This is a genomic window from Bradyrhizobium sp. 159 (assembly GCF_023073795.1).
Classification (GTDB): Bacteria; Pseudomonadota; Alphaproteobacteria; order Rhizobiales; family Xanthobacteraceae; genus Bradyrhizobium.
Window position 1 is genome coordinate 1 of the sequence record NZ_JADPKE010000058.1, and the last position, 53,467, is coordinate 53,467.

At 63.2% G+C, this 53,467-nt stretch carries 67 protein-coding genes (1 of these 67 cut by a window edge); 29 read left to right on the forward strand and 38 right to left on the reverse strand.

Annotated elements, in window-relative coordinates; translation table 11 throughout:
* On the reverse strand, window positions 1-326 hold a 326-nt coding region (locus IVA96_RS15575), incomplete at its 3' end, for a transposase (RefSeq protein WP_247418115.1).
* Window positions 327-967: 641 nt separating this feature from the next.
* On the opposite strand from IVA96_RS15575, the gene IVA96_RS15580 reads away from it, so the two are divergent.
* The gene (locus IVA96_RS15580; RefSeq protein ID WP_247280870.1) at window positions 968-3,430 is read left to right on the forward strand and encodes an EAL domain-containing protein; all 2,463 of its coding nucleotides are present in this window, start codon (window positions 968-970) and stop codon (window positions 3,428-3,430) included.
* Here the strand turns inward: IVA96_RS15580 and IVA96_RS15585 are convergent.
* The 3 genes from IVA96_RS15585 to thrS form a co-directional block, all read right to left on the reverse strand.
* A complete protein-coding gene (locus tag IVA96_RS15585; RefSeq protein WP_247418117.1) occupies window positions 3,416-4,684 on the reverse strand; it encodes a serine hydrolase domain-containing protein in 1,269 nt (422 codons plus the stop codon). The genes IVA96_RS15580 and IVA96_RS15585 overlap by 15 nt on opposite strands.
* A 63-nt stretch (window positions 4,685-4,747) precedes the next feature.
* Window positions 4,748-5,311 carry a nitroreductase gene (locus IVA96_RS15590; RefSeq protein WP_247280872.1) on the reverse strand — a complete coding sequence of 188 codons (564 nt, stop codon included), beginning with the start codon at window positions 5,309-5,311 and terminating at the stop codon, window positions 4,748-4,750.
* Window positions 5,312-5,405: 94 nt separating this feature from the next.
* Window positions 5,406-7,448, reverse strand: a complete 2,043-nt coding sequence (gene thrS, locus IVA96_RS15595) for a threonine--tRNA ligase (protein ID WP_247280873.1) — start codon at window positions 7,446-7,448, stop codon at window positions 5,406-5,408.
* Between the two features lie 186 nt (window positions 7,449-7,634).
* Here thrS and IVA96_RS15600 point away from each other — a divergent pair, with 186 nt between their 5' ends.
* Both IVA96_RS15600 and IVA96_RS15605 read left to right on the forward strand, forming a co-directional pair.
* Window positions 7,635-8,810, forward strand: a complete 1,176-nt coding sequence (locus IVA96_RS15600) for an MFS transporter (protein WP_247418120.1) — start codon at window positions 7,635-7,637, stop codon at window positions 8,808-8,810.
* A gap of 91 nt (window positions 8,811-8,901) precedes the next feature.
* A complete protein-coding gene (locus tag IVA96_RS15605; RefSeq protein ID WP_091889385.1) occupies window positions 8,902-9,279 on the forward strand; it encodes a hypothetical protein in 378 nt (125 codons plus the stop codon).
* A 41-nt stretch (window positions 9,280-9,320) separates the two neighbouring features.
* Here the strand turns inward: IVA96_RS15605 and IVA96_RS15610 are convergent, their stop codons facing one another.
* Window positions 9,321-10,646 (reverse strand): alpha/beta hydrolase, encoded by a 1,326-nt coding sequence (locus IVA96_RS15610; protein ID WP_247418197.1) that lies wholly within the window; start codon window positions 10,644-10,646, stop codon window positions 9,321-9,323.
* Between the two features lie 321 nt (window positions 10,647-10,967).
* Here IVA96_RS15610 and IVA96_RS15615 point away from each other — a divergent pair, with 321 nt between their 5' ends.
* Together IVA96_RS15615 and IVA96_RS15620 are read left to right on the forward strand one after the other, a co-directional pair.
* A complete protein-coding gene (locus tag IVA96_RS15615; RefSeq protein WP_247280876.1) occupies window positions 10,968-12,341 on the forward strand; it encodes an amino acid permease in 1,374 nt (457 codons plus the stop codon).
* Entirely contained in the window at window positions 12,338-13,549 is a 1,212-nt protein-coding gene (locus tag IVA96_RS15620) for a hypothetical protein (RefSeq protein WP_247418122.1), read from the forward strand. The genes IVA96_RS15615 and IVA96_RS15620 overlap by 4 nt, the downstream gene beginning before the upstream one ends.
* On the opposite strand, the gene IVA96_RS15625 is transcribed toward IVA96_RS15620, so the two are convergent.
* Together IVA96_RS15625 and yidD are read right to left on the reverse strand one after the other, a co-directional pair.
* On the reverse strand, window positions 13,550-13,759 hold the full coding sequence (locus IVA96_RS15625; protein ID WP_247280878.1) for a hypothetical protein: 210 nt from the start codon (window positions 13,757-13,759) through the stop codon (window positions 13,550-13,552). It lies immediately after the preceding gene.
* A gap of 83 nt (window positions 13,760-13,842) precedes the next feature.
* The gene (gene yidD / locus IVA96_RS15630) at window positions 13,843-14,181 is read right to left on the reverse strand and encodes a membrane protein insertion efficiency factor YidD (protein ID WP_247280879.1); all 339 of its coding nucleotides are present in this window, start codon (window positions 14,179-14,181) and stop codon (window positions 13,843-13,845) included.
* Window positions 14,182-14,430: 249 nt separating this feature from the next.
* On the opposite strand from yidD, the gene IVA96_RS15635 reads away from it, so the two are divergent.
* The gene (locus IVA96_RS15635; protein ID WP_247280956.1) at window positions 14,431-15,342 is read left to right on the forward strand and encodes a hypothetical protein; all 912 of its coding nucleotides are present in this window, start codon (window positions 14,431-14,433) and stop codon (window positions 15,340-15,342) included.
* Window positions 15,343-15,492: 150 nt separating this feature from the next.
* Here IVA96_RS15635 and IVA96_RS15640 read toward each other — a convergent pair whose 3' ends face one another.
* Window positions 15,493-15,948, reverse strand: coding sequence for an iron-sulfur cluster assembly scaffold protein (locus IVA96_RS15640; RefSeq protein ID WP_247280880.1), 456 nt, complete (start codon window positions 15,946-15,948; stop codon window positions 15,493-15,495).
* A 241-nt stretch (window positions 15,949-16,189) separates the two neighbouring features.
* On the opposite strand from IVA96_RS15640, the gene folE reads away from it, so the two are divergent.
* From folE to IVA96_RS15660, 4 genes are all read left to right on the forward strand, one after another.
* Window positions 16,190-16,882 (forward strand): GTP cyclohydrolase I FolE, encoded by a 693-nt coding sequence (gene folE, locus IVA96_RS15645; protein ID WP_247280881.1) that lies wholly within the window; start codon window positions 16,190-16,192, stop codon window positions 16,880-16,882.
* A gap of 29 nt (window positions 16,883-16,911) precedes the next feature.
* Window positions 16,912-17,334: a phosphoribosyl-AMP cyclohydrolase gene (gene hisI, locus IVA96_RS15650; protein WP_247280882.1), complete on the forward strand. Its 423-nt coding sequence runs from the start codon at window positions 16,912-16,914 to the stop codon at window positions 17,332-17,334.
* A gap of 187 nt (window positions 17,335-17,521) precedes the next feature.
* On the forward strand, window positions 17,522-18,583 hold the full coding sequence (locus IVA96_RS15655) for a lytic transglycosylase domain-containing protein (RefSeq protein WP_247280957.1): 1,062 nt from the start codon (window positions 17,522-17,524) through the stop codon (window positions 18,581-18,583).
* A gap of 288 nt (window positions 18,584-18,871) precedes the next feature.
* Window positions 18,872-20,047, forward strand: coding sequence for a DUF2336 domain-containing protein (locus IVA96_RS15660; protein WP_247280883.1), 1,176 nt, complete (start codon window positions 18,872-18,874; stop codon window positions 20,045-20,047).
* Window positions 20,048-20,162: 115 nt separating this feature from the next.
* On the opposite strand, the gene IVA96_RS15665 is transcribed toward IVA96_RS15660, so the two are convergent.
* From IVA96_RS15665 to IVA96_RS15675, 3 genes are all read right to left on the reverse strand, one after another.
* Window positions 20,163-20,741, reverse strand: a complete 579-nt coding sequence (locus IVA96_RS15665; RefSeq protein ID WP_247280884.1) for an Hpt domain-containing protein — start codon at window positions 20,739-20,741, stop codon at window positions 20,163-20,165.
* 27 nt (window positions 20,742-20,768) lie between these two features.
* The gene (locus tag IVA96_RS15670; RefSeq protein WP_008549760.1) at window positions 20,769-21,314 is read right to left on the reverse strand and encodes a response regulator; all 546 of its coding nucleotides are present in this window, start codon (window positions 21,312-21,314) and stop codon (window positions 20,769-20,771) included.
* 97 nt (window positions 21,315-21,411) lie between these two features.
* A complete protein-coding gene (locus IVA96_RS15675) occupies window positions 21,412-22,191 on the reverse strand; it encodes an NAD kinase (protein ID WP_247280885.1) in 780 nt (259 codons plus the stop codon).
* 257 nt (window positions 22,192-22,448) lie between these two features.
* Between IVA96_RS15675 and IVA96_RS15680 the strand changes: the two genes are divergently transcribed.
* Window positions 22,449-24,017 carry a peptidase S10 gene (locus tag IVA96_RS15680; protein WP_247280886.1) on the forward strand — a complete coding sequence of 523 codons (1,569 nt, stop codon included), beginning with the start codon at window positions 22,449-22,451 and terminating at the stop codon, window positions 24,015-24,017.
* On the opposite strand, the gene IVA96_RS15685 is transcribed toward IVA96_RS15680, so the two are convergent.
* Together IVA96_RS15685 and IVA96_RS15690 are read right to left on the reverse strand one after the other, a co-directional pair.
* The gene (locus tag IVA96_RS15685; RefSeq protein WP_247280887.1) at window positions 24,004-25,392 is read right to left on the reverse strand and encodes a serine hydrolase domain-containing protein; all 1,389 of its coding nucleotides are present in this window, start codon (window positions 25,390-25,392) and stop codon (window positions 24,004-24,006) included. The genes IVA96_RS15680 and IVA96_RS15685 overlap by 14 nt on opposite strands.
* 101 nt (window positions 25,393-25,493) lie before the next feature.
* A complete protein-coding gene (locus tag IVA96_RS15690) occupies window positions 25,494-26,036 on the reverse strand; it encodes a tetratricopeptide repeat protein (protein ID WP_247280888.1) in 543 nt (180 codons plus the stop codon).
* Between the two features lie 251 nt (window positions 26,037-26,287).
* Here IVA96_RS15690 and IVA96_RS15695 point away from each other — a divergent pair, with 251 nt between their 5' ends.
* The 4 genes from IVA96_RS15695 (at window position 26,288) to IVA96_RS35815 (ending at window position 28,802) form a co-directional block, all read left to right on the forward strand.
* On the forward strand, window positions 26,288-26,656 hold the full coding sequence (locus tag IVA96_RS15695; RefSeq protein ID WP_247280889.1) for a hypothetical protein: 369 nt from the start codon (window positions 26,288-26,290) through the stop codon (window positions 26,654-26,656).
* 263 nt (window positions 26,657-26,919) lie between these two features.
* Window positions 26,920-27,315 carry a hypothetical protein gene (locus tag IVA96_RS15700; protein WP_247280958.1) on the forward strand — a complete coding sequence of 132 codons (396 nt, stop codon included), beginning with the start codon at window positions 26,920-26,922 and terminating at the stop codon, window positions 27,313-27,315.
* Between the two features lie 285 nt (window positions 27,316-27,600).
* A complete protein-coding gene (locus IVA96_RS15705) occupies window positions 27,601-28,308 on the forward strand; it encodes an outer membrane protein (RefSeq protein ID WP_247280890.1) in 708 nt (235 codons plus the stop codon).
* Between the two features lie 251 nt (window positions 28,309-28,559).
* Window positions 28,560-28,802 (forward strand): hypothetical protein, encoded by a 243-nt coding sequence (locus tag IVA96_RS35815; protein WP_346015482.1) that lies wholly within the window; start codon window positions 28,560-28,562, stop codon window positions 28,800-28,802.
* A gap of 37 nt (window positions 28,803-28,839) precedes the next feature.
* Here the strand turns inward: IVA96_RS35815 and IVA96_RS15715 are convergent, their stop codons facing one another.
* Together IVA96_RS15715 and IVA96_RS15720 are read right to left on the reverse strand one after the other, a co-directional pair.
* Window positions 28,840-29,094 (reverse strand): hypothetical protein, encoded by a 255-nt coding sequence (locus IVA96_RS15715; protein WP_247280891.1) that lies wholly within the window; start codon window positions 29,092-29,094, stop codon window positions 28,840-28,842.
* Window positions 29,095-29,397: 303 nt separating this feature from the next.
* On the reverse strand, window positions 29,398-29,760 hold the full coding sequence (locus IVA96_RS15720; RefSeq protein ID WP_247280892.1) for a hypothetical protein: 363 nt from the start codon (window positions 29,758-29,760) through the stop codon (window positions 29,398-29,400).
* A gap of 101 nt (window positions 29,761-29,861) precedes the next feature.
* On the opposite strand from IVA96_RS15720, the gene IVA96_RS15725 reads away from it, so the two are divergent.
* A complete protein-coding gene (locus IVA96_RS15725) occupies window positions 29,862-30,026 on the forward strand; it encodes a hypothetical protein (RefSeq protein WP_247418127.1) in 165 nt (54 codons plus the stop codon).
* Window positions 30,027-30,029: 3 nt separating this feature from the next.
* Here IVA96_RS15725 and IVA96_RS15730 read toward each other — a convergent pair whose 3' ends face one another.
* Window positions 30,030-30,248, reverse strand: coding sequence for a hypothetical protein (locus tag IVA96_RS15730; protein ID WP_247280894.1), 219 nt, complete (start codon window positions 30,246-30,248; stop codon window positions 30,030-30,032).
* A gap of 160 nt (window positions 30,249-30,408) precedes the next feature.
* Between IVA96_RS15730 and IVA96_RS15735 the strand changes: the two genes are divergently transcribed.
* The 5 genes from IVA96_RS15735 (at window position 30,409) to IVA96_RS15755 (ending at window position 33,335) form a co-directional block, all read left to right on the forward strand.
* Entirely contained in the window at window positions 30,409-31,128 is a 720-nt protein-coding gene (locus tag IVA96_RS15735) for a class I SAM-dependent methyltransferase (protein WP_247280895.1), read from the forward strand.
* Window positions 31,125-31,538, forward strand: coding sequence for a GFA family protein (locus IVA96_RS15740; protein WP_247280896.1), 414 nt, complete (start codon window positions 31,125-31,127; stop codon window positions 31,536-31,538). The genes IVA96_RS15735 and IVA96_RS15740 overlap by 4 nt, the downstream gene beginning before the upstream one ends.
* Before the next feature lie 233 nt (window positions 31,539-31,771).
* Window positions 31,772-32,245 (forward strand): hypothetical protein, encoded by a 474-nt coding sequence (locus IVA96_RS15745; RefSeq protein ID WP_247418139.1) that lies wholly within the window; start codon window positions 31,772-31,774, stop codon window positions 32,243-32,245.
* Between the two features lie 41 nt (window positions 32,246-32,286).
* Window positions 32,287-33,126, forward strand: a complete 840-nt coding sequence (locus tag IVA96_RS15750) for a hypothetical protein (RefSeq protein ID WP_247418141.1) — start codon at window positions 32,287-32,289, stop codon at window positions 33,124-33,126.
* Between the two features lie 11 nt (window positions 33,127-33,137).
* Complete coding sequence (locus tag IVA96_RS15755; RefSeq protein WP_247418143.1) at window positions 33,138-33,335, forward strand: hypothetical protein; 198 nt, start codon at window positions 33,138-33,140, stop codon at window positions 33,333-33,335.
* Between the two features lie 306 nt (window positions 33,336-33,641).
* Here IVA96_RS15755 and IVA96_RS15760 read toward each other — a convergent pair whose 3' ends face one another.
* Window positions 33,642-34,259 (reverse strand): hypothetical protein, encoded by a 618-nt coding sequence (locus IVA96_RS15760; RefSeq protein WP_247418145.1) that lies wholly within the window; start codon window positions 34,257-34,259, stop codon window positions 33,642-33,644.
* A gap of 56 nt (window positions 34,260-34,315) precedes the next feature.
* Here IVA96_RS15760 and IVA96_RS15765 point away from each other — a divergent pair, with 56 nt between their 5' ends.
* From IVA96_RS15765 to IVA96_RS15800, 8 genes are all read left to right on the forward strand, one after another.
* Window positions 34,316-34,780 (forward strand): hypothetical protein, encoded by a 465-nt coding sequence (locus tag IVA96_RS15765; RefSeq protein ID WP_247280901.1) that lies wholly within the window; start codon window positions 34,316-34,318, stop codon window positions 34,778-34,780.
* A 49-nt stretch (window positions 34,781-34,829) separates the two neighbouring features.
* The gene (locus IVA96_RS15770) at window positions 34,830-35,189 is read left to right on the forward strand and encodes a hypothetical protein (protein ID WP_247418147.1); all 360 of its coding nucleotides are present in this window, start codon (window positions 34,830-34,832) and stop codon (window positions 35,187-35,189) included.
* Window positions 35,190-35,202: 13 nt separating this feature from the next.
* The gene (locus IVA96_RS15775; protein WP_247280903.1) at window positions 35,203-35,961 is read left to right on the forward strand and encodes a TIGR02391 family protein; all 759 of its coding nucleotides are present in this window, start codon (window positions 35,203-35,205) and stop codon (window positions 35,959-35,961) included.
* A gap of 286 nt (window positions 35,962-36,247) precedes the next feature.
* On the forward strand, window positions 36,248-36,631 hold the full coding sequence (locus IVA96_RS15780) for a hypothetical protein (RefSeq protein WP_247418149.1): 384 nt from the start codon (window positions 36,248-36,250) through the stop codon (window positions 36,629-36,631).
* A 21-nt stretch (window positions 36,632-36,652) separates the two neighbouring features.
* The gene (locus IVA96_RS15785) at window positions 36,653-37,156 is read left to right on the forward strand and encodes a hypothetical protein (RefSeq protein WP_247418151.1); all 504 of its coding nucleotides are present in this window, start codon (window positions 36,653-36,655) and stop codon (window positions 37,154-37,156) included.
* Window positions 37,157-37,158: 2 nt separating this feature from the next.
* Window positions 37,159-37,692, forward strand: coding sequence for a thermonuclease family protein (locus IVA96_RS15790; protein ID WP_247418153.1), 534 nt, complete (start codon window positions 37,159-37,161; stop codon window positions 37,690-37,692).
* A gap of 140 nt (window positions 37,693-37,832) precedes the next feature.
* Complete coding sequence (locus IVA96_RS15795) at window positions 37,833-38,051, forward strand: hypothetical protein (protein WP_247418155.1); 219 nt, start codon at window positions 37,833-37,835, stop codon at window positions 38,049-38,051.
* A gap of 593 nt (window positions 38,052-38,644) precedes the next feature.
* Window positions 38,645-39,004: a hypothetical protein gene (locus IVA96_RS15800; protein ID WP_346347900.1), complete on the forward strand. Its 360-nt coding sequence runs from the start codon at window positions 38,645-38,647 to the stop codon at window positions 39,002-39,004.
* Window positions 39,005-39,294: 290 nt separating this feature from the next.
* Here the strand turns inward: IVA96_RS15800 and IVA96_RS15805 are convergent, their stop codons facing one another.
* From IVA96_RS15805 to IVA96_RS15905, 21 genes are all read right to left on the reverse strand, one after another.
* Complete coding sequence (locus tag IVA96_RS15805) at window positions 39,295-39,480, reverse strand: hypothetical protein (RefSeq protein ID WP_247418157.1); 186 nt, start codon at window positions 39,478-39,480, stop codon at window positions 39,295-39,297.
* A 1,136-nt stretch (window positions 39,481-40,616) separates the two neighbouring features.
* Window positions 40,617-41,042, reverse strand: a complete 426-nt coding sequence (locus IVA96_RS15810) for a hypothetical protein (RefSeq protein WP_247418159.1) — start codon at window positions 41,040-41,042, stop codon at window positions 40,617-40,619.
* Window positions 41,043-41,061: 19 nt separating this feature from the next.
* Window positions 41,062-41,283 (reverse strand): hypothetical protein, encoded by a 222-nt coding sequence (locus tag IVA96_RS15815; RefSeq protein WP_247418161.1) that lies wholly within the window; start codon window positions 41,281-41,283, stop codon window positions 41,062-41,064.
* Between the two features lie 436 nt (window positions 41,284-41,719).
* Window positions 41,720-42,112: a hypothetical protein gene (locus IVA96_RS15820; protein WP_247418163.1), complete on the reverse strand. Its 393-nt coding sequence runs from the start codon at window positions 42,110-42,112 to the stop codon at window positions 41,720-41,722.
* Window positions 42,099-42,392, reverse strand: coding sequence for a hypothetical protein (locus tag IVA96_RS15825; RefSeq protein ID WP_247418165.1), 294 nt, complete (start codon window positions 42,390-42,392; stop codon window positions 42,099-42,101). The genes IVA96_RS15820 and IVA96_RS15825 overlap by 14 nt, the downstream gene beginning before the upstream one ends.
* Before the next feature lie 15 nt (window positions 42,393-42,407).
* Window positions 42,408-42,893 carry a hypothetical protein gene (locus tag IVA96_RS15830; protein WP_247418167.1) on the reverse strand — a complete coding sequence of 162 codons (486 nt, stop codon included), beginning with the start codon at window positions 42,891-42,893 and terminating at the stop codon, window positions 42,408-42,410.
* 102 nt (window positions 42,894-42,995) lie between these two features.
* Window positions 42,996-43,331, reverse strand: coding sequence for a hypothetical protein (locus IVA96_RS15835; protein ID WP_247418169.1), 336 nt, complete (start codon window positions 43,329-43,331; stop codon window positions 42,996-42,998).
* A 3-nt stretch (window positions 43,332-43,334) separates the two neighbouring features.
* Window positions 43,335-43,679: a hypothetical protein gene (locus IVA96_RS15840; protein ID WP_247418174.1), complete on the reverse strand. Its 345-nt coding sequence runs from the start codon at window positions 43,677-43,679 to the stop codon at window positions 43,335-43,337.
* A 129-nt stretch (window positions 43,680-43,808) separates the two neighbouring features.
* Window positions 43,809-44,072 (reverse strand): hypothetical protein, encoded by a 264-nt coding sequence (locus tag IVA96_RS15845; RefSeq protein WP_247418180.1) that lies wholly within the window; start codon window positions 44,070-44,072, stop codon window positions 43,809-43,811.
* A gap of 2 nt (window positions 44,073-44,074) precedes the next feature.
* Complete coding sequence (locus IVA96_RS15850; RefSeq protein WP_247418181.1) at window positions 44,075-46,591, reverse strand: phage tail tape measure protein; 2,517 nt, start codon at window positions 46,589-46,591, stop codon at window positions 44,075-44,077.
* Between the two features lie 108 nt (window positions 46,592-46,699).
* Window positions 46,700-47,587: a hypothetical protein gene (locus IVA96_RS15855; protein WP_247418182.1), complete on the reverse strand. Its 888-nt coding sequence runs from the start codon at window positions 47,585-47,587 to the stop codon at window positions 46,700-46,702.
* Window positions 47,587-47,928: a hypothetical protein gene (locus IVA96_RS15860; RefSeq protein ID WP_247418183.1), complete on the reverse strand. Its 342-nt coding sequence runs from the start codon at window positions 47,926-47,928 to the stop codon at window positions 47,587-47,589. The genes IVA96_RS15855 and IVA96_RS15860 overlap by 1 nt, the downstream gene beginning before the upstream one ends.
* 20 nt (window positions 47,929-47,948) lie before the next feature.
* Entirely contained in the window at window positions 47,949-48,140 is a 192-nt protein-coding gene (locus IVA96_RS15865) for a hypothetical protein (protein WP_247418184.1), read from the reverse strand.
* A gap of 67 nt (window positions 48,141-48,207) precedes the next feature.
* Window positions 48,208-48,651 (reverse strand): hypothetical protein, encoded by a 444-nt coding sequence (locus tag IVA96_RS15870; RefSeq protein ID WP_247280924.1) that lies wholly within the window; start codon window positions 48,649-48,651, stop codon window positions 48,208-48,210.
* A 39-nt stretch (window positions 48,652-48,690) separates the two neighbouring features.
* On the reverse strand, window positions 48,691-49,197 hold the full coding sequence (locus IVA96_RS15875; RefSeq protein ID WP_247280925.1) for a hypothetical protein: 507 nt from the start codon (window positions 49,195-49,197) through the stop codon (window positions 48,691-48,693).
* 231 nt (window positions 49,198-49,428) lie between these two features.
* Window positions 49,429-49,599 (reverse strand): hypothetical protein, encoded by a 171-nt coding sequence (locus IVA96_RS15880; protein WP_247280926.1) that lies wholly within the window; start codon window positions 49,597-49,599, stop codon window positions 49,429-49,431.
* 588 nt (window positions 49,600-50,187) lie between these two features.
* Window positions 50,188-50,940 (reverse strand): hypothetical protein, encoded by a 753-nt coding sequence (locus tag IVA96_RS15885; protein WP_247280927.1) that lies wholly within the window; start codon window positions 50,938-50,940, stop codon window positions 50,188-50,190.
* Window positions 50,937-51,296: a DUF6074 family protein gene (locus IVA96_RS15890; protein WP_247280928.1), complete on the reverse strand. Its 360-nt coding sequence runs from the start codon at window positions 51,294-51,296 to the stop codon at window positions 50,937-50,939. The genes IVA96_RS15885 and IVA96_RS15890 overlap by 4 nt, the downstream gene beginning before the upstream one ends.
* Window positions 51,293-51,613 carry a hypothetical protein gene (locus IVA96_RS15895; RefSeq protein ID WP_247280929.1) on the reverse strand — a complete coding sequence of 107 codons (321 nt, stop codon included), beginning with the start codon at window positions 51,611-51,613 and terminating at the stop codon, window positions 51,293-51,295. Before IVA96_RS15895 ends, IVA96_RS15890 begins: the two co-directional genes overlap by 4 nt.
* A gap of 124 nt (window positions 51,614-51,737) precedes the next feature.
* Window positions 51,738-52,016, reverse strand: a complete 279-nt coding sequence (locus IVA96_RS15900) for a hypothetical protein (protein ID WP_247280930.1) — start codon at window positions 52,014-52,016, stop codon at window positions 51,738-51,740.
* A 623-nt stretch (window positions 52,017-52,639) separates the two neighbouring features.
* Window positions 52,640-53,467: the 3' portion of an integrase arm-type DNA-binding domain-containing protein gene (locus IVA96_RS15905; protein ID WP_247280931.1), read on the reverse strand. 498 nt of this gene lie beyond the right edge of the window; the window shows 828 of its 1,326 coding nt (coding positions 499-1,326); its start codon lies beyond the right edge, outside the window; it ends in the stop codon at window positions 52,640-52,642.

Genomic DNA, 53,467 nt, shown 5'->3' on the forward strand with positions numbered 1-53,467 from the left:
AACCAGGCAATCATCTCCGCATCGATCGGATCGTTCTTGGCAAGTTGCCCGGCCGATCTTGCGAAGTTGCGCACCCGCTTCGGATCGACAATCAGGGTTTCGATATCGGCCTCGCGCAGCGCCTTGACCCACTCTCGCTCATAGCCGCCGGACGCTTCCATCGCTGCTTTAGTGATCTTGTACTTGCGAAGCCAACGGATCAGCATTCGCCGTCCCTCTGCCGTGCTCGCGAACGTCCGCCGTTGCGACAATGATCGAATACACACATCCACCTTGTCCTTGGCCACGTCGATACCGGCGACAACAAGATCGTTTTGTGCCATCATCCAATCCCTTCCTTGCTCGGTCCGGGCTCGAAGCCCATGCAACTGTTCGGGTTGAGGAAGACCACCGGATCTGTCCCTCGCTCCCCGACAGGCTCACGGCCTTTGAGCGCGACCGGGCTCAGATCCAGCAACGGGCGGTTTTGCGAGAACCGCCCGTTTGCACATTCTGGCAGATTTCCCAGACACAAGAGCGCGACATAAGCCGTTCCAACCATCCGCGCAGGGAAGGCCGGGATGTCTCCGGTTGCCCTGTTGTCCGCTATGCATGAAGCACACGCAATCTGCTCTTGGCATGGCGGTCCATCGGAGCCAACCGGCTCCCGGTCTTCCCTGCGCCTTCTTTCATGAGAGGGCAAGGCATCGAGACAAAGCTCGGGCGAACAAGCCGCGAGGATGCGAAGATGTGTCTGCGATTGAGCTGGGCGTTAGAGGTCGCAATGCCGACGTTGATGCAGTTGCGCGACGCCGCGTCCACTTCAGCATGCGTAGAAGCGCAACCGTCATAGTCTCTAACGCCCACTAACCAACACCTGACTTAAAACTGTCATAATCACCGAACGGAACCTGCGCCTGTGCGCTCTTTACACGCCGTTAAGCGCACCTGCATTGGGATGCGCCCGCATAGTGCGTTGGGGACTGCCATGAGTGCCGCAAAGAAAGTGCCGGGAAAACCGGCCGCCGAAATGTTCGATGACATCCCGGTGCTTCAACGCAAATGGCGTGCCGCGTTGAAGCCGGGCGAACGGCTGCCGCGTTACGAGGACGTGATGCTCGGCAGCCTCGGACGACTCGCCGACCATATTGCGCTGCTGAAAGGTGACGGCGCGCTCGAACTGTCGCGCAGCGGACGTTACGTGCAGAAATGGCTCTGCGAGGAGCGCTGGGACATTCCCGTCGCGGAGCTGTCGCCCGACTGCGCCACAGCGCTGACGGAAGCGGCCGCGATCGCGCTCGCAACGGGGCGGCCGCATCACGCGAGCGCGCATTGCGTGCGCGACGGCATGGTCAGGACCTACGATCTACTGGCGCTGCCGACCGCCTCGCGCTGGAGCGCGACGCTGGTCGGCACCTACATCAACGAGCGCGGGACGCAATATAATCTCCTCGACGCAATTTTTTCCGCGACCGATGACGCGGTCGTCTCGCTGACGACGCTGCGCGACGCAAGCGGCAAGCCGTTCGATCTCCAGATCGTGCACCACAACAAGAGTGCGAGCGCGCTGCTGAAGGCCGCGACCGGAAGCCTGCTATGGCGGCGGGTCAGTGAGGCAGGCACGCTGCTGGCCGCGCCCGAGATTATGGACTTCCTGCTCAAGGCCGTCTCGGGCGGCCGCTGCGAGCAGCTCGAGATCGAGAGCGACGGACGACACCTGCGCCTCGGCACCACCGCCTTCGCCGACGTGGTCTCGTTGACGATCTCCGACGTCACCGCATTGAAGCGGCGCGACGCCTCGTTCCGCCTGCTGTTCGACAACAACCCGATGCCGATGTGGGTGTTCGACGCACAGACTAAGCAATTCCTTGGCGTCAATGACGCCGCGGTCCAGCATTACGGTTACAGTCGCGCCACCTTCCTGCGCATGAAGCTGCACGAGATCTGGCCCGAGGACGAGTGGAAGAGCCACGCCGAGGCGCTCGAGCGCGTCGGCGATGCCTATCATTCCTCGCGCAACTGGCGGCACTTACGCGCCGACGGCAGCGAGATCGAGGTGCTCACCTTCGGCCGGCGCGTCGCCTTCGACGATCGCGACGGCTATCTGGTCGCGGTGGTCGACATCACCGAACGGCGCAAGGCCGAGGCGCGGATCGCCCACATGGCCCATCACGACGGGCTCACGGACCTGCCGAACCGCGAATATTTCCAGGAGCGGCTGAAGCAGGCGCTCGACCAGGCCGGCGGAAAGCGGGTCGGCGTGCTCTACATCGATCTCGACCTGTTCAAGAACATCAACGATTCCTTCGGGCATCCGGCGGGCGACCGCCTGCTCAAGCAAGTTGCCGAACGCCTGACCAATGCGGTTCGCGGTGCCAATCTCGCGGCGAGGCTCGGTGGTGACGAGTTCGCCGTCATCCTGGCGGCCGACGTCTCGCCGAACGAGGCCAGCGCCTGCGCGACCCTGCTGATCGACATGTTGAAGGCGCCCTATGAGATCGATGGCCAGGAGATGGTGATCGGCGCCAGCATCGGGATCGCGCTGTCACCGGGGGATGGCATGACGTCCGAGGAATTGATGCGCAACGCCGACATGGCCCTGTACCGGGCGAAGTCCGACGGCGGCTGCGTGCACCATTTCTTCGAGCGCGAGATGGACCTTCAGGCGCAGAAGCGCCGCGACATGGAGCTCGACCTGCGCCGCGCCTTTGCCAATGGCGAGTTCGAGCTGCACTACCAGCCGTTGGTGTCGATCGCATCCGACCGCATCTCCGGCTTCGAGTCGCTGTTGCGCTGGCGGCACCCGGACAAGGGCATGATCTCGCCCGCCGAGTTCATTCCGGTCGCCGAGGACATCGGCCTGATCACCCAGCTTGGCGAATGGGTGTTGCGCGAGGCCTGCGCCGAAGCCGTCAAATGGCCTGGCGACGTCAAAGTCGCGGTCAATCTGTCGCCGGCGCAATTCCGCAGCCGCAATCTGGTTCAGGTCGTGATCTCCGCTCTGGCGCAGTCCGGCCTGTCGTCGAGGCGGCTCGAGCTCGAGATCACCGAGTCGATCTTCCTGGCGGAGACCGAATCCAACCTCGCCACGCTGCATCAATTGCGCGAGCTCGGCGTCGGCATCTCCATGGACGATTTCGGCACCGGCTATTCCAGCCTCAGCTATCTCCGCAGCTTCCCCTTCGACAAGATCAAGATCGACCGTTCCTTCATCAAGGATCTGGCGCAGCGGCCCGATTGCGGCGCGATCGTGCGCGCGATCTCCGGTCTTGGCCGCAGCCTCAACATCACCACCACGGCGGAAGGCGTCGAGACCGAGGATCAGCTCGACTGGCTGCGCGCCGAGGGCTGCAACGAGGTGCAGGGCTTCCTGTTCAGCGCAGCGCGGCCCGCCGCCGAGATCGCAAAGCTGCTCGCCGATTTCGGCCAGCGCGCCTCACGGGCGGCGTAGATCCGGAGGATAGCAATCGTAGACCAGTGCCTTGAAGGCGGGTGTGATGCGGCTGCGCTCGTTCTGGGTCTGCTGCATCATGAGGTAGGCCATGTCGAGCTTGGGATCGACGCCGAAATAGGTGCCGCTGCCACTGTCCCATTTCAACTCGCCGATCGAGCCCGGCGGCGGCGGTTTCGCGTTGCCGGGATCGGTGCGCACCGCAAGACCGTAGCCATAGCCGAAGCCGTCGCCCGGGAAATAGAAATAGTCGCGTCCGACGCCGGACCCTGGTCCGATGTGGTCGGTCGTCATGGCCTTGAACGCAGCCGGGCTCAGATAACGCTTGCCCTCGAACTGGCCGCCGTTGAGCAGCATCTGCGCGAAGCGCTGATAATCGGTGATGGTCGAGAGCAGCCCACCGCCGCCGGACTGCCATTCGGGATGGTCGAGGCGCTCGCGCTCGGCGGCGAGCAGGATGAAATCGTTCGGCAGCGGCCGCGCCATCCGCGCCAGCTCGTCCTCCGTCGCCAGCGCAAATTTGGTGCTGCTCATGCCGAGCGGATCGAAGATGCGTGCTTTCAGGAATTCGTACAGCGTCTGGCCCGAGATGATCTCGATGACGGCGCCGAGCACGTCGGTGGAATGACCGTAGCGCCACAACGTTCCCGGCTGCCGCGCCAGCGGCAGCTTCGCGATCCGGTCGGCGAATTCCCTGTTGTTGAACTGACCTTCGAAGATATTGGCGGCCTTGTAGGCCTGCTCGACCCATTTGCCGCCAATATAATCGTAGCTGATGCCCGAGGTGTGCCGCAGCAGGTCCTCGATGTTGACGGGACGGACCGGCGGCACGAGATCGAGCTCCAGCTTGCCGTCGGGCTTGGTAATCTCGAGGCCCACCTTGGTATCGGCGAAGAGCGGGATGTATTTCGACACGGGGTCGGTGAGCGCGAGCTTGCCCTCATCGATCAGCATCATCGCGCCGAGGCATGTGATCGGCTTAGTCATCGAGTGGATGGCGAAGATCGTGTCCGGCGTCATGGCAAGGCCGGTCCGGACGTCGCGCACGCCGAACGTCTTGAAATAGACCGGCTTGCCGTGCTGCTGGACCAGGATGACGGCGCCCGGCAGCCGGCCGCTCGTTACCTCGTTGTTGAAATATGCGGTGATGCGATCGAGCCCGTCGGGCGACGGGGAAGGGATGTCGGCGGCGCGACCTCGCGCCATCGAGCCGGCGAGCACCGCGGCTCCGACCAGAAACTCACGCCGTCTCATCCGGGCTTCCTCCCTCGGCGGGATCAAAGCCGCAAGACGCCAAGGGCGTCAACAAGACATCGATTAAAAACGCGTCACGATCTCCGCAAGGAACGGTCGCGGACGGTCTTCGCTTGGCTTGGTCGGCGTGCCGATATGGACGAAGCCGGCGAGCTTTTCGTCCGGCTTGAGGCCGAGGCCGTCCAGCACGTCGCGATCGAAGGCGAACCAGCCGGTCAGCCAGCAGGCGCCGTAGCCGAGGGCGGTTGCGGCCGTGACGATGTTCATGGCGCTGGCACCCGCCGACAATTCCTGCTCGAAGGCCGGCACCTTCGGATGCGGCTTGGTGAAGCTGACGACGCCGATCACCAGCGGCGCGTCGGTGAGGCGCTTGCGCTCGATCTCGATGTCGGCGGTGGGCGCGCCTGGATTCTTCCGGGCAAAGACTTTTGCGATCACCTCGCCGGCGCGCTGGCGGGCATCGCCCTCGAAAATGATGAAGCGCCAGGGCGCCAGCTTGCCATGATCAGGCACGCGCGCGCCGATGGTGAGGATGGTCTCGAGCTCGGCTGCGGAGGGGCCGGGCTCGGTCATCTCGCGCGGCTTGACCGAGCGGCGTGTCTTCAGGAGTTCGATGGCATCGGGCACTGCGATATTCCTCTTCAACTGGTCGGCGGACGTTCAGACCCGAGATAGGCATGCACGCCCGCAACCGGAAGCGAATTTAGATCGATTTCAGGGATCAGAGGGCGCCACGCGCCCGCTGGACGTCCGGCGGCGTTGCCTCGTGGACCAGCGCGGCGATCGCCTCCTGCGTCGTCATCACCTTCTGGCCGTCGCTGCCGAGCCGGCGGACCGAGACCGAATGCGTCTCGGCTTCCTTCTTGCCGACCACGAGCAGCGCCGGGATCTTGGCCAGCGAGTGCTCGCGGACCTTGTAGTTGATCTTCTCGTTCCGCAGGTCGATCTCGACCCGAAGGCCTGCGCGCCGCGCCTGCTCAACGACCTGCTTGGCATATTCGTCGGCTTCCGAGGTGATGGTGGTGACCACCACTTGGACCGGCGAGAGCCAGAGCGGGAAGCTGCCGGCATAGTGCTCGATCAGGATGCCGATATAGCGTTCCATCGAGCCGCAAATCGCGCGGTGCACCATCACCGGCGGTTTCTTGCCGCCGTCATGGTCGATGTAGAACGCGCCGAACCGCTCGGGCAGGTTGAAGTCGACCTGGGTGGTGCCGCACTGCCAGTCGCGACCGATGGCGTCGCGCAGCACATATTCGAACTTCGGGCCGTAGAAGGCGCCTTCGCCCGGATTGATCTCGGTCTTGATGTGGTTGTTCTGCGACTGGATCTCGCGCAGCACCGTCGCCATCACACGCTCCGCGTGATCCCACATCGCGTCGGTGCCGACGCGTTTCTCCGGCCGGGTCGAGAGCTTCACGGTGAGATCGCCGGTGAAGCCGAAGTCGGCGTAGGTCGACAGGATCAGGTCGTTGATCTTCAGGCATTCCTCGGCGAGCTGATCCTCGGTGCAGAAGATGTGCGCATCGTCCTGGGTGAAGCCGCGCACGCGCATCAAGCCGTGCATGGCACCGGAGGGCTCATAGCGATGCACCACGCCGAACTCGGCAAGGCGCAAAGGCAGGTCGCGATAGCTTTTCAGGCCGTGCTTGAAGATCTGCACGTGACCGGGGCAGTTCATGGGCTTGAGCGCAAACCAGCGCTTATCCTCGGCCTCGTCGCCGGCCGACTGCGCCGCGAACATGTTCTCGCGATACCAGCCCCAATGGCCCGAGGTCTCCCACAGCACCTTGTCGAGGATCTGCGGCGCGTTGACCTCGCTGTAGTCGCCGGTCAGGCGTCGCCGCATATAGGCGATGAGCTGCTGGAAGATGGTCCAGCCCTTCGGGTGCCAGAACACGACGCCCGGACCTTCCTCCTGGAAATGGAAAAGGTCGAGCTCGCGTCCGAGCTTGCGATGGTCGCGCTTCTCGGCCTCCTCGATCTGCTTGAGGTAGGCGTCGAGGTCCTCCTGCTTGGCGAAAGCGGTGCCGTAGATGCGGGTCAGCATCGGGTTATTGCTGTCGCCGCGCCAATAGGCGCCGGCGACCTTCATCAGCTTGAAGGCATTGCCGACCTTGCCGGTCGAGGTCATGTGCGGGCCGCGGCAGAGATCGAACCAGTCGCCCTGGTAGTAGATCTTGATCGGCTCGTTGCCGGGAATGGCGTCGACCAGCTCGACCTTGAAGGCTTCGCCCTTGTCGCGGAACACCTGTTTGGTCTTTTCGCGATCCCACACCTCCTTGGTGAAAGGTTTGTCGCGCGCGATGATCTCGCGCATCTTCTTTTCGATCGCGGCAAAATCTTCCGGGGTGAACGGCTCGTTGCGGAAGAAGTCGTAGTAGAAACCGTTCTCGATCACCGGGCCGATCGTGACCTGGGTGCCCGGCCACAGCGATTGCACGGCTTCGGCCAGCACGTGCGCGCAGTCGTGGCGGATCAATTCGAGCGCGCGGGGATCATCGCGATGGACGAACTCGATCCGGGCGTCGGCCTCAATCGGGTCGTTGAGGTCGGCGAGCGTGCCGTCGAGTGCCATCGCCACAGTGCGCTTGGCCAGCGACGGCGAAATGCCCTTGGCGATATCGAGGCCGGTGATGCCCTTGTCGAACTGACGCTGGGCGCCGTCGGGGAAGATGAGGGTGACTCTGGGGGCGGGGGTCGCGGGCTTCAGATTGGAGAGGCTGTACTGGAAGCCGGACTCGGATTTGGGCTGGTCGGTCATTGCTTTACTCCTGAGGCTCACTCCTGCGAACGAGCGCAGGTAAGCGGGAACGAGCGATATATCAGCCGATTCGGCCTGCGCAATCCGGCAATTCCAAGAAAGTGGCGCGCAAAAGCCGGGACGGTGCACCAACTATTTCAGACCGTGCCCTTTAACAGACCGCAGCTCTGCTCTACATGCACTTGCATGGAAAGATCGCCTGCTGTCCGCCGCTTCGCGCCAACCGCTCTGATGCTCGGCAACATCGTCACCGGCTGCTCGGTGCTTGCGCCGGCGGGCATGCTGCCGGAATTGGCGACTGGGCTCGACGTCAGCATCCATGCGGCCGGGCTCCTGATCACCTTTGGCGCCATCACGCTGTGCATTGGTTCGCCGCTGACGGCCTGGCTCACCAGTCGCATCGAACGGCGGACGCTGCTCACGACGACGCTGGCCGTGCTTGCTCTCGGCAATCTTGCCTCGGCCTTTGCACCCGATTATGCGAGCCTCCTTGCAATCCGTCTGGTGATGCTCGCGATCGGCGCGCTCTATACGCCGCAGGCTGCCGGCACGGCGGCGCTGATCGTGCCGGTGGAGCGACGCGGCAGCACCATCGCCTACATCTTCCTCGGCTGGTCGCTCGCTGCCGCCGTCGGCCTGCCGCTGATCACCTTCATCGCCAGCCGCTATGGCTGGCGCGCCGCCTATGGCGAGATCGGCGCGCTCGGCTGCATCAGCTTCCTGTTGCTGCTGCTGCGCCTGCCGGCGGGCCTGAAGGGCGCGCCGGTGGACATCAAGACTTGGGCCGAGGTCGCCCGCAGCAGGGCCATCCTGCTCCTGCTCGCGATCACCATGCTGCAAATGTCCGGGCAGTTCGTGGTGTTCACCTTCATGGGCCCGCTGCTCAAGAAGCTCACCGGCGCCGGACCCGATGCCATCGGCATCGTGTTTGCCCTGTACGGGGTCTGCGGCTTCCTCGGCGTCGCCATCGCGACTCGCATCGTCGATACCTGGGGGCCTTATCGCACCTCGCTGCTGTTCACCTGCCTCCTGCTTGCGGGGGTCACGGGCTGGGCGCTCGGCGCCGGCACGCTTGTCTTGATGGCGGGCGCGGTCGCGGTCTGGGGCCTTGGCTTTGCCTCGACCAATTCGATGCAGCAGGTGCGGCTGGTCGCGGCCGCGCCATCACTGGCATCGGCGACCGTGGCCCTCAACACGTCCGTCCTCTATATCGGTCAAGCGCTCGGCTCGGCCATCGGCGGATTACTGTTCGCCCGCGAGCTCCTGCACACGCTCGGCTTCGTCGCGGTCGGTTTCGTGGTGCTGGCGCTGCTGCTGGTGCTCCTGACCAGGCCCCGGCGGGCTGCCGCCGCAACAGCCTGAATCTCGCAGCTTCCTATGCGCAAGGTGCTTGGCAAACCGAGCATGAGGGCGCTAGAACGCCATGCATGGGGACCAAAGAGAGTTGACTGAAATGAGGATGATTCTGGCGGTTGCCGCGGTGCTCTATTCAGCCTCCGCATTTGCGCAAGCCGACAAGCCACCGATGGTGGGGGACAAGCCGCTGGTGCAGGTCAAGCCCAAAGGGACCAAAGAGGCTGCGGCCAAACCAGCTGCGGCGGCGAAGGGTAAGCCGCAATCGATCGCGGCGCGGCTCCAGGCCTGCCTCGAGATCGACGACGGCACCAAGGACCGCCTCAACTGCTACGACGCCGTGATCCCGCCGGCGCCGAAGCCGAAGCCGGCGAAGGCCAAGGGCTACGCAGACTGCCGTTTCTTCAAGGAAGAGGACGAGCGGCTGGCCTGCTTCAACGGCTTTGCCGAGAGCATTCCGAAGCTGCCGAAAACCTAAGCGAGAGACCGGGCCCCTCGGCGCCTTAGAGTCACGTCCGTTTAGCGGCTCGATGCGGGTGGATTGGTAGAGGCCACGCGCGTGAGCGCGAGCGCGGGCGTCGCCGACATCTTCACCAGCACGTCCTTGAGCGGATCCCGCGTCCAGGCCCTCGTCACGTAGTCGCGATGGGTGATGCCCTCGCCAGTCTCGACGAACACCACGCTGCCGGGCCGCAATGGCTCGTCCATGTCCTCGGAGACGCTGATGCCCTTCTGCCGCAGCAGGCTCATCAGCTCGCGGTCGCGCCGCGCGGTGTAGCGGGTGTAGGCGCTGACGAAGAAGCCGGAACGGTGGCTCTCGATCCAGGCCGCGAACTTGTCCATTTCGCCATAGACGGCGTCGAGCAGCACGACGCCGCGGACGCGGTCACTGATGCCGCCGACCTCCAGGCTCCAAGCCGTCGGCAGGAAGCCGCCGCTATAGCCGACGATCACGATCGGCATGTTGGCGAAGGCCCGCGCGCTGTTGGGATCGCCGGTCAGGCGGGCGAGGTGGTTGGCCGATTCCTCCATGAAGCGCTTGAAGCCGCCCGCCTGCCAGAATTTGCCGGCGCTGGAATCGGCGGCATCGACTGCCATCTGCGGCGCAAGCAGGACGGCATTGGCGCCGGAATCGGTGATCTGCTTCGGCACCAGCTGCCGGTCGCGCACATCGCGCTCGAGCGTGGCGCCATTGCCGTGGAAGAACACCACGATCACGCCCGGCTTGCGAACGTCGAAATGCTCTGGGACGTGCACCAGCACGCGGCTGTCGCTGTAGGTTTCGTCCTGCCAGTAGACGCGCCCCGAATAGCTGCGGTGGCCGCGGCGGTCACCCTTGGAGATGTTGAGGAAGGGTGCGTCGGAGGCGGGGTTGTTGCCGAAATAGGGAAAGGCCGACGACTTCATGCTGACGAGCGTCGTCAGGTCCTCACGGGGCGGGCGCTTGTAGGGGAGCTGCGGCTCGAGCGAAGCGACCTTGTAGGGCGCCTGCTCAGCCTGGGGCTGCTGCTGGACGGCGCGCTTGGGCGAGAAGTCCGACATCTGCCGTTGCAGCAAGCTCTCGCTCGCCGAGGGGAAACGCTCCTTGAACTGCGGGGCCGGAAAGCGATCTTCGAACGTGTCGCCGCTTGCCACCTGCGCATTTGTCTTTGCGACGACCTGCACGTTGGCCTGCGAGTTCGCCGCGAGCGCCGCCGGATTGGGGGCCTTGCCGCATTGAACCAGCGTCAGCGACAGCGGCACCAGGGCTAGAATCAAGCCGACCCGGAGCACACGACCGCGCGCGCCGGACGTCGTCCGATCGGCACGCGCGTTCGCTCTCAGTTTCGGAACGGCCCCGACCATCCACCCATGACCCCAAGTCACGTCCATCGGCAATTTCAAATCAATTCAGCCGACTGGCGTTTAGGTGACGTTAAGCGTCCAGAGAAATTTCCCCACATCCGGAACCGTCAAAGGGACCATACAATCGTGTCGTGATTGTGGGGAAGGGAAAAGGGATTCTCGGGGGTGGTGCAGCTTTATCGCCCAAGACCGTGCGTGAAAGGTGTCAACATACCCGTCACGCCTGCCTCATTTAACCCTTGTTAACCCTGCTTGAATTGACTGGATCAATCTGCACGATGCCTCCCGATGAGGCGTGACGCCTGAGGCTTGAGAACCCCGATGACGGCATCAGATGCGGGTACCGCGCCCTGGACTGGCCGGCTGACCGAAAGCGGGTCGGGGGTCTCTGTTCTGGTCGCAACCGCCATCGTCATTGCCGACATGATTGGGGTCGGCGTCTTCACCAGCCTCGGCTTCCAGGTCAAGGACATCCCGTCCGGCTTCTCGATCCTGCTGCTCTGGACGGTCGGCGGCATCGTCGCGCTGTGCGGGGTGTTCTCCTACAGCGAGTTGGGCGCGATGTTTCCGCGCTCGAGCGGGGAGTACAATTTCCTCGGCCGCGCCTATCATCCCGCCTTCGGCTTTCTCGCCGGCTGGGTCTCGGCCACGGTGGGGTTTGCGGCGCCAGTCGCGCTCGCCGCGATGGCGTTCGGCGAATATGCCAAATCGGTCGCGGACGATCTGCCTCCGATCCCGCTCGCCATCGGCGTGGTGTGGCTGGTCTCGCTCGTGCAACTGACCGGCGTCAGGCACTCCTCGACGTTCCAATTGATCTCGACGATTTTGAAGGTCGTGCTGATCGTCGCCTTCCTGGTGGCCGGCTTCGTCATCGGCGTGCCGCAGCAGATCGCCTTCACGCCGCAGCCGGGCGATCTCGCCCACATCGTCAGCGCGCCCTTCGCGATCGGGCTCGTCTTCGTGATGTACTCGTTCTCGGGCTGGAATGCCGCGACCTACATCATAGGCGAGATGACCACGCCGCAGCGGAGCCTGCCGCGCGCATTGCTTGTGGGCACGCTGATCGTGCTCGTCCTCTATGTCGCGCTGAACGCGGTGTTCCTCTACTCGACGCCGGTCAGTGCGCTGGCGGGCCAGCTCGACGTTGCCAGCGTCGCCGGCAGCGCCATCTTCGGCGGCCTCGGCGGCCGGATCGTCGGCGCGATGATCTGTGCCGGTCTGATCTCCTCGATCAGCGCGATGATGTGGATCGGCCCGCGGGTGATGATGACGATGGGCGAGGACATTCCGGCGCTGCGCGTGTTCTCGCAGCGATCGGCGAACGGTGCGCCGGCCTATGCCATCCTGTTTCAGCTCGCCGTCGCGACCCTGCTGCTGTTCACGCGCAGCTTCGAGGCGGTGCTCGACTTCATCCAGTTCGCGCTGCTGTTCTGCTCGTTCTTCACCGTCGCCGGCGTCATCAAGCTCCGCATCACCGATCCCGATTTGCCGCGGCCCTATCGCGCCTGGGGATACCCGTTCACGCCGCTCGTTTTCCTGCTCGTGACCGCGTTCATGATGTACTACCTCTTGATCGAGCGGCCGGTGCAGTCGCTGTCGGGGATGCTCGTCATGCTCTCGGGTCTGTTGATTTATGTCGTCTTCCGCAGGCGGCCGGTGGCCGCTGCCGCTTCACCACATCGCGAATCGACATGATCCGACCCCTGAGAATTGCGGCCGTCGCTCTTGCCTTGCTGGCTGCGGCTGTCTCGTCCGCACGCGCCGCCGACGTCACCTTCGACGACACTGCGCGCTTCCTTGCGGGCATGCAGCCGTCGGCGGACTCGCCGCTGGTGCCGCTCACGAAGGATCCAGGCTGGCAGCGTCATGCAAAATTCTTTGACAGCGCCTTCGCCCAGCTCGAGCAGCGGCAGCTCTCGAAGATCCGCAATTGGGCCGACGTCAATCTCGCCGCGCCGCGGCCAACCATGTTCTACATGTTCAGCGGCCCGGACTTCCTCTACGCCAATGCCTTCTATGCCAACGCCAGCACCTACGTGCTTGGCGCGCTGGAGCCGGTGGGAGCGGTGCCCGAGCTGACGCGGCTGCCGCGTAGTTCGATCGGCGCTGCGCTCTACAACGTCGAGCGCTCGCTCGGCTCGATCCTGAGCTTTTCCTTCTTCATTACCAAGCAGATGAAGGTCGACCTGCACGCCAATCAGGTCAACGGTACGCTGCCGATCCTCTATGTTTTCCTCGCGCGCTCCGGCAAGACCATCCGCAATGTCGAGATGATCGCGCTCGACAACAAGGGCGGGGTTCACACGGCCGGCGACAATCCGGGACCCAACGCGACGCATGGCGTCCGCATCACCTTCGCCGGCAGCGACGGGGAAGCGCGCACGCTGTATTATTTCTCTACTGATCTTTCCAATTCCGGTGCGCGCGCGGCCGGCTTCCTGAAATTCTGCGAGACGCTGGGCCCCGGCAACAGCCTGCTCAAGAGCGCGTCCTATCTGCTGCATTCCGGCAATTTTACCCTCGTGCGCGACTGGCTCCTCGCCAACAGCGCCACCATCATCCAGGACGATTCCGGCATTCCGCTCGCGAACTACAATGCACGGCAATGGCGGTTCTTTCCGTTCGGCCGCTATCTCGGTCCGATCGATGAATTCGCAAGCCGCTACCAGGAGCGCTATGCCGAATTGTTCACGCGCGCCCAGCCGATCGATTTCGGCGTGGGCTATCGCTGGCGGACGCACGAATCGAACTTGCTGCTGTCGGTGAAGGTGCCGGGCAGCGAGATCGCGCCGGCGGAGACCACCTCGTCCGCCGAGCCGTCGTCAAAGCCGCCGCGACCGAAGCGGCTACGCCCGCCGGAGTCGATCCCGCCGCAGTCCGGACGTTTCTTCTGGTTCCGCTAGCTACCAGTGCACATTCTGGCTCGGCACGATGAACGCCGTCGTGCTTGGCGGCGTGGCGAAGCTCGTCGCCAGATACCAGCCGGAGCCGAGCACGAACACCAGTAGGGCGACGATCGCGAGCAGATCGATGATTCTGGGATCGTGATGGCCTCTCCGACCAGAATTGAGACCAGGTCCGGAGGGAAAATGACGGCTGATTTTCCAGCGCATTGTTGTTTCCTCCCGATGGGAGCATCACATCAACGCGAGGCGAGAGTTCCGGTTCCGACCGCGACGGCACAGCACCGCAGCACTCAGGATGCGTTGACCCCGCGCCAGCGGCCGTAGCGCCAGGGCACATACCAGCGCGCGCCTTGCGGTGCGGTGAGCGGTACGTTGTCGATGCCCGAGGTGCCGAAGGGATTGCAGCGCAATAGGCGCGCGAGTGTCATCCAGCCGCCGGCCCAGAGTCCGAACCGTTCGATCGCTTCGTCGCCGTAGACGGAGCAGGTCGGCAGGTGCCGGCAATTGTAACCAACCAGAGGCGACAACGTGTGCCGATAGAGCCAGATCAGCGCGCGGCCGAATCGGCGCGGGAGCCGGAGCGCGCCCGCGACCGGGCTGGAACAGTGCTCGCAGGCTGAATGCTTCATGTGCGCTTTGCTGTCAGGTTAAGCGAAGTATTGCTCAGTTCCGCAGCAGGGAACTGTAAGCTGTTGTTTGCGCGCCATATTTTGCCTGCTTTCTGGGAGCAGTGCAGCAAGTATCTGTGGACGATCTGTATTCGCCCGGATACCATTTTTATGACGCCCGTGTGTAGAAACATACGCCTGTATGATGGACTCAGAGGGCGCTACCGGGGATTGTTTGGGGACCTTTTAGGGCTTGGGGAAGGAACCAGATTGAGACTTCTGAACTCCCTTAATCTTCGCGGCTGGTTGCTGGTGGGAACCGCCGTGTGTGGAGTCGCGCTGGCTGGCGCCGTCGCGACCCTTGGAACGTCAGCTCGAGCCGGTGCTGCGCTCGAAGAGCGCAAGCTGCCGATGAAGTTCAGCTGGGTGGCCTGCGAGCCGAACTGCCGCGGCTGGGTCAGCGCGGTCGGAATCATCACCGCCGATACGCCGAAGGCTTTTGAGGAGTTTTCTCGCGGGCGCCAGCTGGGCGGCGCCACGGTGGTGCTCGACTCCAGCGGCGGCTCGGTCAACGACGCGATCACGCTCGGCCGGCGCTTCCGCAACCTCGGACTTCTGACCACGGTCGGAATCAGCGTTCAGAACCGCGGCGGGCAAGGCGCCCGTCCGGCGGTCGCGCCGGGGGCCTATTGCGAATCGATGTGCGTGTTCCTGCTGCTCGCCGGCAAGAAGCGCTATGTGCCGGAAGCTGCCCATGTCCGGGTCCACCAGATCTGGATGGGCGACCGCGCTGACGATGCCAAGGCTGCGAGCTACAGCGCCCAGGACCTGATGATCGTGGAGCGCGACATCGGCCGGCTGGCCAAATACACGTTCGACATGGGGGGTGCCGGCGATCTGCTGTCGCTCGCACTCAGCGTGCCGCCGTGGGAAGATTTGCATGAGCTCGACGCCGGAGAGCTTAAGCTCACCAATCTCGTGACCACCGACCTCGTGGCCGACGTGTTGCCGCATGTGGACATCTCCGCACCGGCGATGGCGGAGCTTACATCGAAGACGCAGGCCAGGTACGGCGCGGAACCGGAGCAGCCGCAGCAATCTGCCAAATCAACCAAGACCGCGGAAGCCCTGGTGCCGACGGCCGGCGGCGTGGCGACACCAGCGGCGGCGGCGCAGAAGTAAACGATATGCTTTGATGGGTCATTCCGTGGCGCGCGACAGCGCCAGCCCGGAAGATCGGCAATCTCTGGATCCGGGTTCGATGCGGAGCATGTCGTCGACCCGGCCAATACGCCGGGTCCGGTGGCATCGCCCCGGAACGACGGAGAGCACTCAGCCCTGAGCCGCCGCCGGCTGCTTCGCCTTGGCCTCGATCTGGCCGATAGCATCGACCACCGCATCGAAGGTGAGAAGGGTCGAGGCATGCCGCGCCTTGTAGTCGCGGACCGGCTCGAGGAACTTGATCTCTTCCCATTTTCCTTCAGGAGGCGCACCGTTCTCCTTCAGCATCTTGCGAACGGTTTCGCGCAACTCACGGAGTTCGCTCGCAGTCGACCCCACGATCCGACTTGCCATGATGGACGAAGAGGCCTGTCCCAAGGCGCAGGCCTTCACGTCATGGGCGAAGTCGGTGACGGTGTTCCCGTTCATCTTGAGGTCGACCTTCACGGTCGAGCCGCACAGCTTGGAGTGGGCAGTGGCCGAGGCATCGGGGTCCGACAGCCGCCCGAGCCGCGGAATATTCCCGGCCAGTTCGATGATCCGCTTGTTGTAGATGTCGTTCAGCATGTGATGGAGTCCAGCACTTCCGCACCCGATCGGCCTTGGCGGGCGGCGTCCAGGGTCCTATATAGGGTCGGAACTCGCGGAAAAACAGTCCAGCGGCCCACCGGCGGTGATCCAGAATGGTGCGGCCGGCGTGGCGACGAGCGGACCTTTTTCGCCGAGACTGTTCTGTTCAGGCGTCCGGCGGCTTGCCGCCCCGTCTGCCGGTGACACTCCGGCCGTAAGGCCGTCGAACGGAGTCGATATGGACGCTGCAATCAAATCCATCCGCCCCAACAAGCCCTCGGACCGCCAGCCCGAGAGCCGCCCGGCCGAGCTTGATCCCGCTGAATTTCTCGCGGCCGCCGTCCGCGCCGACCAGCCGCGCCCTGCGCGCGCCGAGGCGGAAGCAGCGGTGAAGACGCTGCTCGCCTATATCGGCGAGGATACCGAGCGCGAAGGCCTGCTCGACACGCCGCGCCGCGTGGTCGAGGCCTTCGACGAGCTCTATCAGGGCTACCATCAATGCCCGGCCGAGGTCCTGGACCGCACCTTCGGCGAGACGGCGGGCTATGACGATTTCGTCCTGGTGCGGGATATCGAGTTCACCTCGCAATGCGAGCATCACATGATGCCGTTCTACGGCAAGGCGCACATCGCCTATACGCCGGTGGAGCGCGTCGTCGGCCTATCCAAGCTCGCGCGCCTGACCGATATCTTCGCCCGCCGGCTCCAGACCCAGGAACATCTGACGGCGCAGATCGCGGCCGCCATCGACGAGGTCCTCAAGCCGCGCGGCGTGGCCGTGCTGATCGAGGCCGAGCATACCTGCATGTCGGTGCGCGGTGTCGCCAAGCATGGCGCTTCCACCTTCACCAGCCGCTTCACCGGCATGTTCCGGGACAATCCGGCGGAACAGGCCCGTTTCCTGTCCCTTGTGCGAGGCCTGCAGCGCTGACCTCGCCAACGTTTTAAGCGAGGACGCTCGTGTCCGCCCACTCTCACGAAGTCGAGGAAGGTCTCGCCTTCCTGCCGAAATTCGACGCCGCGGGCCTTGTGACGTGCGTGGCAACCGACGTCGTCAATGGCGACGTCCTCATGGTCGCGCACATGAATGACGAGGCGCTGCGCAAGACGATCGCGACCGGCGAAGCCTGGTACTTCAGCCGCTCGCGCAACGCCTTGTGGCGAAAAGGTGAGACATCGGGTCAGACCCAGCGCGTGGTCGAGATACGCACCGATTGCGACCAGGACGCGGTCTGGATCCGCGTCGAGCAGATCGGCGCGGCCTGCCATACCGGGCGACGTTCGTGCTTCTACCGCAAGGTCGAGGCCGAGGGCGGCGGCGCTAGGCTCGTCTTCGTTGATGCCGAGCGGCTGTTCGATCCGGGCGACATCTACAAGAAGTAGCCATCCGTCATTCTGGGGCATGTGAAGCACGAGCCCGGAATCGATCGTGCGATATCATGTGCGGTGGAATGGATTCTGGGGCTCGCAGCTTCGGTGCGCCCCCGAACGACTCGGTTCGGCAGGGCGAGAGCCAAATTTACCCCGCATTAACCATACCTGTTCCACGGTGAGACGACTGGGCGCCGAATTGCCGGCGCCGCTCAATGCCGCGCGGGGCGGGCACTTCATCATGTCGGTCGACAAGTTCAGTGCGACGCAGACGGCCGGTCTCGATCCGTCGCGGGCGCGCGTCGCCGGCGCGATCAAGCAGGCCTCCAATATCTCCGGCGTCGGCTTCCAGTACATGTTGACCACCGCCAAGATGGAATCGGATTTCAATCCGACGGCCGGTGCCACCACCTCGTCCGCGCACGGGCTCTATCAGTTCATCGATCAGACCTGGCTTGGCACAGTGAAGGAGGCGGGCACTCAGCTCGGCTATGGCAGCTATGCCGACGCCATTACGAAGACCGCGTCGGGCAGCTACATCGTCGATGATCCGATGATCAAGCGGTCGATCATGAAGCTGCGCGACGATCCCGAGGCCGCGTCCAGCATGGCGGCGGCGCTGACGCAGTCGAACAGTTTCAAGCTCACCGGCCTGCTCGGGCGCAGGCCGAGCGACAGCGAACTCTACATGGCGCATTTCATGGGTGTCGGCGGCGCCGCGAAACTGATCGCCAATGCCGAGGACAATCCGCAAGCCGTCGGCGCGCGGCTCTTTCCGAACGCGGCCGCCGCCAACCGCTCGATCTTCTACGCCAATGACGGCCGGGCGCGCAGCGTCTCCGAAGTCTACTCGGTGCTGGACGCGCGCTATGCCAGCGCGGCGAATTCCAAGATCACCCGCAGTGCGATGGCGATGTATGGCGGCACGCCCTCGACTACGCAGGTGGCGGGCGCCAACGGCGTACAGCCGACAGCGCCGGTGATCGACAACGCCGCTTATCTCCAAACCTTCCCCAATACCCGCGCCGTGACGCCCGTCAGTGCGACGTCACCTACGACGCTCGCGGACAATGCGCCGACCACGCCGGCGTTTCGTTCGATCTATCAGCCTGGCGACGCCACGCAGCCGGTCTCGACCGCTGTGCAGAAATTGTGGGGCAACAACGCCACGCTCACCTCGGTGGCCTCAGCAACGCCGGACATGCGTCCGCCGCAGCCGCTCGATCTCTTCAGCGATCGCAGCGGCACGTTCTCGAGCTAGCATCTGCTCTCGTGCCCGGACGCTCTGCAGCGTACAACGCTTGCGGCGCTGAGCTGGGACCCAGGCGCAGCAAATCCTTCCGAACAAATAGGCCCGGCTTAGCGGCGCAGCGCTCGCGCGCCGCACCGTGTGCGGGATACAAGAAAAGCGCGGCTTTGTTCCCTTAACAAAACGTCAATAAAACCAGCCAGTTATGGTGAACGCTTTGTTAAGCGTCGTGGTTTATTTTGTGTTGCAGGTGACAAGCCGTCACTATTTTTCGTTTTCGTTGCGTAGGCCGGAAGCACCATGATTGTTCGGCAGTTCATCAATTGGATCAGGACGGCGTCCGCGGGCGAGCGGGCCGAGGCGACGCGGGCGTTGGCCCGGGCCTGGCTGATTTCAGACCTTTCTCATGATGACCGCGTCGCCGCCGAAGGCGCGCTTTTGATGTTGCTCGACGATCCCTCGCCGCTGGTGCGGCGGGCGATGGCCGAGGCCTTTGCGCGCAGCACCGAGGCGCCGGCTGCAATCGTGCGGGCGCTGTCGGCGGATCAGCCGACGGTTGCGCTGCCCGTGCTCGAACATTCTCCGCTGCTGATCGATGCCGATCTCGTCGACATCGTCGCCACCGGCAATGACGAGGTGCAGTGCGCGGTCGCCCGCCGTATCGCGCTGCCGGTCTCGGTCTGCGCCGCCATCGCCGAGGTCGGCTGCGCGGCGGCCGCGCTGGAGCTGATCGAAAATCCCCATGCCGAGCTCGCGCCGTTCTCGTGGAATCGTATCGTCGAGCGCCACGGCCACCTCGCCGCGATCCGCGAAGCGATGCTGGTGCTGGAGGATCTGCCGGCCGCAACGCGCGCGGCGCTGGTGGCCAAGCTTTCCGAGACCCTTGCGCAATTCGTCGTGGCCCGAAACTGGCTGAGTGCCGATCGTGCCGAACGCATCACGATCGAGGCGCGCGACCGCTCCACCATCAACATCGCGGCGCGCTCGCGCGGTGGGGACATGCAGGGCCTGGTGCGGCACCTGCGCATCACCGGCCAGCTCACGGCGGGTCTGATTTTGCGCGCGCTGCTGTCGAGCAATCTCGACCTGTTCGACGCGGCGCTCGCCGAACTCGCCGATCTGCCGCTGGCGCGCGTCTCGGCGCTGCTGCACGAGCGCGGCGGCAACACCCTGCACGCGTTGCTCCGCCGCGCCGGGCTGCCCGAGGCGACATTTGCGGCATTCCAAGTCGCGCTCGACGCCTGCCACGAGCAGGGTTTTGTCGACACCGATGACCGCGCGGTACGGCTGCGCCGTCGCATGGTGGAGCGCGTGCTCACCCATTGTGAGACCGACCGCGGCGCTACCGAACCGTTGATGGTCCTGCTCCGCCGCTTCGCCACCGAGTCCGCGCGCGAAGAGGCGCGGCTGTTCTGCGACGAGCTCGTCGCCGAGGACGCGGTCGATCCGCTCTATGACGATCTGATCGCGGCGTAGCAGGTCCTGCGAATTCCGTCACTGCGAGCGCAGCGAAGCAATCCAGAGTCTCACCGCGGAGACAGTTCTGGATTGCTTCGCTGCGCTCGCAACGACGAGAGGGAAGAGCTGGGCCTTATTCCGCCGGCGCAATGCTTGGCGCCAGGATCACCTCGAGATGTTCGGGGCGATCACGGTTGACATGGGCGAGATATTCGTCGGCGACCTTGCGCAGGCGCCGGCTGAGCTCCGCGGAGACGCTGATGCTGTCAAGCCTGGTGTTCTCGTGCGCGATGGCGAGGATTGCGTTGATGTGGTGCGTGAACAGCTCGGCCGGCACCTTCGAAAGATCCGGCGCATGCTCGATGATGCGGCACAGGCTCTCGGCGATTCCCGCTGCCGAAGGAAAGCCGAAAGTCGCCGCATCGCCTTTGATGTCGTGTGCGGCGTGGAACAGCTCGTCGCGCAGCTTCCTGGTGAAACCATCCTGCTGCACCTCGGTCCAGGCGGCGGACAGTCTCTCGACCTCGATCCTCATCCAGTCCTTGAATTGGCCGGACAGGCCCGCCAGCGCCTGCTCGGCGCGGGCGACCGGATCGTCCATGTCTTTTGCTTCGACCCGGCGCAGCACTTTTCGCAAGGGATTGGGCTGCGTGATGACGTGATGCGTGGCGAAGGCCTTGACCTCGATGTCCTTTGCGCTGTTCTTCGCCATGATGCCTGCCTCGTGTGAGACGCTGCGCTAGATGGAGGAGCGGGCCTTGTCGAGCAGCGAGGGCTGCTGGAGCACCTCGTGCTTTTCGCCGACGCGACGCTCCGGGCCCATATAGGCAGAGTTGGTGTTACGGCGCCGGTCCGGGCCGAAATAGGTCTTGGTCTTGATGAAGGGGCGGGGATTGGCAACCACGTTGAGGATGCGCTGGTAGAGTCCCTTGGCCGAGATCGGCTTGGCCAGGAATTCGGTGACGCCGGCATCGCGCGCGACCGTGACGCGGCGCTTCTCGGAATGGCCGGTCAGCATGATGATCGGCGCGTAGGGGTTGCCCTTGGATTCGGGCTGCCGGATCATTTGCGCGAGCTCGAGCCCGTCGAAGATCGGCATCGCCCAATCGGTGATGACGATGTCGGGCACGTAATGGCTGTACATTTCCAGCGCCGTGGCGCCATCCTCGGCCTCGTAGACTTCGCGTGCGCCGAACGAATGCAGCAGCGTCCGCAGGATGCGGCGCATGTGCGGATTGTCGTCGCAGACGAGGAAGCGCAGCTTGTTGAAGTCGATACGGAACATGACGCCCGGGCCAAAGCGGTCAACCTTCGTTAACCATATCGTGGCGGGGGTTAACGAAGGGTTGCGATCGGCCTTTTGAGAGGGGCGGGCCGGCGGCTCAGTAGCCGAACTGTTCGCGCAGGATCCGCTCTTCCAGGCTGTGGCCGGGGTCGAACAGCATGCGCATCGAGATGGTCTTGTCGGAGAGGACCTCAACACGGCGAACGTCGCGCACCTCGTCATGATCGGCGACCGCCGCCACGGGGCGCTTGTCGCCCTCGAGCACCTCGATCACGACATAGGCCGTGTTGGGCAGCAGCGCGCCGCGCCACCGGCGCGGGCGGAAGGCGCTGATCGGCGTCAGCGCGAGCAGCGCGGCGTTGATCGGCAGGATCGGCCCTTGGGCGGAGAGGTTGTAGGCGGTAGAGCCGGCCGGCGTCGCCACCATGATGCCGTCGGCGATCAGCTCGGCCATGCGCTCGCGCTCGTCGATCAGAATCCTTAAGCGTGCGGCCTGGTAGGTTTGCCGGAACAGTGCGACCTCGTTGATGGCGTGGTGCAGGTGGACGCGGTCGTTGACGTCGGTCGCGCGCATTAAGAGCGGATGGATTTCGGATTCATGCGCCGCCTCGAGCCGCGTGCGCAGATCGTGCGTCGAGTATTCGTTCATCAGGAAGCCGACCGTGCCGCGGTGCATGCCGTAGATCGGCTTTCCCGTGTGCATGTTCCGGTGCAGCGTCTGGAGCATCAAGCCGTCGCCGCCGAGCGCGACGACGACATCGGCTTCCCTGGGGTCGTAATTGCCATAATCCCGGGTGAGCTGGCCGAAGGCGGCCTGCGCCTCGCTGCTCGGGCTGGCGACGAAGGCGATCCGGTCGTATCGCGAGGGTTTGGTCATGGCTTCCCGGGCAGGTGCCGCTGGCTCGAGTAAGTTCCGCCGGGCTCGTCTATACGACCTGGGCCTGGATTGTCGAGGAGGACCGCCTTTCAAGGCAAACGGGGGATTGCCCCATCCCGATTCAGGACGAAACGGGAGCGCTTCGGGCCCGAAAGACCTCTCCATGCGCCGCCGAACCCATGATCCCCCAAACCGTCGCAATTCCTGGCTAATGATCGGTGCGCACCGGCCTTCAGAGCCGGGCACGGAGAACGATCATGGTATTGAGTTTGCCGGCGCTCCGCCACGCGATGCTGGTGATGGCGGTGTCGGCTTTCGCCTTCGCAGGATGGGCGCGCGCGGAGGATCCGCCGCAGCCGCGCTCCGAGACGACATCGCCGGCCGGACAGAAAGGCGGGCGTGGCGGTGGCGCGCAAAGCTCTGCGCCTGGTTCGCCGTCGGCGGCCGAGCTGCATCGTCTGCCGCCGGACTCCACCACGAAGCAGACGCTCGATCTGCCTGGCCGCACTCTCAACTTCGCCGCGACCGCCGGCTCGATCCGCGTGTTCGACGGCAAGGGCGACCCGCTGGCCGACATCGCCGTGACCTCCTATGAGCTCGACGGTGCCGATCGCGCGACGCGCCCCGTGACCTTCCTGTTCAACGGTGGGCCCGGCGCATCTTCGGCATGGCTCCAGTTCGGCGCCGCGGGGCCGTGGCGGCTGCCGCTCGATGGCGAAGCCCTGTCGCCGTCCGCCTCGCCCGAGGTGAAGCCGAACGCGGAGACATGGCTCGACTTCACCGATCTCGTCTTCATCGATCCCGTCAGCACCGGCTACAGCCGCTTCGTCGCCAGCGGCGAGGACGCGCGCAAGTCCTTCTATTCCGTCGACGGCGACGCCAATTCGATCGCGCTGGTGATCCGCCGCTGGCTCGAGAAGCACGACCGGCTGATCTCGCCGAAATACGTAGCAGGCGAAAGCTATGGCGGGATTCGCGGACCGAAGGTGGTGCGCCAGTTGCAGCTGCAGCATGGAGTCGGCGTCAGGGGATTGATCCTGGTCTCGCCGCTGTTCGACTTCCGCGAGTTCGCCGGCACGAGCTTGCTGCAATATGTCGCGACGCTGCCGAGCTATGTCGCGGTGGCGCGCGAAGCCAAGGCACCGGTCACGCGCGCCGATCTCGCCGACGTCGAGGCCTACGCGCGCGGCGAATTCCTGGCTGACCTCGTCAAGGGCGAGGCGGACAAGGAGGCGACCAACCGGCTGGCCGACAAAGTCGCCGAGCTCACCGGCATCGACCAGGCGGTGAGCCGCAGGCTCGCCGGCCGGCTCGACGTCGGTGAATTCCGCCGCGAGTTCGATCGCAAGAACGGCAAGGTGACGGGACGCTACGACGGCTCCGTGCGCGGCTTCGATCCCTACCCGGATTCCAGCAGCTCCCGCTTCGGCGACCCCTCGGGCGATGCACTCCAGGCGCCGCTGACGAGTGCCGCGGTCGACGTGTTGACACGCAAGCTCAACTGGCGGCCGGACGGCTCCTATGAAGTCCTGAACGGCAGCGTCGAGGGCCACTGGGATTTCGGCCGCGGCCTCAACCCGCCGCAATCGGTGTCGGAACTGCGCCAGATTCTCGCCACCGATGCAAAGCTGAACCTGCTGGTCGCGCACGGCCTGTTCGATCTCGCCACGCCCTATTTCGGATCGAAGCGCGTGCTCGACCAGTTACCGGCCTTCGTTACGCAACGCGTGAAATTCGTCGTCTATCCCGGCGGCCACATGTTTTATTCGCGCGACGGTTCGCGGCAGTCGATGCGCAGTGAGGTCGAGGCGCTTATCCGCGAGTAGGCCGCCGCTTGCGTGGCGGATACCGGCGCGCGATCTCGCGCGCCACGACGCTTGCAGGCTTGACGTTGGCACCGGCGATCCAGATGTCGCTCACCTTGCCGCGCTTGTCCCGGACGCGGCGGACCGGCTCGCCATGGCTGGAGTAACCGGCGGCCCAGGCGAGCTTGCCCCTGTCGCGGCCGGTGACCTCGATCTCGGCGGCATCCATGAATGGGTTGTTGAACTGCGGGTTGGCGACGAGCACGCGGTTGCCCGCCGGCACGAGATCTGTGGCTCCCCAGATCGTCCACCACCGGCCGGTCCAGTCGCGCACGCGCCGGTCGGGCGCGCCGCGTGTCTTGAACGCGCGCAGGATCTGCATCGAGCCGTCCATCCAGAATGGCGCCGCGCCGTCAATGGAATTGCTGAGGATGCTGATCGCGAGCTCGCAAGCGGGGATGGAGCAGGTCCGGGAGATGTAACCCTGGAAGCCGCCGCCATGGCCGAACCAGTCCCAGCCGTCGGTCTTGCCGGCGTTGACGCCTAACCCGTAATAGCCCTCGAAGCTCTGCGGGATGCGCCAGTGGTGTCGCGTCATCTCGCGGCGGCTCGCGACCGAGAGAACGCTCTTCTTCGCATTGGGCGCGAGCTGCGCGAAGAAACGGGCGGTATCGCCGGCGGTCGCGACGAAGCCCGCCGCGGACGCCATGGCGTGCGCGGGATTGTCGCCGGGGATTACGCAGCGCTCGCCGAGCGGCAGCTTTCGGGTATGGCCGCGCGCGAACGGCGTGCTCTTGGCAAGCGGCGCATCCGGTTCGGTCTCACGCAAGCCCACGGGTTCGACGATTTCGCGCTTGATCCAGACAGGGTAGGGCTCCTTGGTCACGGCTTCGATGACGAGGCCGATCAGGCCAAAGCCATGATTGGAATATTTGAAGCGGGTGCCGGGCTCGATTGCGGCCGGCAGCTTCAATTCCGCGAGCAGCTCCTTCGCATCGAGATAGGGCCGGCTATCGATGAACTGGCCTGAATCGGCGCCGTCACGCGTCAGTCCCGCGCTGTGCGAGAGCACCTGCGCGATCGTCGTCTCTGCCACGCGCGGATGCAGGCCGCCGACGTATTGACCGATCGGATCGTCGAGTCGGAGCTTGCGCTGCTCGCGCAGCTTCATGATGCCGGCGGAGGTGAAGCTCTTCGAGTGCGAGGCAATGCGGAAGCGGTGCCGCGGAGTGAGCTTCTCGCCGGTGTCGAGATTGGCAAGGCCGAATGCGTGCTCGGCGACGACCTCGCCGCGATGGGCAAAGGCGATGATGACGCCGGGCTGTTGGAATGTCCTCTGTTGGAATTCGATCCAGGAGCCGATGTAGTCGATCGCGGATCGCAGCCACGTATCCATTGCACACCAATTGCGAGGGATGCTGCGCAAGGCTAGCCGAGAAAGTGGAACGGGCACAACCCCAAGGTTGTGCGCGCTCGCTTCATTCAAATAGTGATGTCTTAGTAGACCAGCGTCGCGCCGGTAGGCCTGTCGAGCGCGGCGGCGAGCGAGCGATATTCGGAGCTGTCGGTGCCGGCGAGCGAGGCGATCTTGTTCAGGTGGTACTGCGCCTGTTCGCGGTTGCCCTGCTCGAGCTGCCAGAGGCCGTAATACTGCCAGGTGCGGACGTGGTTCGGATCGTCCTTCAGCGCCAGCTCGTAATAGGCCTTCGACGACTGGTAATCGCCGAGCTTGCGATAGGAGTAGCCGATCAGGTTCGCGACATCGGCAACGTCGTCGCGCTTGAGCGACTTCAGTTGGTCGATCGCGCCGTTGTAGTCGTGACGGTCGTAGATCGCAGTGTAGGCGGCGCGATAGGCCGCCACGAATTTGGGATCGCTGACGGATGAGCTCTTCTTCTTGCCTTTTTTGGTCGAAGTGTCCGACTTCGGCGGCGGCGAAGGTTCATCGCTGCCGGCGGCATAGGCGCTGGTCAGCGTCGGCCCGGCCGCCAGCGCCATCGAGACCAGTCCCGGCACCAGAAGCGTTGAGAGTCTGCGCATTGATGTTCTCCCGTATGAAACGTGGCGATCCTACACGATTGCCCGAAGACCGGAACACCCATGGGGCAAAAACATTCCCGCTTCGCACGATCTATTCGTCCCGGCGCAGATGACAAACTTGTCATCGAGATGAACGGGAGCCCGCAATGGGCTTCAGACTGGGTTCAGTGGCTGCTCTCTAGGCTCGGACTTACGATCGAAGGGGTGACGAGAGGGCGCCGCCTCAAGATCCTTCCCAGAGGAGACCAACCATGTTGAAGACCATTTCCGCAGCCTTGCTCGCAGCCTCCGTGATCGCAGCCCCGGCTTTCGCCGCCGAGGCGGGCAAGACCACCACGACCGCGCCGGTGATCAAGGCGGACCAGAGCCAGACCAAGGCGGCGGATACTGCGGTCAAATCGGATGCGGGCGTCAAGCCCGACACGAAGGCTTCCGACGTCAAGGCGAATGCCAAGGTGGACACCAAGTCGAACGCGATGAACGCCAACGCCGCCGCCACGCCCGACGAGCACAAGTCCGTGCGCAAGCATCGCCATCACCACAAGCAGGTCACGGCCAAGGAATCGCTGAAGGCGCAGCCGGACGTGACCAAGCCGGCGACATCGGACAAGCGCAACTGACCACTGATCCCGCGCGGCGGCATCCCTGGCATTGCCCCGCCGCCGCGTGCGGAGTTCAGGCCCGGTCCGTTCGCCATGCCTCGTGCGAAAGCCCGAGGTGTCGGCGGCGGACCGGCGCGCCGTTTGCGCCGCTGCAAGCGAATTCCCTTTGTGCAAGCTTAGATCATGCAGGCTTGGGTTCGTGGAAGCTTGGGGCTAGAACACCTCCGAGTCTGATCGAGCGGAGAGCGGTGCCTGTGGGGCGATTGGCGAGATATGCAGTGATCATGGCGTTGCCGTTGGCGCTTGCGGCATGCTTCGGCAGCGACGGTGACCGTCCAACGCTGATGGGCGGGACCCAGGCCGGAGGGCCGCAGCCGTTTCCCGACAACTTCCGCAGCGACACGCTGGCCTTGATGCGCAGCTATCTGAACAACCCGGTCGGGGTGCGCGACGCCAGCATGGCCGATCCGGTGCTGCGCGAAGTTGGCGGGCGCCAGTTCTACGTGAGCTGCCTGCATTTCACCCCGCGCGAGACCGATGGCAGCTACAAGGGCATGCGCGAGCGCGCCGTGATTTTCGTCAACGGGCGGAGCGACCGCGTTATCGATCGGACGAGCGAGCTCTGTGCCGGTGCGGTTTACGCACCCTTTCCGGAACTGGAAAAGATGACGCGGTAGCGCAAAGCCCGCCTTCATCGCCTCATGATAGGACAGACCGCGCCGGAGCCGCTGGATCACATCTTGGCGAGCTTTGAACGGGCGGTTTCGTCTCGCGACAAATCGTTACGGCTCGCCCTGCGCCGACGACGAGAACGGCCGGCGCAAGGGACGTGACGGAACAAAATCGCGTTGTTGCCAACCCGTCACAGTAACGAACGATCAACGTTCCGGCATCGCCGCGAAGCAACCAAATTCACGCCACGTTGTTTGCTGAGGGTCGAATTTGAGAGAACGGGGATGATCATGAAAACGATTTTGCTCGGTGCAGTCGCGCTGCTGGCGCTGGCCGCGCCAGCCGCTGCAGCCGACATGCAGCCGCGCCCTTACACCAAGGCACCGGCCTATACGCCGCCACAGGTGATCTACAACTGGACAGGTTTCTACATCGGCGGCCATGTCGGCGGCGCCTTTGCCGGTGACAATGGCTTCCAGTCGAGCGATGCCCGCTTCCTCGGCGGCGTGCAGGGCGGCTTCGACTACCAGTTCGCGCCCAATTGGGTGGTGGGTATCGAGGCCCAGTATTCCTGGCTGCCGACCAACAACAACGGCGTCACGTTCCCGCTGGGCACGCAGGTGACGTCCAACACCGACCAGCTCGGGTCGGTGACCGGTCGCATCGGCTACACCTGGGGACCGACGCTGCTCTACGCCAAGGGCGGTTATGCCTGGCGCAATAACGGCCTTGGCGTGAACATCGCCGGGGTGCCGCAGGCCTTCACCACCACCGGCAACAGCAAGGACGGCTACACCGTCGGCGCCGGCCTCGAATACATGTTCGCGCCGAGCTGGTCGGCCAAGGCCGAGTATCAGTATTACAACTTTGGCAGCACCACCTTCACCTCCGGCCCAGCCGATATCGTCGGCGTCCGCGGCCGGGAGGATGAACATACCGTCAAGGTCGGCGTGAACTACCGGTTCGGCTGGGGCGGTCCGTCGGCGTCGCGCTACTGACCTCTGCCAACGACGCGATCTGACAAGGCCGGCTTTCCCGCCGGCCTTTCGTTTGCCCGCCTCTTGCTCGCCGGCCTGTTGTTCGCTTTGCGTCAACCATCTGGCGCATCGCTTGCAAGCAAACGTTCCGGCGCGCGTCTTCTCACGCGCGTCATGGCCGCGGGGTAAAGCAAAAATAATTTTTGCCGCTTACGGAACTCGCGCTCCGGAACGCGTTATATGAGAATTGCCGGGCTGGTGGGACGACGAACATGCGTATCTTGGTGTCGGCAGGGGTGCTCGCGTGCGTCATCTGCTTGCCGTGCTCTGCACAGACAATCCTTAAATCCGAGCCTCTGATGCTGGCGCCCTACGAGGTGGCCTTCGTCAAGGACGCTTCCTGTCCGTCGGGCAAGGTGCTGAAGGTCACCGGCGCGATCCGCGGGCTGCATCGCCGGAAGGCCTGCGTGGCCCTGGCGGGCGAGCAGGCGTCTCTCGCGACCGCGACGCCCTGAGCCTTCGCTCAGGTTTCCCGCCCCGGAGCTCCGGACCTCAAGTGTTCAGCTCAAGCTCCATCCTCGACTGCTGCTCGGCCTCAGCTTTGTTCTTGGCGGGGTCCTCGCCCTGGGCTGCCTGGCAGGGCGCGATCTCGTAGTCATTGTCGAGCACCCGGCGCGGTCCCGGCCGCTCGTCGTCCGCGGTCACGTCCACGACGAGACCACTTCGCTGCGCGAGTTTCCAGACGTCGGACTCGCTCGGATAGGCCTTGCTGATCTGGGCGTCGTTGCAGAACAGGGCGTAGGGCATTCTTCCCGCTCCAGGAAAGCCCGTTAACGACTTTGCGCGGAACGGGTTCCGGCCGGCTGGTCGATCACGGCGCCGTGATCGGGCAGTTCGTGTCCTGAGTCGTAAACGAGTCCTGAATCCGTAAAAAAAGAATCCCTGGGACTCTCCGGCTGGAATCAGCGGATGTTTTCGGCCATGACGAGCGACCTGAAAACCTCCTGCGGGCACATGCTCCTGCCCCTGACGTTGGCGCTGTTTGGCGCCTGCGCGGCCAATCTCTGGCTGGTGTGGTCCTGGCTGTAAGCCCCGATTGGAGCGCCGGCCCTACTTTTCGGCCGGTGGGCGGGGGGAGGCGTCGCTCATGGCGGCGCGCAATTTGCTCAGGGTGGCCGCGCAATACTCCTCGCGCTCGCGCGCGAACCGCTCCTGATGCTTGCGGAAATTGGCGATCCGGGCCTGCATCTCGCTGCGAAAATCGCCGCTTGTCCGTGCCGGCGGGAGCTTGACGAACTGAGCCTGCGGAGCGGGCTGGAGCGGTCCGATCTCGACCGGGGCGGTCTCGACGGTCGCCGCCGGCGAATCCGACAGCGCGGCCGGCTGAAGGAAATCATCCTTTTTGCCCGTCACCGATTGAACGAAGGCCAGTGTCTGCGCGATCAGTGCGTCGCGTTCCCTGATCCACTTCATGATCCACCTCTGCCGCGCTCCATTCCAGCAAAGCGGCCGCGCCGAATCAAGGTCGTTTGAAAGGGATTGCATATTTTTCCCGATCGCCCGACATTGGTCGGATGAATGACGAAGACGAACGGGTGGACGAAGCGGAGGGCTTAGGGCTCGTCCGCGCGTTCCTGTCGCTGCCGCCCGACAAGCGGGCGGAGGTGATCGCGTTCGTCGAGGAATTGGCGCGGGCCCATGGCCGGCCCGAGAAGGGCACGGAGGCATCGCCGACGTGATGGTTATCGCTGGCGCGGATTGACGTTGGGCTCGAAGGGTGCGCCGACCACCCGAACCGGTGTCGGAGCGGTGGCGTCGATTGCCATCCGCTCGGCCACCTGCTTTGCAGGAGTCGGTGCTGGCGCCGGTTCGAACAGCGCAACTGTGCCGGCCACGACGCCACAGCACAGCGTCACGCTCGCCAGCAAAAATATGTTTCGATTTTCTTCCCTGATCCGCATGGGTCGAGAACGAGCGACGCACGGCTTTGGTCCCGACCCCCATCGGATCAGCGTCTCCGACTCTGCCCAACGCTAACGATCAGATCGGATGGCACGCTGCGATTCCGGAGGCTCGAATCGCCTGTACACTGGGCTTCCGACTTGCCTAGAGGCTCACCCGATGACCGCCCACCGTCCTCCCGTGCTCGCCCACCAACGTTTCCTCGCCGACCGCGAGAATTTCGCGGACCTCGATCTCGCCGCCCGGTTCGAACGCATCGAGCGGACCAACCTTTGGGGCGCGCCAACTTCCGTCTCCGGCCTCGGCTCTGAGGACCCAGCGACCGCCGCGATCCGAGAGGGGCTTCCTCCACTGCTGCAACGCCTCGGTGCCCGCTCGCTGCTCGACGCGCCCTGCGGCGATGCCGGCTGGATCAGCCGCATGACGCTCGATGTCGATTACACCGGCATCGACATCGTGCCGTCGCTGATCGAGGCCAACCGCCGGCGTGTGGCAGGCGGGTCGTCGGGCCGGTTTCTCGTTGCCGACATCACGCGCGATGCACTGCCGCGTGCGGATGTCATTCTCTGCCGGGACTGTCTGGTGCATCTGAGCTTTGCGAATATCGATCGCGCCCTCGCGCAATTTCAGATGAGCGGCGCGCGCTTCCTGCTCGCCACCACCTTTCCGGAATGGGAGGCAAATCGCGATTGCGAGGATGGCGACTGGCGGGCGCTGAACATGGAGAAGCCGCCGTTCGACTGGCCGGCGCCGCACGCGCTGATCAGCGAGCGTTGCGAGGAGGGCGGTGGCGGCTGGCGCGACAAGAGCCTCGGGCTCTGGCAGCTGGATCAATTGCCTGATCGTGTCTGCCTTGCCACGGAGGAGCGTTTTCGATGATTGATGCCAGATGCAGTTGTGGCGCGCTTGCGCTGTCGCTTCCGGGGCCGTCGCGTCTCGTCGTTGCCTGTCACTGCACCGACTGCCAGCGCCGAACCGGCGCGCCGTTCGGCGTCGGCGCCTTCTATCCAGCTGACGCCGTCACGTTCTCAGGGACGCCGAAGGAGTTCGTCCGCGCTGCCGCAAGCGGTGGCAAGGTCCGCAGCTATTTCTGCACCGACTGCGGTTCGACGGTCTATTGGAAAGCCGACAATCTACCCGCGATGATCGCCGTTGCCGTCGGTGCGATCGCGGACCCGAACTACCCCGCTCCCGTCAGATCGGTGTTCGAGCAGGCGAAGCATGTGTGGGTGAAGATCGCTGACGCCGAGCACTTCCAGCAAAGCAGCGCGCCGAAGAATTCGAGGTGAGAGCCGTGCGGCAAAAGCTGGTGCGGCTGAGGGGATTGCTAAATCGATCTAAGGCATTGAATTTTATTGTAAAGTCTATTCTCGAATTGCCAGTCTACCAACGGAGCTACCAACATCTTCCGGACGCTAGCGGAGATTTGGGCGGGGATAATGGTGTCGGGAGCATGCCCGGACAGCGACGCTGCGGGTATTGTTGAGCAGCACCAACCCTGAAAGGAAGGCGCGCCAGTCCAATGCGAACGACAGTTCCGGCCGCCGTTCTGACCGCGGCAGCACTCGCCTTGATGCCCTGTTCAACGGCCTTTGCGGCAGAAGACGGCCCTGAGTGCTTCTCCCAATACACCAAGACCAACGTTTGCGACTACGCGCGATCGGCACAAGCCGCGGTGGCACCGACACTGCCGATGAAAGCCAGCGCGAACCTCACCATAGTGTCGGTGGCGGCTGCGGGACCGCGCCTCGTCTACGTGGCTGCAATGAGTTCATCCGCTGCCGAAGCAGAGGCGACGGCGACGGCGCGTGGCATAACCATGCAAGACTGGGCTGCGCAGGTGGAAGAGTACACGCGAAATTCGGTGTGCAGCATGGAAGCACTCGCAGCGTTCGTCGGGTTGGGCGGTGAGGTGCAGTATTTCTACAAGGGCGCGGACGGGCGAGTTCTGTTCTCGCCGCTGGTTGGGCGCAACGATTGCTTGAAGCGCCGGTAAACGGGAAGTTCCGGCGATCGGATACCGAAGGTTGGAGTTCGATGAAGGCTGATCGCTTTCCCTATGAAGCGTCGCGATGGTCGCCGGCGCAGCCGGACGAAGCCAGACGCTGGTTCGAAGAACTGGAAACGCAAAGTCCCCTGAACGTCCGCAATAGGCTGACGCAAACCGACGCCGGCCCTGCCGGCACGGTTACGATCGGCACGACGCAAATGACGATCGGCTTCGCCGAAGACTGGCTGGCTTGGCACGATCGCAGGCGTGAGGCATCGGAAGGCAAGCCAAAGAAGCACTGGCTCGATTGGGCTGGTTGGGCAATTGCGGTGATATCCCTGTGCATCACCGGGTTCACGGCCTACCGCACGCTGCTAATCCAACGCGACGACATCCGGGTCGTTGTCGACGGCACGCTGGCAGTGCGGCCCGATAAGGGCGATTTGCTGCTGGATCAGGATCAGCAATTCACGTTCATCAATTCGGGAAACCGCGCGGCGGTCATCACCGAAATCTATGGAGAATTGGTGCTGGTCACCGATCCTAAGACTGGATGCGATGGCCGCTTCGCCAAATCGATCGTCTTCAACCCGACCCAGATCGTCGTAAAGCCGGGAGACATTTTGCCTGTGCACGCGAACGTGGTGGAGCGTTATCCTTGGGTGAAGGACGGCAACGCACTCCGGTTTCGGCGGAGCAAGGGAGAACAGAACGACAGCTACATCCTCTGCCTACAGCTGTACGTGACGACACCGGACAGTACATCGATCCGGTGGGTTCAAAAGCTGTATTCGGTCCCGACGAAGGACGACCAGTCCCCGGACGCCCCCGATAGGGGCCGGCCGCCGTTGAACGTGATCCAACAGATGCACTGGGGCTTAAACTGACAAAGCGGGTCTTGAGTTCGATCCTCACGCTTCTGCTGTGGCAGATCTTCATCACCAAGAATGCTGCGGTCTACGCGAGTTTGTATCCCAGACGGCTCGCAAAGGTCGCTGTCTTCGTCGTGTTCATTCCACTAATTGCGATCACCTCGCTGATGTGGGCCGGTCTCTGGATCGTCGGGGTTGGAAGGGCGATGAACTTGTTCAGGTAGTCCGCTGACGGCGCGCGAGCGCCGGCGTCGGGTCGTATTGAAGCCCCCCAGCCGGTCCCCTGAGATTTGACGTGGAAAACGGCACCGGGAGCATGCCCGGTTCGCGGTATCGCGTGTAGTATCGGTGCCTGCAACCGGGGGGCAAGTCATGGCGCGGACGCGGGTCACAGAAGATCAGTTTCGGGTCGACGAAAACGGGGTGACCCATACCCCGACCAACGCCCGCTGGACGGCCTATCCCGGCCGCCCGGAGCCAGCCGTCTACTCTTCCGGCATGCTGGGAAGCGTCCTTCCGAACGGTGATGACTACTGGCGCGAAGACGTCGAACCGATCGCGCTGAAGCTTCTCGCCGCGCGGCCCGCGGCATCAGAACCATGACCCACCGCCTTGGGACCGCCGATCTGATCGAGTACGCCAATCGGAAACGCGCGTGGATTGCTGCTGCCCGAATGGCCTTCGAACCTAGGCGTCGCGAGGCCTGCTTTGTTTGCGGCAAGTTTCAGTCCATCGCTCAGGCTCACCATGTCGTACCATTGGGGGAACAGTTCGACCGTGGCTTTCCCGCCGCTGACCACGAGCACGAGTTCCTTTGCCCGAACCACCACTTCATCCTCCATCTCTGGATCGATGATGACATCTCCCACCAGCGGCGCGGCCGGCGCGCCGCTCCCACCGTCGACGATCTGACGAACGAAGAAATCGAGCGAATGCTTCAGCTGTCGGGCCGCGCCGACGTTTAGAGGAACAGAATGAACCGACTTCAAAAATTCGTGGAACGGGGCGCTTTTGGTGAAGGCACCGGACGCGCTGCGTACGTGCTTGATCCGACGAAGCTGCCAGAACCTGGCAGCGGCTTCGATTGGCAGATCGTGGATGACTTCCTGCCGGGCGATGCCGTCCTTGCCGACCCGGGCCTGAAGCAACTATTCGAGGTGGCATTGAAACGCGGCTGCGCAGTGGTGGCGCGAGCTACAGAAGCATGACGTTCGGGTTAGGCATTATCACGACGATCGTTGCCATCGCCGGCGCGGCGATTGCCTACTTCCAATTTGTCACGGCTCGCCGGAAGCTGATGCTTGATCTTTTCGACCGCCGGCTGAAGGTGGTTGAAATGGTTGAACGGGCCGTCGGAGCGTTCCAATCGAGCGGAAAGGTCACCGGTCAAAACTTCAACGACTTGCTGACCGCGAAAGCTGGCGCGCGTTTCCTATTCGGCAGCGACGTCCAAGATTACTTGAACTCCCTGCATCGGGACTTCGCTTTTTGCCTAACCTACTCCGATGCGATGCTTGCTGATCTTGCAACGGCTAACCGAGATGCGCTGATCGATCAGAAATACCAGATCGAACTGCGGCTGGCCCAACAGCCCGCGCAGCTGACGGTCGCCTTCGGGCCTTATCTGAAGTTCACCGACAAGCAGACGAAGCCGTGGCTGCCGTGGTGAAAGGGGCCTCACCCGGTCAGGTGCGCGCGAAAAGAAGAAAGGCGAGAAGTTGGAAACAGACGACGAAAGAACGCGGCGCCAAAACGCGGAGCGAGAAGCCGAACTGGAACGCGTGCCCCTTCAGACGATCGACAAGAGCCAGTGGCCAAAGGGCGTTAGACCTATCGCGCTTTCCGAAACGAACGGTCTTGGCATCGACAACGACGGGCGTTTGCACTGGAATGGAAAGCCGGTCGAAATCATTGGGCGTCGAGTTGATCTGACCCGCGGCCAATCCGCGTTCGCCATTGTAGTTGCTATGTTCACGATCTTCGGCGCGATCGGCGCAGCCGCCCAGGGTTGGGCGGCCTACCACGATTGGGCTTGCAAAAATAAGCAGCCAGCGCTGCTAAGTTGCCCCTCGAATTGAGCCTCAGCGTAAGATGACCTCACTTCCTCAATTACTCCCTGACGTCGACTATCTACTCAGCCTAGAGGCCGAGGAATTGGCAAGCTATCTTCTGATCGCCCTTTCGGCGCAGCGGCAAAACGGAAATGTCCATGCAACGAACTTCCTGAGTGGCTTGTTCAACCACCATCCCCATTCAGGCTCGTACGCTGATCGATCCAGGCAGGATCAGATCGAATTGGCGATAGCTGAGGCTTGGAATTGGCTTGAGGTGCAAGGGCTGTTAGTCCCAGCTTCAGGGACGAACGGAAGTCACGGCTGGAAGCGCTTTAGCCGTCGCGCCGAAATCATGGCTTCGCCGTCTGACGTCACTACGTTCGCGCGTTCTCGTCGGATCGAAAGGGAGAAGTTGCACCCCCGGATCGCCCAATCCGTGTGGTCTGCCTATCTGCGCGGCGAGTACGATGTAGCTGTCTTTCAGGCGATGAAAGCAGTTGAGGTTTACGTCCGCGAGGCCGGCGATTTTTCGGCGGCTGATCTCGGCACGGATTTAATGCGGCGCGCTTTCCACGAAGAGACCGGCCCTCTGACAGACAAGTCGGTTGAAAAAAGCGAGCGGCTAGCAAGATCGGCGCTGTTTGCCGGCGCAATTGGATCGTACAAAAATCCACACTCACACCGAGACGTGGACCTGAATGATCCCAACGAAGCGATGGAGATCGTCCTTCTTGCGAACCACCTACTTCGCATTGTTGATGGTCGCGCCGCGGTCAGAGGCGCCCCTCAGGCGTGAACTCCTCAGGTTGAAAATGAGCGACAGCGAGATAGATCGAGTACCTAAGACAACTCTCGACTGTTGGAAGGCTGAGCTTTCAGAATGGATGGTCCCCGGCGCGTTCCGCAGTCGTGTCGACGCGATCATACGACCTCTTCCTCGTCATATTTTCTTTCGCCAAGGAGGGTTGGCGTTCCTGCGTGACGCTTGGATAGCTGGCAAGGTCGCGAACGCGCTTTCATCGCGACTAGTGCGGCTCGTGCCACACGCGCGGCCCGACTTCGAAGTCCAGAAGGACAGGGAGATGAGCGAGCAATTTGAAGTGACAGAAGCCGATATGGACGGACGTCGGCGCGGTGACGAGATCGACCTCCATGCTCTTGAACCCGATCCCGTCGAGAACTGGCAGAGGAGATTTGAGGCCATTCCGGCGGCCCTAAATCGGGTAGTCGCAAAGAAAGTATCTAAGGACTATCCTCCCGGCGTGAGCCTCGTGATCTACTTAAATCTCGGCTGCTATGGTGCATACACAGCCGAAGGTCTGCCAATCATCAGTGAGAGCACTTCGGCTGCACGTGCGAAATTCCGATCCGTTTTCGTCATGTGGGAGGGCGTTCTCTACAAATTCTGGGAAGGCGGAAAGCCGGCGACTGAGCGATGGCCAATTGCTCAGCCTGACGATTTTTAACCCGCTAAGTGCAGCACCGCGATGTCATCCGAAATGGGTTTCCTGTCATCAGCCGCCCTGCTTTTTGCTGCACTTTTCGTATTGATCCCCGGCAACGCCGTTAAAGCCGGCGAGCGATCAGTCGAGACGCCTGAATGCAAGGAAATAACAGCGCGGATCATCGAGCGGACGAATACGCACTTCGATCACTTCTCACCATCCGGCGGCAGCGTCTTCTTCAAGCACCCTGACATGGTCCTGATTTGTGATCCCAAGTTCATAACCTACGTCTCCTTGAACTGGGATGCGAGCGGCTTTCCGCCGAACGAATGGTTCGCACTCGTTGCGCAGGCAGGAAGCGCGGTCACAGGCGCCGACCTGAAAAAGTTGGAAACAGCGGCGCATCGATGCCATCGAGCTGCGCTCAAGGAAACCGGCGAGCAAGCCAGCGCGCTTCTTCCTAATGCAACGGTCGGATGTCAGGCTTTCACCGGAGACGGTGGCGGCGTGGTCGTGGATGTTGCAATACCATCACGAAGGAATTGAATGTGACGAGAGTACTAGCTTCGAGCGCTGTCGCCGCGCTGCTGATCGCTACTCCGGCGGCTGCCGAAACCATCGTGGGCCGCGCCAGCGTGGTCGACGGCGACACGATCGAAATCCACGGCACGCGTATCCGACTGTGGGGGATCGACGCGCCCGAGAGCGATCAGCTCTGCCGCGGCGACGACAGCGAACTCTATCGATGCGGCCAAAAAGCTGCGGCCGCCTTGGCGGGTCTATTCTATGCGATCCCGCGGCCGGTGCTCTGCACGCCGAAGGATCGAGACCGATACGGCCGGGTTGTCGCCGTTTGCAAGCTGGGAGGGCCTGGGCCGGATATTGCGCATTGGATGGTCTCCAATGGGCATGCGCTCGATTGGCCCAAGTACTCCCACGGCCAATACACCGAAGCGCAGCAGCGCGCCGAGCGCGCCAATGCCGGCGTGTGGGCCGGGAGCTTCGTCGAGCCATGGCGATATCGGGCATGTACCACGGCAGGCCGGCGCCCGTTGGACTGCTCGGACGAAACGCCCCGGTGAAGTCGGCGGCTTAGCAATGGAAGAGACGAATGCAGTTGTGGACGTTCGCACCGCAGCAACGATGATCGTTGCGTGAAATCAGTCTTCCGATAATCTCATCGCATTAGCGGCCATTCATTTCAGCACCTTGGGAGATTGCCGTGAAGAACGATACAGCCGTTTACGATGCCTTTCGCGTTGACCCGATCAATGGCGGCGCGGAATGGGCCGGTCGCATGGGCACGCGCCACGCCATCGCCAGAGACGGCCTGACGATCGATCCTGCATCACTTGCTTATTGCCCGCACGAATGGCTGAACGAGAACGGCTATGTCGATCTTGAGCGGGTTCAGTCTTCGCCGCGCCTCTTCGCGCTTTGATGTCCGACAAAGATCAAACGCTTGCCGACGAAACGGCGATCAGACGCCTTCTAAGGCGCGCCGCTCCGCGTCCCCTTGCCGCGCAGCCGTCGACGCCGTTCGCAAAGGATAGCGATCCGAACCGCGAATTCGCACGCAGCTCGGAGCCGGCGAGCGTGTGGTTCTTCGTTTTCTTGCCTATTTTCATGCTGCTCTACGCGATCGTCGAGAAGATGCATGTGAGATGAGGGTTAGGTCAAAACTGAGGTGAGCTACCTTTCGCGGGCACAGCTGCCCGCGCCACGTACGATCAATTGTTCAGCAATGGCCTACATGTCACTCCGTAAATTCAACGCCGATACGGCTGCCTGAACGCCAGATTAAGCGGCAGTTCCTGTCGACGCCAAAACCGCACCGAGGGGATAGCGCTTGGTCCAGTCGCGGCCATTGCGAGATAGCAGGCTCACGCGCTTATCTTCGGCCTTGCGCCAGCACCTCGGACCGCTTCTTGGCATCACCCATGTATCGCGCCCGGAGGCCGAATACGAAGGCCACGTGAGAAGAAGTCGGCGCTGAAGAACCGAGAGAAGTACTTCGTCATCGACGGGGAAGCCGTGGTCCTCGGGGTGGACGGCATCTCGGACTTCAACGCGCTGCATTCGCGTAAGCACGATCATGAAGTCCAGCTCTACGCCTTCGACGTCCTCGCCATGGGCGGAGACGACTTGCGCGATCTGCCGCTGCATCTGCGCAAGATGAACCTCGCGCGCCTGCTGGCGCGCCGGCCGGACGGCATCACCGTTGCGCCGTTTGAGCGCGGCGAGATTGGGCCCGATCTATTCCGCGCGGCCTGCCGCATCGGACTTGAAGGGCTGGTCTCGAAACATCGCGATCGGCCGTACCGCGGCGGCCGGCAGAAGCACTGGATCAAGGTGAAGAACCGCACCCACCCAGCGATGGCAAGGGAGCTATGACAGGAACTGTGAGCCCTGACGCCAATTTGGAGTATTGCCAGCTCGCCACTAAAGCTGGCGGAGCGGCCCCCCGGCCTACCCCTCAAGAGCCTCCTGAAGCCGTGGCCGTGTCTCCGCCACAGCGGGCCCGGGTGTGCCCAGGCGCTCCGGCTTTCTGTCCCCTCGCAGCGTCCTTCTTAAATGATGACCATGCGAGGTCGAGGCGGAAGCGGGGCAACACGTTTCCAGAGGAGCGCGAGGTTGCCAGCCTGCGCGGCCTCGCGATTATGGGGCCGATCTCGGCGGATATGTTAACCGCGCTTCGCACCACCATCATGATCTTTTGACGTCTTATTCGGTTCGAGGCCGAGGTTAAGCAAAAATCGCTGAGCCTTCTGGTACTCTTCCTCGCAATCTTCGGACCACGGCGATTGGTTTCTGATCATTCTTTTGAAAGTGGTCAGCGTCTCAATCACCTGGATCACTTGATCACGCATGATGCCTCCTTGGCTCATCAGATGACTTGATATTCCTTGCGCCACTGGCTTGCTCGGACCACCACAAAGACGGCGACCACCCGATAGACGCTCGGTCTTGGCCTCAGTAATCCCAAGTGAGCCTTCATAACGCCAGTTAATTCTGGTTATTGCATTAATTTTAAATATCAGATAAATTGTTTAATTGGCAGGCCGCTCGGCGAGCGGAAACCTGAGCGTAACCTCGGAGAGGAGAGCACCGATGAAGCTCACTTGGGGCGTTCTTTCCGCAGCGGCATTTGCGTTGACACTGGCGATGACCGTGCCACCTGCATCGGCTTGCAATGGCAAAGGGAATTGCGAGAACGCGCCCGGCCAAACGAGGGGAGCCCCCGGACCGATTGCGGGCGCGGGCCTTCCTATCCTCGCGATTGGATACGGCGTGTACTGGCTAGTGAGACGGCGGCGGACGCGCTAGTTGCGCGTAGGCGTCCGTGACAAGTCGTCAGTTGGACAGTCCAAGGGCTCCTCCATGAACTGCTGATTGACGGCCGGAAGCAACGGTCGGTAATCCAGAATTAACCCGCGGCCGCGACATCAAGCTTAATTCCAGACGTTGATTGCAGCATCGCTGCGAAGCGTTACCTTGTGAGAGCCGGATGCCCCGTCCGGGTCCCCCCCAAGGCGAAGTCGTCGCGCCAACATATTCGGCGCGGCGCTTCGTTTGATCGCAGGCCGTTTCGTTTGAAAAAGCAGCCGGACCACGAACAGCTCGATCTATTGGAGATGCGCCGGCAACTCACGGCCCTGCGCTCGCAACACTCGGACAACCTTGCGATAGCATCGCTACTGAACCGCTTCCTCGTGAAGATTGCATTCCTCTCGGAGCCTACAGACCCGAGGCACGAACAGTATCTCCGATCTGAGTTCGCACAGGCGCTGAAGAAGGTGGAGGCGATCACCTCGCGCGAGCCAACAACGAAGCGGCCAGCACCCACTAAGCCATCCAAGTAACACTAACGATCGTATCTCATTGCGCTTGCCGGCAACTGCGCCATGCTGGATGCAGTCGCGAAGCCGTCCTTGTTTTGCGTACCGACGCCTTCGCGGCAAGGGGCCGCCGCCGTCACAAGCGACGGCCCCGCCCATGATAAGCTCTAGTGAGCGCGCCGCACCGCTTGGGGCACAGACGGCAGTCTCCGGGAAAACGGCTTGGCGATCGCGAGAACTGCGGCTTCGTCAGTTTCGAGCGCGATCTTCTGCGCGAGCATCACATCGCCAATTGCTAGGGCCCGGTCCGGGAGGAAGCACCACCCGATCTTAGGCTCCATTCTTTCATCAAGCTCCAAAACATTGCCCATGGTGCCTTGATGAATTCGGTATCGCCGGCCCGTATGAGAGCCTGTGACTTCAAAAAAACCATCGGCATCAAATTGCGCGCGCTGTTCTGAAGATAACCATTCTCGCAAAAGGCGACGCGCACGCGCTTCCGGGCCATTTTGCTCGTTGAAGTTCCGATAAAGCGCCCGGAGGGCTCGCAAGCGCGCACCCTGAGCGACGCCGTTGCGTCCGAACAAAAACATCTTCCGTGCTGCGACGCTTCTAACCGCCGACTAAGCGCGGATAGAACAGCGTTTCCTCCGCTGTGGGATCAAACGATCTTATCAGCTTGAGATCGCCGGCCGCCGTCCGAGTGGCAGCGGTAAATCCTTTGCCGGTCAGCTTTCTGAAGCGCTGCTCAGCGTCGGCGAGCCCATTGTGGTCGTCCCGGTCAAAAAAATGTCGGCTGTCGCCTGTGCTGTCCATTACGATCTGGGTAGCCATGGAAGAGAACTCCGCAATGCCTAGCCTATGATGGAGAAACCTCGCGGCGTGACAGTGTTCCTATTGCGGATAAATTTCATTGTGCGTTCTCGTTTGGGCCGTCCGCTGGCTTCGAGGAAATCGACGAAAACCTAATCCGCTGCGATCTGACGCCGGCGCAGCGGGCGAAACTGATCGCGAAGCGGAAGGCGGCTTATGAAGCCATGCACGGTTCGGCCAAGGCCGTCGGCGCCCGGGCGGCTAACAGGGCGATGGGACGCGGTAACGCAGCCGTCAAGTTGGCGGATGCGTCTTTCACCGCTGACACGGCCGCCAAGACCGGCAAGCCAGAACGATCGATCCAGCGCGACGCGACCCGCGCCAAGGCGCTAGGCGCCGATCTGGATCGGATCGCCGGACCCAATCGCTGGCCGCGATGCTTCGGTCAACGAGAGCGTCAGCGTTTATAAAGGTCTCGCTTCTTCCACGCTGCTCCCAAATCCGCGGCCTGATGTGATGCTCCCAATCTCGCGGAGCGATGCGGCGCCAGCACAGGGGGCGCGCCGTGAAGGCCGTATTCGTGATCGAAGAAGGCGCGGACAGCGCGCGTATACCGCCCGCCCATCAAGCCGTCGATTTTTGGAAAGCCGCGCCGTTCCAACAAGAGGACGATTGCTCGCCAATGCGTGTAGCTGCCGTGCCCTAGAACCGCCTCGCTCAGCGATCGTTCGTCCGCAAACAACGGCAGCTGCTCAAGAGTGACTATCGTTCTGCGCGTATCGCGCTTTGCTCGCCGCTGCTTTGCTTGCCCGGGTATCCCTTCATCGCGCAGGTCGTCAGGGTTGTTCACGACGGCGACGCCTCCTCACGGTCGGTTCCAGAGACTTTCCGAGCATGTCGCCAAATCGGCGCCGGACGCTGCCGGTTTCGGGATCATTCTTGTCCAGCGAGGCAAGCCAAGCGTCAAGCCGGACGCGCAGGTAGCGTCGGCCGCGCGTTGATTGCGTCAATTCGATCGGCTTGACCGGACAGACGTTCTTGAAGGTGTCGACCGACAGACCGCAATAGCTCGCGGCCTGATCCAGCCGCAGCGCGGCTGGCCAGAACGGCAAATCAGAAAATTCGATCATGACCGTGGCAGCGGGCTATCGGTCGCTCTTGACCGCTTTACTGGGGATCATAGTCACGCCCGCCGGTGGGCGGATCACTTTCCGGTGCTGATATCCGGACACAATATCGTCGTTGACGTCCTTTGCCCCGTAGACGAATTGCGGGTTGAACAGGCATTTGTCCGACGTCATTGCGACTTTCAGCTGGTCACAGTTCTTCTCTATCCACGCTCGTGCGGACGCCGGCTCAACAGCGGCGGTGAAGACGGCAAGGAAGACCGGACCGCTCGCCGTGCAACGGTAGTCTTCCACGTCGGCGTAGTAGCATCGCATCTTTCGAACTAAGATCGACTTGTCGAGATACTTTCGAGTGCCAATGAATAGGTCGCTAGGGTCAACGACCTTGTAATCGGTATCGGCTGATTTGCTTCCTGCCGGCGCGGAGGGCGCCGATTGCGCCGCGGCTGGCGAGCCGAGCAGGATCATGCTCGCTATCGTGGCGGCAAAAATATTTCGGATCATGGCATTTCCTTATCACTGGGGTCGCTGTGGGCGCGGCCGGCTGATTTCATGATGGAGCGCGGCACAAACGGCAATTAGCCGAAATGAGGGGGCGCAACACGGCTAACGGCGATCGTTCGCCAGCGCCGCCGTTCGATCGTATCGAAGCAGCATCGTTTCCCAAGACCCGGGCCGGTAAGCGGTCTGCAAAACCTTCTCCGGCGTCCATTCGACGTGCAGAACCGTCTTGCCGAGAAACTGGACGTCAAGCGCCGACGTCCGGTCCTCGTTGTCCATCGATCGCGACAGCGTCAACCGAAACTCGTTGTGGCGGACTTCCGACAACCGGTAGCGGCCGCCGGCACGATCGACGCAGCAACGTTCGCCGACCCGGCGCAGGATGCCGAGCGCGGCCCTGCTAAGAGACTTGATGCGTTCGGTGCGCTCGGCTTTCGTCATCGCTTAGAGCCCGGCAAGGCCGCGGACTTCCTGAACGAACCGCGTCAGATCTTCCGGCCGGTAGTGAAACAGGTCCGCCGGATCGGCGCCGCGCGCTAGAAGCAACTGCGCCTTGATCGCGAGGTCGGCGACGGACATCGCTGGCGCCATCAGAATTGCATCCGCGATATTCTCAACGGCGCCATGGGCGACGTCGCAGGCGGCTTCGGCCGCGTCGACCTTGTCGTCGGTAGCCCGTTCGGCCAGAGCATAGACGCGGCGCTTTTCAGCCAGGGCGACCTGATGGTCAGCGAAAAGCGTATCGATCGTTGAAGTCAGTCGGGTTAGGGTATTCGTGGCTTGCGGCATTGTTCATCCCAATGTTGCGGGTCAAGAGCCGTCGGCAGTTCGCGCTGCCGGCGGCTCGCTTCGACTACTGGAAGAATGCCACCGGGAACAAGAGGGAAGATTGCCGGGAAGACCGGGGCTTTTCCCGGCTCAAGGCTCGGCGGTCTTCGACCGCACCCGCGCTTCAATGCTGTCGGCAAGTCGCGCCAGATATTCTTCCGTCATCAGTTGAAGGCGTTCGTTCTGCGTCGGCGTGCGCACGGCGAAGCCTCCCCGTATCTCCTGCACCAATTCGCGCGCCAAGTCGGGGCTGAATGCCACCAACAGCGGCACGATGACTTCCGTCAGCACAGCGTCGGACGCGGCCTGTCGCGCCGCCAGATGCTCCACGTCGTTGCGAAGATCGGCCGTCACCTTCACCAACTCCCGCTTGCGCCGCCGTTACCAAACGCCGGCCGTGGCGCCGGCGCGGCCGCGTCCGGGGACGAATGGCCCAGCGATCCCGGGCCGCTGCTGTTGATCGATCCGCGGACCTGCGCGGATAGCTGCTGAACCTGCTGCACGACCTGAAGCAGTGTCGATCCGGGTTCGACGATGTTTTTGACGGTCACTTCGCCGGACACTTCGCCGGATACGTTGACCGGCTTGGACTGGTCGCCGGCGACGCCGGTTCCGTAGGTCATAGTTGACGTGATCTCCGGGGAGGGCGTTTCGTCATAGCCAAAGGCCCGGCGATAGACGTCGCGCATCGATCCGCGCTGAAGCCGCAGCCGCTGGCCGCTGGTCAAGCCCGTGTAGCCGGCGTCATCTACGGACTTGTGCATGGCGTAGAGGCCGCCAACGAGCGCTGCGCCGCCGGCGACCCAAGGGGCGGCCGCAGCGCCTGCCGTCCAGATGGCGCTGCCAAGGCCGCCAGTAGCCGCCGTGGTGGCCGCGGTCTTCGTGGCGGCGCCGACGCCAGCGGCGGCGGATAGCTCCGCAGCGGACGCCGACAGCGCCGCGGCGGACCCGTCCAGCGCGACAGCCGACGACGACAGGCCGAAGCCGCTGAAAAGGCTCTGCGCAAACTTGACGCCGCCGTAAAGACCACCGCCGGCAGCGACAGCAGCGCCCGCGCCGACGGCCCATGGCGGAAGCTCTGCGGTGCCTTGGACGCCTTTGCCGAGCATGTCGGTGGCCCACGTCAGGGGTCCACCCTTGCCTTCGTTGTCGAAGGCGCGGCCGATCGCGGTTTCGAGGTTCTTAATCGAGCCTTCCAACCGAGAAACAGCGCCGTCGAAGCCCGACATGCGTTCGCCGGCGATCTTCTCGGAATAGCCAGACGAATTATTTTCGATTTCGCCGATCACATGACGCAGCGTCCCTTCGTCGGACAGCGCGGTCGCGATGCGGCCGCCCTGCTTCGATCCGAACAGCGCGTTCGCCAGCGGCAGGTTGCCGGCCAGCTTCGGCATCAGGTCCTTGATCAGCGCGTTTGCGTCGACCGACTGGACGCTGGCGTTCCGGTAGCGCTGCGCGGCGCCTGCGATCGACTTCAGCGACTTCGCGTCATTGCCTTCAAGGCTGTCGCGGAGAAGCGACGTCACGGCCGGGCCGAACTTCGCCGGGTCCGCGATCACGTCCTTATTGCTGAAGATTTTTCCCAGCCCGGCCTTCGTCGCGCCGTTCAGCTTGACGCCGTACCGCGCGGCGACGTCGGCCGCGAACGGGTCGACGTCCAAATGGTCGCGCATGGTCTGGTAATTTTTGTAATCCATGCCGGCCGCGAGCAATGCGGTTTTGGCGCCGGCGGTCGGTGCCTGCGTCATCGCGGTCAGCGCGCGAAATGCCGTTCCCGCTTCGTCGCCGCGGATATTCGCTTTCTTCAAGACGCCGCCGAAACCGAGCAGGGATGCTTCCGAGATACCCGCCAGCCGCGCCGGCGTCGCGCCGAACTTGTATAGCTGCGAAATATCTTCCGGCGTCATGCCGGTCACTTTCGCCGCCTTGACCTGATAGTCCGCGGTCTGGCGCGCGGCCGCAAGCGCGGCTTCCTGCGTCGACGTGTCTTTCCGGAAGCCGAAGATCGCGCCTTCCATCTGCTTCACGGCGTCCGGCAGCGTCAGGTCCATGGACATGCCGAGCGCAGCGGCCGGTTCCATCATGCCCATGACCTGATTTTTATTCAGGCCGCGCGCGGCCAGTTCGCGCTGCGCTTCCAGAACCTGAACGTCGTTATATTTGGTCTTGGCGCCCATGTGGATCGCCTGCGCGACAAGCGGCGCCTGTTCGGCATCGGACAGGCCCATGACCGCCTTACCGAAGCGGCGTTCCTTGTCGAACTCGCGGTAAGTGTGCAGCACCTTGCCGGCGCCGCGCTTGGCTTCGTGGGCAAGCAAGCCGCCGGCCAGCCCGGCGGCGTTGGAAATCATCTGCCGCCGGCGCGCCGACCGTTCCGACTTCGCCGCCTGCCGATCCAGCGCCGCGTTCGTCCGGTCGACAGCGGCGCGCAACTTCTCTTGCTGCGAAACGGCCCGGTAGACCGGGACGCCGAATTCTTCAAGGCCACGCTTGGCGCCGACGAAGGCGGATCGCTGCCGTTCGAACGCAGCGGAGGCCCGCGAGACTGCGGCTTGCGCCTTCTCATAGCTACGCGCGAGCGCGTCCGCGTCGCCCTGTCCGCGCTTCATCGCGACCGCCGCCTTTTCAACGGCGACCTGCGCTTCGCGGAATTTCGTCCGGGCGCTGGAAAAGCCGTCCTTCGCCGCGCCGAAGCGATCGATCGCCGCCATTTGCTGTTGCGCCCGGGACAGCGACTTCGTCAGCGCGTCGACTTCCTTCGACGACTTCGCCGATTTTGCGATCCCTTCGATCTTCTTCGCGATCTTGTCGAAGACAGCGCCGGTTTTGTCTTCGGCGCTGATGCGCGCAACTGCTTCGATTATTTTGGCCATTCGCTAGGTCTCCGAAAAGTTGGGGCCGCTGGTCCTTCCCGTGTCGACCAGCGGCCCCCTAAACGACGCCCTTTCCGCCAAACAAGAAACGGCAAGGCGCCGAAGACATCACGCCGCCGCGTCGTCAGCTTCGGTGGTGACCGGCGGCGGCCACGTTGGATCGATTGGGATCAATTCGATCTGCGTCGACCGCGGCGGCTTCTTGCGCGGCGCGATCGCAGCGTCGACGTCGAGATCGGCAACGGCCTCAGTGGTCATGAGACTGCCGTCGAAGGCAAAGCCGGGACCGTCGAGATGCGGCAGACGGATCAACGAGAACAGATCGCCCGGCCAGTCGGCTAGCGTGCTCGGATGAAATTCGACTTCCTTGAATTTCCGCCGCGCGCAACGCCATCGGATGCCGGCGCCAGCCACGTGCAGATGGCCTGTGATGCTGTCGCTTGAAACGACAGCCGCCTGATCGCCAACTATGCGGCCATCGTCGGCCACCACCCACAGCTCGACCTCGCGCGATCGGACGTCTTTGCGAGGCTCGGCGCCGAAATCGCGCGCGACAATGTCAGCGAAGGGGACCGGCATTTCGCCTTCCGGCAGGTTTTCGTTCAGCCGCTTGGCATCGAGAGCCTGTTGCGCGGCTTCCTTCGCCAGCTTCAACAATTCGGCAGCGATCCGTTGCCCGTCTGTCTTGATACGCGCTGTCAGATCGTTGGCTGCCTTTCGGGCAGCCGCAATTTCCCGGCGGGCGGCGGCGTCGGCTTCTGCCTTGGCAGTTTCGGTGTCCGCGCTTTCCGTGACCGTCGCGAGCCTTTCGAGCCGATCCACTTCACCCGCTGCGGCGGCCCGCTTCGTCGACCAGGCCGCAAACCGCAGGCTGTCTGCCAAAGCGTCGGCTTCCTCCGCGTCGATCGCGGCCAGCTGATCGCGGGCGGCCTTCAGGTCCGCCCGCACGGCGGCGATCCGCTTGTCGACTTCTGATTTCCTGAACGGATTTCGCATCACTTACCCCCACCGATCTGCATCCCGCGCGACGCCAGAGACTTGTCCCAGAGGGACGACGTATCGGCGCTGTTGGCTTCGACCGTCGGCTGTTCGATCGAAAGCCCGAGAGGGCTTGCGCCTGCGCGGCCCGAAGCCGGAACGGTCGTCGCGGCAGCCAGAGCGGCCCGCGCTTGATCGACCGTTTGGTTCGTCGTCGTGGCAAGGGTCAGCGCCAGCTGTTCGCGGCCAGCGGCTTCGGGCGCACCCATGATCCGGGCCAAACGTCGCCGCTCGTCTGCCACCGCGGCGGCGACCGCGGCCTGAAGGCCGGACCGTGTGTAAGTGTTCTCTTCGCTCATGAAGGTTCCTCCAAAAAGGATCAGGAGAGGTCGACGCCTGAAAGGATTTCGGCCGGCGTCTCCTTGACGTTGATCGACGCGGCGTAACCCTGATTGCTGCGGCCTGCGAGCATCAGCCATGAACCGCTTTCGGTCCGGTAGATGTGCGTCACAGCGTCGAGGTTCACGTAGTAGGGGGTCCCATCGCTGTTCGTCAGTTTTCGCCAAGCCATCGCGTCCGCTCCTTCGACGCAATCAGCATCTCTGGTTCGGCCGCCGCCGATCAACGCGGAAGACGTCTCAACGCGTCTCAGGTCCCGGCTTTTTCGTCTCGTTACGTCTCATTCGAAGCGGCCGGCTTTGCAGAAAGCGTTCCAGGCGGGACTGGGAAATCAGGAAGCGCTGTTCGTCCACACGCCACAGCGAAAAGCCTTCTGGACTTCCGATCGGATGATCCTTGCAGAGCCGGTAGAGGGTCGGACGCGCGACACCGGTCAGGTGGACGGCGCGGCCGGGCGTGATCAAGTCGGCGATCGAGCTGTCCGAAATAGGTTCGGCGACGGTCGGGATGCGCGCTGCCGCGCGCAACGCCGCGAACCTATCGGCGATCGCCGACAGCAATTCCTGTTCTGCGGCGGTGATCAGCGCTTCGACGTCGATGATTGCCTGACAGTCGACCGCCGGCGGGTCAATCTGCGCCGCGGGGAACAGCGGCTTGCAGTGATCGGCCGCAATTTCGAACATGCGCAACCGCGCAAGTCGTGCTGAACGTTGAAACATTGCTTAGTCTCCGTCAAATGGATCGCGGCCGTTGGACAAAGCGCGCTCGGCGCGCGCGAAACGCGCGCGGCAACGGTCCATCGCGTCGTCGATTTGCTGCTGGATCGCGGTCCGGATCGCCAGATCGCGTGTCGAACCGGGCGCCACGCCCTCAAGCTCTGATCGGTACGTCCCTAAGATATCTTCGATGGCCGCCTTGGTGGCTTCAGCATCCCACAGCTGGCCTTCTTCGCGGGCCGTCCGCAGTTCGATCGCCTTCGCGCGCGCGTCTTGGACGCGCGCCGCGGCCGCCGACTGTGAGGACTTCCTCGTTTCGTCGCGCAGCCAGCGAATATAGGCGATCCGGCATGCGTCCAGATCAAGTTTCCGGCTCGGCAGCGGCTTGAACACGCCTTCGCCGACAAACTGCGCGACGCGGGGCTGGCTGATGTCGAGATGTGTCGCGATCTGCGCCTGAGAGGCACCGGGCGCGCCGGAAGGCCGCTTCGGTTTAGGCGGTTTTGAAGGCATCTTTCGTCGTTCTCCAATTACATAAACGGGAATTCAACCGGACTGGACATGCTCAGAAATCGGGGCGCTTCGTGCCGCACCTCATGCACTGGCCTCCACACGTTCCTTTGATGAGGGGGGAGGGGGGTAGGCCTTGCAGCCGCGGCCGTCTGTGCGTTTGCAGAAGCAGGCCACGGCAAAGGACCGTCGATCGGCGCGCGCATCAGCGGGCTCCCTAACGGCCCTGCCGCGCTACTGCGTCTCATCGCGGTGGCCCTGATCGTCCGCGACGGCGTCGTTCGTCTGTTCTGCCGTCGACTGGATCAGCTTGGGCGGTCGACCGCGGGGTGACGGGGCGACAGGCTTGATCGGTTCGCGGTGCTCGCCAGTTTCCCAGTCGGTCTTGTCAACGTTGGTCATCATTGTCCCTTTCGATCGCGAAGGTCTCCGGAATGTCATCGTTCATGGTGTGGTCTTCGTACCAACCGTCTTGATCCGCCGGACGCGCCGGAAGGCGCGCCGGCGCCGACGTGCAGCTTGATCGATCTTGGCTTGGACTGTGCAATGTGACGACCCACACGTCCCGACGGCTTCGGTCGCGGGTCATTGAGACCAAAGCGTCGCCCATCGTTCCAAAGAACGCGGCGTCGCCGTCTGGGGTCTTCCGCGAGCCGGAGGAGTTGGACGCCGTCGGTCATGATCTGACCGCGGTTCTGGCGGTGTCCATCTTCGGTCCGGGTGTCTGCCCGTCGCCGGCGCGCCCGAAGGCGCGTCCGGCGCTCGCAGGACCTGTTGCGACCTGATGCGGGCGAGGTGCGCGCGGCCGAAAGGTGCCCAGCGAGTTGGCAGCAATCTTCTTTAAGTAAGAAGAATTGGTGGACACGCGATTTGGATATCGATATCCGACTTGCGTGCGCAGCCTCAAATTCAGGCTGCGCACGGCTTTATGATATCGTGCGGATATCGATATCAAGAAACGTGTCCAGCCTGAAATTTGATAAGTCATAAGCATCAGCGGGCGCTTCGTTTGGCGATCTGCGCGATCGGCATCTTCGGCCCGGGTAGGACGCGCTTTTGAAGCCAGCCTTCGCTGATGCCGTGTTCGATCGCGCGATGGACGGCAGCGGCGAGGGTTTTGCCGGTCAAGCGGCCAAAGGCGATCGTCTTTCCGCGCCCCAGTTCACCGCAGATTGCCCGGACGTCGATCCATTCGCCGGGAGGCAACATCTGGCCTATCGCGTCCGCCCGGCGGGCGGCCGCGGTTACATCAGGCTTTCGGCGAAGGCGTTCGCGAAGCCGGCGCCGCTGCTCGCGTTCGCGCTGCTTTTCTTTCCGGATCGCCTTTCGCCCGGCGGCGTCGACGTCGATCGAACCGATCGTCGTGAGCCCTAACGCGGTGCGCTTGGCATATGTGATCCCGAAATCGAATGCGAGTTCGTCTGCGCCCCAGAACTTGGTCGACGCGAAAGCGGCTTCCTTCGCGGCGCTGCGCTCCGCGATCGACATCCAATGGGCGCGAAATTCCAGAAAGCTGTCCATGCGCTGCTCTGCGCCGGCCCCAGTCCGGGCCGTGTGAACCAGCCACACATGAGCGGCGTATCGGCCGTCATCGGACGGCGGCAGTACCAGGCCGTAGCTGTCGCGATAGACCTTGTTCAGATCGCGTACCCGAAGCGGCGCGATATTGTCGCGATCCGTTTCCTTGTCGGCTGCTTTGGTCGTCTCATTCGCCGGGGCAAGCCGGCGAGCGGCTGCGGTGCTCATTGTTCACCGCCCGGCGTCAGAACCTGCTTCCATAGCTCGGCGCGAACGCGCCCTTCGATGTTTCGCACCTCCCGATCGGCATCAGCCGGGTCGACACCCAGTTCGTCCAGCACGCGGCGGATGGCGAGCAGGTTCCTTTGAACGTGGGCTTCACCGCGCTCGGCGTCCAAGCTCAGCACGAATTCGACGTGACGGCGCACGTAGGCTTCATCGCGGAAGCGGCCGGGCAAGAGCACGACCTTCTTCGGCTGGGCGATGTGAACACGAAGCCTTGCGGGGTCTCCATGTTGGCGATGCGGGGCCAATTCGCGCCGCGCATCCCGCACCGCGCGCAGCACGGTTGTCTTCTCGGTCATGCCACACCCCACGCTGGCCGGTCTTGCAGCACGATCCGCCAAGCGGACCGCGCGAAGTCGCGAGTGTGACGGTCGATTTCATCGTCACCGATGCCGAGGTCGGAAAGCCGCGATGCTTCAAGCCAAAGATGGTCGAACAATTCCTGTTCGGCGCCTTCCAGCGTCGATCGCTTGCGCATCTGCCCGACAACGAATGCCACGACCTTGCGATGTCGGGCCGGAGGGACGACAAAGACCTGCGCGATCGCGGCTTTACGGCGTCGGCCGCGCCGTCGGGCGCGGCTTCGATCAGTCGGGAATTTCAGAAGATCGCCCATCTTGAACCTCGCGTCAGGGAAGGGCGGCGCGCTGGTGAAAGAGGGAAACCCGGCGCGCCGCCGGTGCGCCGCCGTACATCCGGGCGGGCAAACGCCGGCGGTCACGCCCCGCCGGCGCAGAGGGTCAGGCGCCGCGTTGGGCCTTGATCCGTTCAAGCCGATCGGCGGACACCTCGTACACCGCACTGACATTTTCCGGATCGCCGCGGAGCAGCTGATATAGGTCCTCGACCGGAACGGCCGATGACCTGCCGTTCTTGCGAAGGCGGATCGTGCCGTCTTTGACCAAGTCGTAGAACCGGGTCATGCCGATCCCGGCGACCTGACAGAACTGCTTCGGGCTAACGTTGAGTGGCAAATTGTAGATCTTGATGACGTCTGCGATCGTCATATCGCTGTTCATTTTTGTCGCTCATTTCCGCAATCACGCGCTGTCGATCGCTGAAAGGTGCAGAGCTTCGACATGAATTTCAACGGGGACAAGCCCGGGACAAATTCCTGAGTAAGCTTGGCGTTGTCGTTGTGATTTTCGCTAAAGCGTTCGATGTCCGATCAAATCAGACGGACCGCAAAAACCTGACCTGTCTTAAAATTATTTTTGTCCCCCCATAATGTCCCGCTCTTGTCCCCCCATTTGTCCCCCTAATTCCGGGAGCTTTACCGGAATTTGAGCCTCGCTCGACAGAAGGCGAAGGCGACGCAAACGTGATTTGCGAGAAGTGACCCGGGGCGTCTAGCCGGGGTCAGGCAAACACGATGGTCGCTTGTCGGGGTAATCGCACGGGCTGGGCTAGACGCCAGCGCGTCGCCGACGGTGACGCACCGGCGGCCACGGTGGCAAACGTCCATGGTGTCGACCTTTGCGGCCTTACCTCTTTCAGCGAAGAACTTCTTCACACGCTGGACGCGTGGCATTCCCGGCATTGATCTTGCGACGACTTCCCGCGCGCTTCGTCGCCGACGTGGACGGACCATATGTCGACGACGAAAATGGTCGGTGAGAAGCTGAGCCCGGTACTTCTGAAGTCACGCCGACCGCGACCGCCGCGCCTTCGCGATCGGGACAACATTGCCGGACTTGCGCAGGTCGTCCAGATAATCCGCCCACCACTGAGCGAGACGGGCTCGGTCTGCGTCGTAAGTGGCCCGGTTGTAGATGCTGCGAATTTGGTTGCCGTCGCTGTGGGCCAGCGCTGCTTCGATAACGTCAGCATCAAAGAGCCGCGAGCTATTCGCTAGGGTCGAGAAGGACGATCGGAAGCCGTGGGGGACGTGCGTGTCGCTCGAATACCCAAGCCGGCGGAGAGCAGAACCCAGCGCGCCTTCGGACATCGGCCGCAATGCAGGTCGCTTCGACGGCATGCCATCCCTGCCGATCAGGCGGCGAGGCTGCGCGTTAGGGAACACATAGTCGGCGCCGACCTCGGCGTGCATCGATGACCAGCCGGTGCTCCCGCGCAGTTCTGCGATGATGGCGATCGCCTGTTGGGATAGCGGGACTTTGTGTTCCCTGCGCATCTTCATCACGTTGGGTGGCAGCGTGATGGCGGGATTGGCGATATCGTCAGTCACCCATGACCACCGCAGCTGCCGCAGTTCACCCGGCCGCAGTGCAGTCAGGGCGAGGAGTTGCAAGGCAAGCCGCGTCTCTTTGGTGCCGTCGTAACCATCGATTGAGCGGAGGAGGGCGCCGAAAGCTTTCGGCTCGACGATGGCGGCGTAGCTTCTCGTTTGCGGTGGTATCAAGTGGCCGGACTTTACAAAAGCCGCCGCCGGGTCGAATTCGCGCAGGCCCTCCGCGACCGCATACGAGAACACACGGCTAAGCGTCGCCCGGCATCGCTTCGTCGTCTC

Coding starts and splice junctions, on each gene's coding strand:
- IVA96_RS15705 (WP_247280890.1), top strand. CDS start 27,601: ATGAAAACGATTTTGCTCGGTGCAGTCGCGCTGCTGGCGCTGGCCGCG.
- IVA96_RS15625 (WP_247280878.1), bottom strand. CDS start 13,759: ATGCGCTGGAAAATCAGCCGTCATTTTCCCTCCGGACCTGGTCTCAAT.
- IVA96_RS15830 (WP_247418167.1), bottom strand. CDS start 42,893: ATGATCCGAAATATTTTTGCCGCCACGATAGCGAGCATGATCCTGCTC.
- IVA96_RS15885 (WP_247280927.1), bottom strand. CDS start 50,940: ATGAGCACCGCAGCCGCTCGCCGGCTTGCCCCGGCGAATGAGACGACC.
- IVA96_RS15715 (WP_247280891.1), bottom strand. CDS start 29,094: ATGCCCTACGCCCTGTTCTGCAACGACGCCCAGATCAGCAAGGCCTAT.
- IVA96_RS15880 (WP_247280926.1), bottom strand. CDS start 49,599: ATGATGACCAACGTTGACAAGACCGACTGGGAAACTGGCGAGCACCGC.
- IVA96_RS15735 (WP_247280895.1), top strand. CDS start 30,409: ATGACCGCCCACCGTCCTCCCGTGCTCGCCCACCAACGTTTCCTCGCC.
- IVA96_RS15765 (WP_247280901.1), top strand. CDS start 34,316: ATGACGTTCGGGTTAGGCATTATCACGACGATCGTTGCCATCGCCGGC.
- IVA96_RS15740 (WP_247280896.1), top strand. CDS start 31,125: ATGATTGATGCCAGATGCAGTTGTGGCGCGCTTGCGCTGTCGCTTCCG.
- IVA96_RS15750 (WP_247418141.1), top strand. CDS start 32,287: ATGAAGGCTGATCGCTTTCCCTATGAAGCGTCGCGATGGTCGCCGGCG.
- yidD (WP_247280879.1), bottom strand. CDS start 14,181: ATGAAGCATTCAGCCTGCGAGCACTGTTCCAGCCCGGTCGCGGGCGCG.
- IVA96_RS15895 (WP_247280929.1), bottom strand. CDS start 51,613: ATGGGCGATCTTCTGAAATTCCCGACTGATCGAAGCCGCGCCCGACGG.
- IVA96_RS15890 (WP_247280928.1), bottom strand. CDS start 51,296: ATGACCGAGAAGACAACCGTGCTGCGCGCGGTGCGGGATGCGCGGCGC.
- IVA96_RS15835 (WP_247418169.1), bottom strand. CDS start 43,331: ATGACGAAAGCCGAGCGCACCGAACGCATCAAGTCTCTTAGCAGGGCC.
- IVA96_RS15620 (WP_247418122.1), top strand. CDS start 12,338: ATGATCCGACCCCTGAGAATTGCGGCCGTCGCTCTTGCCTTGCTGGCT.
- IVA96_RS15660 (WP_247280883.1), top strand. CDS start 18,872: ATGATTGTTCGGCAGTTCATCAATTGGATCAGGACGGCGTCCGCGGGC.
- IVA96_RS15850 (WP_247418181.1), bottom strand. CDS start 46,591: ATGGCCAAAATAATCGAAGCAGTTGCGCGCATCAGCGCCGAAGACAAA.
- IVA96_RS15785 (WP_247418151.1), top strand. CDS start 36,653: ATGTCATCCGAAATGGGTTTCCTGTCATCAGCCGCCCTGCTTTTTGCT.
- IVA96_RS15615 (WP_247280876.1), top strand. CDS start 10,968: ATGACGGCATCAGATGCGGGTACCGCGCCCTGGACTGGCCGGCTGACC.
- IVA96_RS15865 (WP_247418184.1), bottom strand. CDS start 48,140: ATGGCTTGGCGAAAACTGACGAACAGCGATGGGACCCCCTACTACGTG.
- IVA96_RS15695 (WP_247280889.1), top strand. CDS start 26,288: ATGTTGAAGACCATTTCCGCAGCCTTGCTCGCAGCCTCCGTGATCGCA.
- IVA96_RS15610 (WP_247418197.1), bottom strand. CDS start 10,646: ATGGTCGGGGCCGTTCCGAAACTGAGAGCGAACGCGCGTGCCGATCGG.
- IVA96_RS15775 (WP_247280903.1), top strand. CDS start 35,203: ATGACCTCACTTCCTCAATTACTCCCTGACGTCGACTATCTACTCAGC.
- IVA96_RS15855 (WP_247418182.1), bottom strand. CDS start 47,587: ATGCGAAATCCGTTCAGGAAATCAGAAGTCGACAAGCGGATCGCCGCC.
- IVA96_RS15580 (WP_247280870.1), top strand. CDS start 968: ATGAGTGCCGCAAAGAAAGTGCCGGGAAAACCGGCCGCCGAAATGTTC.
- IVA96_RS15670 (WP_008549760.1), bottom strand. CDS start 21,314: ATGTTCCGTATCGACTTCAACAAGCTGCGCTTCCTCGTCTGCGACGAC.
- IVA96_RS15640 (WP_247280880.1), bottom strand. CDS start 15,948: ATGCTGAACGACATCTACAACAAGCGGATCATCGAACTGGCCGGGAAT.
- folE (WP_247280881.1), top strand. CDS start 16,190: ATGGACGCTGCAATCAAATCCATCCGCCCCAACAAGCCCTCGGACCGC.
- IVA96_RS15605 (WP_091889385.1), top strand. CDS start 8,902: ATGAGGATGATTCTGGCGGTTGCCGCGGTGCTCTATTCAGCCTCCGCA.
- IVA96_RS15815 (WP_247418161.1), bottom strand. CDS start 41,283: ATGGCTACCCAGATCGTAATGGACAGCACAGGCGACAGCCGACATTTT.
- IVA96_RS15780 (WP_247418149.1), top strand. CDS start 36,248: ATGAGCGAGCAATTTGAAGTGACAGAAGCCGATATGGACGGACGTCGG.
- IVA96_RS15665 (WP_247280884.1), bottom strand. CDS start 20,741: ATGGCGAAGAACAGCGCAAAGGACATCGAGGTCAAGGCCTTCGCCACG.
- IVA96_RS15875 (WP_247280925.1), bottom strand. CDS start 49,197: ATGCCTTCAAAACCGCCTAAACCGAAGCGGCCTTCCGGCGCGCCCGGT.
- IVA96_RS15680 (WP_247280886.1), top strand. CDS start 22,449: ATGGTATTGAGTTTGCCGGCGCTCCGCCACGCGATGCTGGTGATGGCG.
- IVA96_RS15725 (WP_247418127.1), top strand. CDS start 29,862: ATGAATGACGAAGACGAACGGGTGGACGAAGCGGAGGGCTTAGGGCTC.
- IVA96_RS15870 (WP_247280924.1), bottom strand. CDS start 48,651: ATGTTCGAAATTGCGGCCGATCACTGCAAGCCGCTGTTCCCCGCGGCG.
- IVA96_RS15675 (WP_247280885.1), bottom strand. CDS start 22,191: ATGACCAAACCCTCGCGATACGACCGGATCGCCTTCGTCGCCAGCCCG.
- IVA96_RS15685 (WP_247280887.1), bottom strand. CDS start 25,392: ATGGATACGTGGCTGCGATCCGCGATCGACTACATCGGCTCCTGGATC.
- IVA96_RS15585 (WP_247418117.1), bottom strand. CDS start 4,684: ATGAGACGGCGTGAGTTTCTGGTCGGAGCCGCGGTGCTCGCCGGCTCG.
- IVA96_RS15860 (WP_247418183.1), bottom strand. CDS start 47,928: ATGAGCGAAGAGAACACTTACACACGGTCCGGCCTTCAGGCCGCGGTC.
- IVA96_RS15805 (WP_247418157.1), bottom strand. CDS start 39,480: ATGCGTGATCAAGTGATCCAGGTGATTGAGACGCTGACCACTTTCAAA.
- IVA96_RS35815 (WP_346015482.1), top strand. CDS start 28,560: ATGCGTATCTTGGTGTCGGCAGGGGTGCTCGCGTGCGTCATCTGCTTG.
- IVA96_RS15690 (WP_247280888.1), bottom strand. CDS start 26,036: ATGCGCAGACTCTCAACGCTTCTGGTGCCGGGACTGGTCTCGATGGCG.
- IVA96_RS15720 (WP_247280892.1), bottom strand. CDS start 29,760: ATGAAGTGGATCAGGGAACGCGACGCACTGATCGCGCAGACACTGGCC.
- IVA96_RS15600 (WP_247418120.1), top strand. CDS start 7,635: ATGGAAAGATCGCCTGCTGTCCGCCGCTTCGCGCCAACCGCTCTGATG.
- IVA96_RS15825 (WP_247418165.1), bottom strand. CDS start 42,392: ATGATCGAATTTTCTGATTTGCCGTTCTGGCCAGCCGCGCTGCGGCTG.
- IVA96_RS15840 (WP_247418174.1), bottom strand. CDS start 43,679: ATGCCGCAAGCCACGAATACCCTAACCCGACTGACTTCAACGATCGAT.
- IVA96_RS15730 (WP_247280894.1), bottom strand. CDS start 30,248: ATGCGGATCAGGGAAGAAAATCGAAACATATTTTTGCTGGCGAGCGTG.
- IVA96_RS15745 (WP_247418139.1), top strand. CDS start 31,772: ATGCGAACGACAGTTCCGGCCGCCGTTCTGACCGCGGCAGCACTCGCC.
- IVA96_RS15810 (WP_247418159.1), bottom strand. CDS start 41,042: ATGTTTTTGTTCGGACGCAACGGCGTCGCTCAGGGTGCGCGCTTGCGA.
- thrS (WP_247280873.1), bottom strand. CDS start 7,448: ATGACCGACCAGCCCAAATCCGAGTCCGGCTTCCAGTACAGCCTCTCC.
- IVA96_RS15900 (WP_247280930.1), bottom strand. CDS start 52,016: ATGAACAGCGATATGACGATCGCAGACGTCATCAAGATCTACAATTTG.